Genomic DNA, 57,434 nt, shown 5'->3' on the forward strand with positions numbered 1-57,434 from the left:
TCCCAGATATATAAAATATCATCATTGCGATAACTATCGACTAGCTCTCCATTTTTTCCTTTTTTTAGGCGAGCATTTTTACGTGGGGGAATCAATGGAACCGCCCCAGCCGCACAAATTGCTTCTCGACATTTTGTTTGGTCATAGGCGCCATCTGCATAAACTTGGTTAATATTAAATGGCTTCAATTTTTTCATCATTTTGAGGAGTTGAGAAGCATCGGTTTTTCGCTCTGTGGTAATCTCTACAACCAGGATTTCTCCTGTTTTGTCATTTACGGCTAAATGTACTTTAATCCAGCCAGAACGGTACTTTTTGATGTGTTTTATTCGCCGCCACTCTCCCTGTCCTTTTATTTTTAGTCCTGTACTATCTATTGCTATAGACAGCTCTTCATCCGTTTTTTTAGGCTTAATATTCAGCTTTAGTTTTTTGACTCTGCGGCATATTTGGCTGTAAGATATTGGATTGACATCCAAATTATATTCGGAAATAACGCATTTTAGAATGCCTTCTAACTGTCGATATCCAAAAGAAAAAAGCACTTTTAAACGGAATAAATAGCGAATAAATTCATCGGAAATGGTTTTAGGTCTGCCGCGTTTTGAGCGCTTAGCTATGAGATTTTTGCTTGCCAAAGGCGGGAACCAAACATTAAAAAGAAACTCTCCTTGGGCGGTATAAAATCTGTTGGTTAGTGCGTAATTCTGTAAGTTTTTTCTAAATTTGTCATGGGACAGCTCGATATTTTATTGTTCGTCGAAAAAACTTAAATCTACGAGTCTTGTCCCTTTTTTTATGCCTAATTCACAAGGTTTTTTTTAATTAGCTGGTTTTCAACTTGTTGGATTTATGCAACAAGGCCGAAGTTAAGCCAACTGAGGCAAATAGCGCTTCAGAATTGACTGAAAAAACATTAAAATATATTAAAGAGAAGCTTGGATAACATTAAATATATGAAGTACTCAAATATTGCAGAATTTATAGAGTTTGTGATTAACCAATTTGAAGGTGTTGAGTTTGTTCATGAATATAATGATAGCGATGAGATGCATCTTTTTAAACTGAAAGATCCTCAAATCTATAGATCAAAAGCATTTCAAAGAATAGAAATGGAAGCTGTTTTTTATTTTTTGAGAAAAAAAATGATAGCAGTGCTCTTTGTTGATCCTGAAGATGATCTAATTCAGTTCTCAAACTTTGAAATCTATAATCAACTAGAGGCAAATTCTAATCAAGATAAATCTCAACTCCTTGTTTTGCAGGGAGATAATTGTTTCTTGGAGGCAGTTGTAGACTGTAATAATGAATGTACCTCCGCCGCATAATACTAGCAACTTATGGCCGCATCTAATACTGAAATCCATCTTAAAGATATTTATTTATCTTCTTCTTCTTTTCAACGCCCCAAAAACTATTTGGGAGAAGGAGAGGACAAATTAAGTATAAGCATTAAAACGGCTAAAGACGATTTGCCCAATCGGCAGCTGATGACGACTTTGAGCGTGAAAGTAGCCTTAAATAAGGGCGAGATAAAAGAGGAGCTTGCCGCTATTGAAATGCAAGCGATTTTTGAGTATGGCGAACAGTTTGCTATTCCGCTAGAAAATTTTGCTCATGTTAATGCAGCAGCTATCATTTACCCTTTTATTCGAGAGCATCTAGCTAACTTAGCTATGAAGGCAAATATGAATCGCATCTTATTACCGCCCTTTAATTTTGTGGCCTTTCATAAAAGTAAAGAAGATAATGAACAGAATTTAGGCTAAATGAGAAAGGCCCAAAACCTTGGTTTTGGGCCTTTTTTCTGTCTAGAAATGGCCGAAGGCCAAACGGCTGAGGGATGGTAGCGGGTGGCGCGAAGCGCCAGACCAAGCTTTTGAGCGCAGCGAAAAAGCGCAGGGCCGAGCGAATAGCGAGCCCGCGCACAGCCCGACCCGAGCGATAATTCATGAGGGTTTCCACCCTCATTTTGTCTAGCTTCGCAAAGCGATACCGCTTTGCGCTGGGTTTTAACCTAGCGGGAGGGGCAGCCCCAAAACAAAAGTCGAACTATCTAGAAAAGCCTGCTTTTTATCGAAGTTGTTGCAGAACTCTCATCTTTAGTCTTAAATTGAAGCAAATAAAAGAATCCCTTATGCGTCAACTTTATGGAGTTTTAGTTTTGCTCATCTTGGGGGGCAGCCCTCTTTTTGGGCAAGATAGTCTTGATTTGGCTGCTTGTATTGATTATGCCTGGCAGCACAACCCCCAGATCAAGCAGGCAGGTATACAACAGCGGCAGGCCGAACTGAACCGCAAACAGGCGAGCTGGGCATTTTACCCTACCCTAAATGCCTCTTTTCGACATGGTTTGAACCTGGGCCGCTCAATTGATTTTACCTCTTATCAGTATGTCAATCAGAGCACGCAGTCTTCTCAGCTCTCACTCAATACCAATTTTCCAATTTATCAGGGTTTGCGTTTGCGCAATCAGCTCAAGCAAAGCCGTTTGGATGTTCAGGCTAGTGGGCAGGACTTGGAGCAGGCCAAGCAGACCAACGCCCTTTCGGTGGCCCAGGCCTATTTGCAGGTCTTGCTAGCCGAGGAAAATTTGCAGGTGTTGCAGGCCCAAAAAAACCTAACCGAAGAGCAATTGGCCCAAACCCTCAAGCAGATTAAGGCAGGCAATTTGCCCGATAACAGCCGTTTGGAGCTAGAAGCGCAGCAAGCCAGAGATGAACAGGCCATCGTTAATGCAGAAAATACCATTGAGCTGGCTTATGTCAATCTTAAGGTCCTAATTAATATGCCCGTAGATGAAAAAATCCGTCTGAAGGTTATTCAGCTGCAGCTGCCCGAGCCCCGAGCGCTAGAAACCCTAGATGAGCTTTATCTAGAGGCCGCAGCCAATATGCCCAATATGGCCGCCAATCGCCTGAGAGAAGAAAGTGCAGATTTGGCCATTAAGGTGGCAGAAGGAGCCCTAATGCCCTCCCTGAGCGGCTATGCTTCTCTAACGTCCAACTACTCTTCGGCAGCTAAGGACCGTACCACCGAGCAAACTACCCAAACCCTCTTTTTAGATGTCAATGGCACCCAAGTCCCCGTAGAATTTCCTACAGTGCGGACCATAGAAGGCGGAACCACTCCTTATTTTGAGCAAGTGGGCAATAACCTCTATACGAACGTAGGCATTAGCCTTTCGGTCCCTATCTTTAACGGTTTTCAGAGCCGAATTGCCATCGAACGGGCCAAACTCAACTTAGAATTGGCCAAACTGAATAGCAGCCAGGCCCAAAATCAACTCAAAGCCGATATCCAAAGAGCCTTAACCGATGTTAAAGCGGCCCGAAAAAGCCTAGAAGCCGCCCAAAAAAGCCTAGCCGCTACCTCGGCCTCTGCGGCCAATACCCGCAAACGCTTCGAACTGGGTATCGTCAATGGCTTTGAGCTGAGCTCTGTGCAAAATATGCTGACCTCCGCCGCCTCTTCGGTGCTGCAGGCCAAATATGATTTACTTTTCAAACTAAAGGTCCTTGATTTTTATAGAGGAATCGGACTGAATACTCCCCAAGAAAATTAAAATGCTATGGCAAAGAAGAAAAAGGGCATTAGCCCCATTGTCTGGATTGTTGGCCTGCTGCTCATTGCTACGGCCCTGATCGTGGTTTTCCGCAAAGATAATAAGGCCAAAGCCATCCGGGTGGTGCTAGAAGCTGCCCAAAAACGACAAATCGTGGAGTCGGTTTATGCTAGCGGCAAGCTGTTTCCCGCCACCGAGGTCGAAATTACCTCCAATGTATCGGGAACCATCGTCAAGCTTTTGGTAGAAGAAGGCGAAAATGTAAAAGAAGGGCAGCTATTGGCCAAAATTGACCCCGAAGCCCTAGCCTCGGTGGTGGAAAGAGCCTCGGCTAGCGCCAAATCCGCTAGAGCGCAGTGGGGTAATATTAAGGCCCAAAAAGATCAGCTTTTGGTGCAGTTGGCCCAGGCCAAAGCCAATTATGACCGCAATAAAACCCTTTTTGATGAGGGCGTGATTTCTAAGGCAGAACTAGAAACTATCGAGACGAATTTCCGCTCTACAGAGGCCAATATTGCGGCCCTAGACGAGAGCATCCGCTCGGCCAAATTTAATGTGGAAAGTGCCGAGGCTACAGTGCGAGAACAACAGAAAAACCTTTCGCAAACCTCTATCTATGCCCCCATGACCGGGGTGGTCTCTAAGCTCTACAAAAAACAAGGCGAGCAGGTGGTGGGAACCATCCAGATGGCAGGAACGCCCATCCTGAAAATTTCTAATCTCAGCTCTATTGAGGTTCGTGTAGATGTAAATGAACGCGATATTTTACAACTCAACCGAGGCGATTCTGCCGATATTGAGCTAGATGCTTACCCCAACCGCAAGTTTTTGGGCCTAGTGACGCATATTGCCAATACCGCCACAGGCCTGAGCACTATGGCCCTCACTTCGGACCAAGTAACCAACTTTGAGGTTCGTATCCTGATGTCGCAAGAAAGCTATAAGGACCTACAAATCGATCCCAATAAACCGCCTTTCAGAGCCGGACTTTCGGCCTCTGCCGAGATCCGAACCAATAGCATCTCTAATGCCTTGTCGCTCCCCATTGCCGCCGTAACTAGCCGAGAAGATGAAGAGGCCGAGGAACAACTCAAAAAAGGAGAAGAGATTGGCCTAAAAGAATACGTTTTTGTCCAAATGGCCGATTCGGTCCGCCTTCAAGAGGTGCAGACAGGCATCCAAGACGACCGCTATATCCAAATTACCAAGGGCCTAAAGGCAGGCGAACAGCTGGTGGTCGCTCCCTTTGATGCCATCTCGAAAAAATTGGAGCAGGGCAGCATCATTGAGGCTGTAGAAGAAAAAGAACTCTATAAAAAGACGAAAGAGAAGTAGGATGATTTGGGGCTGCCCCGCCCTTTGGGCGGGTCGGGCTGTGTCGCAGCTCGCAGGTCTGCTCGGCCCTGCGGGCTTTTTCGCTGCGCTTCAAAAGCCCTGGGTCTGGCCTTCGGCCACTGCTATCCATCCCTCAGCCAGTCGCTGCGCTCCTATGCGGCGGCTTCGCCGCCTGCTTGACCCAAAGAGAAAATCTTTGCGCATTCTCCCGCTTAAAGCTCAAAAAATGAAGGCTTAAGGGCTTTTTTGCAGATATAATTTGCTCGGCCCTTAAAAAAATGTTTATTTTTGCAAGCATTTTTAGGGGCCTTTTGGGCCAAATAGAGCAGGAAACCCCCAGAAAAAAGCGCCTTTTGAGAGAAAGGAAGAAAGAAAATTATTTACATAAAAATCTGTTCAACCAACGCTAAGTAGAACAAAGTTATGGCAGTATTAGGAAAGATTCGCAACCAGTTTGGTTGGGTGATGATGGGGCTAGTGATTCTCGGGATCGGTGGCTTCCTCTTTATGGATGTAAGCTCGATGGGCAACGGAATGGGCGCTCAGCAGCGAATTGTAGCAAAAATTAATGGAGAGGATGTCCTTCGCGACGACTTTGATGTCTACATTAAAAATTATGAAGGTGCCCAGGCTAGCCAGGAGCAAATCCGCGAACAAGCTTGGAAGGACCTCTTGAGCAATGTCATTTATAAGCAACAAGCCAAAAAGTTGGGTATTGTTGTTACAGATGAAGAATTGACTGACCTCTTTACAGGGCAAAATATTAGCCCTTTGGTGGCCCAGCAGTTTGCCCAAATGGGCGCTGGCGTAGACCGCAACATGATTGAACAGCAACGTAATGCTTATTTTCAAGCTAAGGAAAAAAGCCCTTCTGAACTAACCAACCAAGAAATTCAGTTCCTGAATGCTTGGGAGGCCCTAGAAAAATCAGTAGCCGATGAGCAGCTCTCTGCTAAGTATATCGCTATGCTCCAAAAAGGAGTTTATGCCCCCGCTTGGATGGTCAATGCAGAATATGCCCGCAAAAATAGAACTTATGACTTTAACTTCAGCCGGGTACTCTACGCTGATGTAGATAATGCAGAAGTAAGCATTTCTGATGCAGATCTTACCGCCTATATTCAGGCAAACCCCAAGGCTTATGAGCGCAAAGCCAATGTCTCTATCGAGTATGTTGTTTTTGATGTTCAGCCTTCTGCTGCAGATACGGCCAACTTCGAAAAAACTTATGCTTCTATGGTGGCCGACTTTGCCAAAACTTCTGGCCAAGGAGATACCACTTATGCACAAACTAACCGCATCCAGCTAGATCCTGTTTATTATACGCAGGAAAAATGGCAAGATGCAAGTAGTAAGGATACTCTCTTTAGTATGGATAAAGGTCAGGTTTATGGCCCTTACTACGATAATTTGGGCCAAATCAAAATGGTCAAGGTGATAGACCGTAAGGTGATGCCCGATTCTGTGGCCTGCCGCCATATCATGAAGCCCGTCAACCGCCGCGATATCAATACGATGCAGGCCGCTTATGTAGAGCTCGACTCTTTGCGCAAGTTGCTTGTTGCCGGCACAGCCAACTTTAATGACTTGGTAGCTGCACATAGCATGGATATGTCTACCAAAGACAAAGGAGGTGTAATGGGTTACCGTGGCCGTGGCGATAGCTATGGCGCTCCTTTTGAAAACTTCATCTTTGATGTAGGACAAAAAGATAGCTTTGATATCATTCAGACGCAAAATGCTATGCACTTGATCCAAATTACAGATTATAAATTTGGAGAAAATAAGGTAGGACTTCGTCTAGCTTATAAGAGTGAGCCTATTTTGCCTTCTGCCGAAACAGAAAGAACTGCAGAGGCCAAGGCCAATGAGTTTATGGCCAACAACCGTACACTAGAAGAGCTTAAAGCAGCCGCTAAGAAGAATCCGAATCTTCGTTTGAGTAATGCCGCTGGTCTAGAAATCAATGACTATGTATTGACTCAAGGTTTGCAAGGTGCCGAGGCTGCCGAAATCATCAAGTGGGCGCATCAAGAGGCCAAAGATGGAGAAGTAGCTGGACGCATTTATCCTTTTACCGACCCTAAGTACAATACCATTGCTGCAGTGGTGGTCCCTGCCTTGGCTAAAAAATCGCCTGAAGGTTTGGCTAGCATTGCAGACAATAGCGTTCGTGCAGAAGTAGAGCGCATTGTTCGTAATGAGAAGAAAGCGGAGATTATCCTCAAGAAACTAGAAGGGGTAACTTCTCTAGACGCTATGGCTGGCAAATATAGCAGCGCTAAGGTAGAAACCGCCAATGGCGTACGCTACGACGCTCCCTTTATCCGTGAAGTGGGTGGGGTAGAGCCCAAGCTTACTGCTGTTGCCGATGTACTGGAAACAGGAAAAGTATCTAAGCCTTTTGCTGGAGAGCAAGGTGTTTACATGATCCAATTGATCAATAAGCAGGAAGGTCCTTCTATGGAAAATATGCCGAATGCAGTACAACAAAAGCGTAACTTTGTAATGCGTGGCTTGTTGCCCGCAGCGGCTGCTAGTCCTGCTGGTTTCCGAGAAATGCTTTTGGGCGCTATCCAAGATGATATGAATATCAAAGATAATCGCGCAGATATGTACTAGGCCATTTTGAGCCAGTAATGACAAAGCAGCCAATTCTCTAGCTTAGAGGGTTGGCTGCTTTTTTGGTCCAGCAAGGCGGCAAAGCCGCCTTGGGCCCGAAGGGCCAACGGCCCAGCGCTGCGCAGCCGTGGCCGCAGGCCAGACCGAACAAAACGAGCCTTGGCGAAGTTTTGTGAAGGGCCGAGCAGTCTTGCGAGCGGCGAAGCCTAGCGGCGGCCGCCCCAAAATAAAGGGCGGCCGCGGGCCCCAAAAAAAGAAAAACTTTGTTCAGCTTTTGGCCCTAAAAAGCGGGGAATAACTCCACAAAAGGAGCTAAATATTAGTAAGATTGATAATTCTGGAGTATATTTGTAACAGCCAAGCTCAACCAAGCATTGGCTTTTTCTGTTAATAGACAGATCAGAGATTATTTTTTAGCGGCCTTTAGCCAATACACCCCTCAAAGCGTACATCATTTTGGCTACTTATTCGATTCGTGACCTTGAAAAACTGTCTGGCATCAAAGCCCATACGATTCGGATTTGGGAACAGCGATATAGTATAATTGAGCCCAAGCGTACGGCAACCAATATTCGGTATTATACGGATGAAGACTTGCAGTACTTGCTTAATATTGCCTTCCTGAACCGAAACGGTATGCGTATTTCTAAGATTGCCCGTTTGACGCAGAAAGAGGTTTTGGAGCGGGTAGAAAACATTGCGGAGGAGAGCGAGGAGCAGAGCAATTTATTGCAGCGGCTCACTATGGCGATGATGGAATTTAATGAGTTGGAGTTTGAGCGGATTTTGAACCAAGAGGCGGAAAAGTCGGGCTTTGAGTCCTTATTGACCGAGCTCTTATTGCCCTTTTTAGAAAAGCTCAGTTTGCTTTGGCTAACGGGGGCGGTGCGCATTGTGCATGAGCAATTTGTGCATCATTTGATTCGGCAGCGCTTGGCCCATCAGTTATATTTGTTGGGAAATGAGCCTGCAAAAGAAGATCGGCCCAGGGTACTATTGTTTGAGCCCTTGGGAGAGCAACAAGAGATTTTGTTGTTATTGTATCATTATTATTTGCGTTCTAGAGGTTGTGCGAGCTGTTATTTGGGCAGCCAAATTCCGCCCAAGGAGCTAGAAGTGGCTGTAGATCAATTTAAGCCAACTGGTATATTTACGACTAGCTCTAGCAATAATGGGCAGTTGTCTCCTCAGGAGTTTTTGGGGGAGCTCTGCCAAACTTATCCCGATATTCAGGTATTTTGTTCGGCCCAACCCATTATGCACCCTTTAGAGGCGGCCCCCAACCTCAGTTTGTTTGAGGATTTTAGTGAATTTATCGACTTTTTGTCAGAACTCTCCTAATTATGCAGCTAGCGGCTTTTCTGCAGTTTTTGCGCTACGAAAAGCGCTATTCGGAGCATAGCTGTCGGGCTTATGCTACAGATTTACGGCAGTTTAATGCCTTTTTGAAGGAAAGATATGAGCTAGAAGAGGCCAAAGCCGTCAATCTGGGCATTTTGCGCTCTTGGCTGGTAGAACTGATGCAGCAGGGCCGCGCCAGTAGCACCATTCACAGAAAGGCCAGTAGTTTGCAGCGCTATTTTAAGTTTTTGATGCAGGAGGGCCAATTGAAAGAAAACCCCATGCAAGCTTTGCAGCTGCCCAAAAAAAAGGCCGCCTTGCCTCACTTTTTGGCCGAACAGCAATTGGCTAAGCTCTTTAGTGGACCTTATTTTGAAGCCGATTTTCCAGGCCAAAGAGATCGCCTGATGTTGCAGCTTTTTTATCATACAGGCATGCGCCGAGCCGAATTGTTGGGCCTGCGCTGGACGGATTGGGACCAAGGACTCGAACAACTGAGAATTTTGGGGAAAGGCCAAAAAATGCGCATTATTCCCATTTTACCCCAACTCAATACCGCCTTGACCAATTTTAAAACCTTGGCCCAAGAAGAGCTTCCCAATTTTGACCCCAAAGGACTCATTATCCTCAATGACCAAGGCCAGGCGCCCTACCCCAAATGGGTCTATAATAAGGTGCGGCAGTATTTGGGCCTCGTCACTACCCAAGAAGAACGCAGCCCGCATAGCCTGCGCCATAGTTTTGCCACCCACCTGAGCAACCAAGGGGCCGACCTACAAGCCATTAAGCTGCTTTTGGGCCATAGTAGCTTGGCCGCTACACAGGTCTATACCCACAACTCTTTAGAACAACTCAAGAAAGTATATGCCCAAAGCCACCCTAAAGCCAAAAAAAAGAAATAATTTTGCCCGCTAAACTAGAGTATACTATGACGGATCTTGCAAAACAACAGTTTCAACTCAAACTCAAACTCGAACTCATCTTCTGGGCACTTACGCTACTGCTGGTGGGCCTGCTGACTTACCCGCTTTTTAGCATTATGCAGGACTGGAGCTTTGTCTATGCCAATGCCCTCTTTATTGTCATTTTTGTTACCTATACCCGCCACCTTTTTTTGCTCAAATATAGCTTTCTGGCCTATGCCCAATGGGCCAAGTTTGTACTCATTTTTGCCAGTATCCCCCTGATTTTTAAGCTAATCGAATATACCTTCAATTTCCAAGACTTTATGGAGTCTGAAGGCCTGCCGAGCTTTACGCCCTACTTTTATCCCGAGGTAGGCATCAAACAACAACAACAATTGCTCAGCTATATGAAAGGGGAATACCTCTTTTTTGGCGTGGCCAGCATTATCGCAACCGTTTTACTCCCTTTCCGCCTGCTCATTTCCTATTGGCGGGTCTATAATAAACAAGGAACGGTATAAAACTGCTGTTTTGGGGCCTCCGCCTCGCTTCGCTCGTCGGCGCTACGCTTTGGGGCTCGCTCTTCGCTCGGCCCTTCACTGGCTGCGCCAGCTCGGTCTGGCCTTCGGCCACCCCGCCGCATCGCTAGGCCAGTCGCTTCGCTCCTTTGCGGCGGCTTCGCCGCCTGCTTGCCGCAATAAATAAAGGAAAGTAGAGCAGCAGTTGGCCAACATATAGCTAAGTTTTCAGAAAAAGCTGTAACTTATTTTGCGTTTTAATCGTTTTGAGTCTGTAAGTACTAACCATTCTATGAAAAACAAATTTGTTGCGGCCATTTTGGCCTTCTTCCTCGGCTTTATCGGTATTCATAAGTTCTACCTGAATCGTCCAGTACAAGGGATTTTTTATCTGCTATTGTTTTGGACCGGGATTCCTGGCTTCATTGCCTTGGTGGAGACGATTATGCTATTGTTTATGTCTAAAGAGACCTTTGACCATAAGTATAACTACGATACTACTGCAGGAGTAGGCCGTATGTTGGTCCGAGAAAAACAAGCGCTTTACCGAGAAAAAATTCAACTAGAGCGCCTGCGCCTAAAAGAAGAGCGAGAAAAGACCCAAAACCGCCTGAACAATAAAAAAATTGCGGTCAAAAAAATTACGGGCGAGCAGGCCGATACCCTAGCCGCTTGGCAAGATTTACTTGATAAAGGCATCATTGACCAATACGAGTTTGAAGAAAAGAAAAGAGTCATTTTAGGCCGAGACGATTAAACCTGTTGGTCCTAAAACTTTCATAAATAGCCTAGTAGATATGCAGCCCACAGTAACTATGAGCTGTTAATATTTAATTAACTACTGTTTTAGTTTAATCTTTTTCAGTAGTTTTGGCTGCACTCTACTAAAAGTGTATCATTTTTGTACATACATTTTCATTACTTACTTAAATTTCACAGCATGAAACAGATCATGATGCTTTTCGCTATGCTAATGTTTGCAGGCATGGCCCACGCACAATGTCCTCACGCTGCTGCTAAAGCTGCTAAAGCTGAAGCTACAGCAACTACAAAAACCACTACTAAGTCTAAGAAAGCTTGTACCAACCAAGCTGCTTGCACCAAAGGCGACAAAAAAGGTTGCTGCAAGTCTAAGGCTTCAGCTACTGCTGCTGCCAACACAAAGTCTTGCTCTAAGGCTGCAGCTGGTAAATCTTGCTGCAAATCAAAAGCTGCTGCAACTGCCACAGCTGCTTCTAACAAGAAAGCTTGCACTAAATCTGCAGCTGCTTGTACCAAGGGCGACAAAAAGTCTTGCTGTAAGTCAAAGGCCAAAGCTACTGCTGCTGCCGCTGCTAACAAAAAGACCAAAGCCGCTCAAAAAGGCTAAGCTTTTGTGCTAAATAATGTTGAAGCCGGCTCCCTTTGGGAGCCGGCTTTTTTTTGGCCCAAAGGGCCTTTTGGCTGGCCCATTGGGCCAGGGCAGGCCTAGCGCTGCGGAGTGGGTGGCCGCAGGCCAGACCCAGCCGCCGAAGGCGGCGCAGGGCCGAGCAGACTTGCGAGCCCCGCAGCATAGCGCCGCAAGGCGAAGCCGCAGCGGAGGCCCCTAATCTAAAGGCTTAGTGAGCAGAAGAAAGAGCAGAAAGGGGGCGCCAAATAGCGAGCTAATGAGATTGATGGGCAGCAATTGCTCGAGGCCAGGGAGCTGGGCCAAAATTTGGCAGGCCAGCAGCAAAACTGCTCCCAAAAGGGCCGTAAAAGGCAGTAAAACTTGATGGCGCTGGCTGCCCAAAATCAATCGGGCCAAATGCGGTACGGCCATACCGACAAAGCCAATGGGGCCACAAAAAGCCGTGATGCCCCCAGCCAAAAGAGAAGAAATGAGAAGAATTTGCCAGCGCAGGCGGCTAGTATTTAGGCCCAAAGAGCGGGCTTCGGTAGGGCCAAGTAGCCAAATATTGAGTCCCTGAGCCAGTAAAAAGGCCAAAAAGAGGGCAAAAAAGACCAAAGGCGTGAGCAAGGCCAGCTCGCCCCAGCCCAGGCGGTTGAGGTCGCCCATGCTCCAAAAAATAAAAGATTGCAATTCTTCTTTGGGGCTAAAATATTGGAGAAAAAGGATGAACGCATTGGTAAAACTGCCTAGCATCAGGCCCATGAGGAGCAGATGGGCGGGCCGTTGGCCCAGGCGCCAAGCCAAAAGCAACAAAATAAGGAGGCAAAGGGCGGCTCCGCTGGCTGCAGCTGCTAAAAGGCCCCATCGGCTAGCGGCCCAAAAAGAGCTTAGGCCTAGTAAGCTGCCGCCCATAATCCAGAGCGCGGCTCCTAGTCCCGCTGCGCTACTAATGCCCAAAACAAAGGGGCCCGCAATGGGATTTCGGAAAAAAGTTTGCAGTAAAAGTCCACTCACCGACAAGCCCGCACCGGCCAAAATGGCGGCCAGACTTCGGGGGAGGCGTAGCTGCCAAATGATGCTCGCCAGCCCTTCGGTAGATTGAGGGCCAAGAGAAAGCCCTTGCCACAATTGGCTGATGGAAATAGGGCTAGAGCCCAGCGCCAAACTTAGGGCGAAGAGCAGAAGAAGGGTTAGAAAGAGCGAAAAAAATCGGTTAAAATGCAGCATCCGCCCAATCATAATAATAATGGAGATGCCAATTGGGCAAAAGCTCTGGCTGGAAAATATGGATCAGGTCGCCAAGCACTTCATCGGGATAAATAGTGCCTGATTCAAAGAAGCTGCGGCGACCGGTGCCACAGTAAACATTGCCATAATAATTATAGATCTTTTTTTGCTGAAAGGCCTGGAAAAGAGCATAGCGGGGATTGCTGGCGCTTAGCTCCTGATAGCTCCTGTAACTACCCACATTAAGCCAGTAATCGGCCTTTTGTCCTTTGGCCAAAACGGCCTCAAAATCTAGGGGGACCCCCTCTTTTCCGGGCAGGTCTTTCCAGAGATAATTGGCTTGTGCATCGGCTAGGTATTGGGCCATAAAGCTTTTTCCTCCAGCTAAATACCAGCCACCGCCAAACTGGCTACCCAACAAAACTGAAGGCCGTGTTTGGGCCTTTTGGGCTAGCTGTTTTAGTTCTTCATAGGCGGCAAAGCGCTCATCTACAAAATCTTTGGCCAGCTCATCTTTTTCGAAGAGCAGACCAAACAAGCGAATCCATTCCATTTGGGCGAGGGGAGAGGCTTCTGCATATTCTTTAAGGCGAAGCTCGGGAATATTTAGGTCGGCTAGTTTGGGGTCGGCTTTGGCCCCATAACCAACCACCAACTCCGGCGATAGCAAAAGCAAAGCCTCATAATTAAGCTGTTCTCGGCCCAATTTGGGGAGGCCCTTAGCATAATGGCTTCTAAAATCTCTTGCATCAGAAATGCCCACTACGCTTTTATGCTCATCGAGAAGTTCGATCATGGCCCAGGCTGGACTACTTTTGCAGACCACTCTTTTTAGGGGGTAGGGCAAATACTGGTAGTTTTCCAGCTTTTTGCTGATTTTCAACGTCCTAGGATAAAGGCAAAAGCGCTGCTCGTCAATTTCTACTAAATATTGTCCATTTTCTATAGCCTTGATATTAAACCCTTGGGCCTGCCGAAGCTCTATGGAAAAGGCAGTTTGCGGTTCTTTCTGGCTAGAAGTTGGTGCTTCTCCTTGGCAAGCAAAGAGCAAAAGCACTAAAAGAGGGAAAAGGTATCGCATAAAAGGCTTTTATGTAGAGAAATACTTAAAGCCCAAAGTTAGGGAAAAAGCGGACAGTCTAAAAAACTAAGCTTTTGTTAAACTGCTTTTGAAAGGGGGAAATGAGTCAGAAAAACAAACTAAATCCTTAGTCTTAAGTAAAGCAATTATTAACAGTTAGTTAGCCACTGGCCAATGAAAAGAGGGAAAATAAAAGACTTCAAAATATAATTGATCTTTGCTAAAGATAGGGACAAAATTAAGTCTAAGAGCCTGTTAAATGCCTAGCTATACTTAACAAAGGCTTAATAATGGACTTGTATTCTATAATAATTTGCCTATTTTTACAAAACTGAAGCTATTGTTCTAATTACACAATTTTAAATCTATTTTATGTTTAACCAAAAACTTACACAAGTACTGGTTGCACTTGTCTTCTTGTTTTCTGCAGGAAGCTTGTCTGCACAAACAGTTCTATGGGGTGCCGGTTCTTCCGATACTCAAATTGACTCTATTGGCCGTTTTGCTGCCGATACGATTACTGGCCTAGATGGTTTGGGCTGGACCGTAGATAGCGTTGCTGGTGAATGGGTCTACTCTGTAGACGGAATTTCTCAGGGTGGTTTCTCTTCTGGTACTCCCGGCCTAACTTCTCCTTCTGTTGGAGATGGTGTGGCTTTCTTTGATTCTGACTTCTGGTTTGCTGAAGGGATTGTTCCTCAAACAGGTACTATTATCTCTCCTGCTTTTGACTTGACTGGATACGAGGATTCTATCGTTGTTCTTGAGTTCTATGCTGGTCTTCGTGACTTTGCCTCTACAGCAAATAGCGCTGGCTTTTCTGTAGATGGTGGTACAACTTGGACAGACTTTGACGTGATCGCTGCTCTTGGTATTCCTAGTGGTGATGCTGGTGAAGGTATGGTGACCTTTAATGTATCTAGCGCTATCAATGCGGCTGCTAGCTTGACTAACTGCCACGTTCGCTTCTACTTTGAAGGCGATTCTTACTACTATGGCGTAGATGATGTTACTGTCCGCACTTCTGAGGTAACTTATGACATCGCTATTGATGAGGAGTACAATCCCCCCAAAGTGGTAGGTTCTAATCAGTTGCCCCTACGTATGGTGAATGCCGACGAAATGGGCTGGGGTGCCAATATCGTAAATAACGATATCGGAGATATCAACGCTGGTGAAGCTATGCTTTATGTGACTGTCTCTGAAACAGGTAGTGGTACTGTTGCTGTTATGGACTCTATGGCCGTTCCCGCTATCGCTCCCGGTACTGATACTGCACTTTATATGCCTGCATTTAGCAATGGTTGGATGCCCACTGCTGCTGGTCAATACCGCGTAGATTATTCTGTATCTTATAGCGCTAATGTGCAAACTGATACCACTAATGATGTTTATACGGACTTCTTTACGATCACTGCCGATGATTACCTTTCTAAGGTAGGCCGTGATCTAACCGGTTTCCCCACTGCCGATAACGCTACGCTTCCAGGGGTGCGTACTGCAGATGGTTTCCTTCCCGCAGAGCACGAATGGGGTTCTATGTACTACATTCCTAACTATACAGTCACTAATGGTGATTCTATCGTTGCAGATTCGTTCCTTTATACTGGAGCTACTGCCAATGCAGCTACTGGTGTAACTGAGGCTGTTGTTCAAGTTCGTCTCTATAAGTTTAATGATGATGATGGAAGCGGTTTCTGGACTGCTCAGCCTACTGGCCCCTCTGATCCCGAATTGCCTATCCAAGCTTTGGGTGTAGATACTTTCACTCTTGATGCCGCTGCTACTTTCCGCCAACGTGCCGTTGCGCTTAGCAACCTAAACGGGGGTAATGGCGCTGTTCTACAGCCCAACTCTTTCTATGTAGCTACTATTCTTTGCAGCGACCAAATTAACGGTCTACGTGATGCCAATGGTGATACTCGTCATATGTTTATTGGTAACTCTGAAGATAAGTATGACTTTACTATCGACTCTATGCCTAACTACTTTATTCCTGCTTCTATCGTTCGTTCTGCCTACATCGATCCTACCGGAACGGTAACTGGCCTACAGGACAACCAATGGTATGCTGGAGGTTATGAGTCTGGTATTGTGCCTTCTATTGGTCTTACTTTGACTGATGCAATCACAGTTAATGTAACGGCTAACGAAGCAGTAACTACGGAGTTCAATATCTTCCCCAACCCCGCTACTGAGCAGATTTCTGCCAAAGTAGAGTTGACGGAGATGAACAGCAATGTAGAGTACATCATCACTGATGCTACTGGACGTGTTGTGATCAAAGAACAAAAGGCTGATCTTCAGTCTGATGTAGTGACTTACGATGTAAGCAACCTACCTGCTGGCGTTTACTTCTTTACGGTTCGTACCGCTCAAGGTGCTAGCTCTCAGAAGTTTGTTAAGCAGTAAGCTTAGTTAAGCTATAATTTTTTGCAGCTCAGACAGTCTTTCTGTTTGGGCTGCTTTTTTTTGCCCTTTTTTCTTTTTTTTGGGGCTGCCCCGCCCTGCGGGCGGGTCGGGCTGTGTCAGGGCTCGCAAGTCTGCTCGGCCCTTCAGCCCTTTGGGCTTCGGTCTGGCCTTCGGCCCCCCTTATCCATCCCTCAGCCGCGTCGCTTCGCTCCTTTGCGGCGGCTGCGCCGCCTTTTCTTGGTCCAAAACCTTCTCCTTATGTCTATTGCTATAAATGCTCGTTTCTTATTGGCCAACAAATTAGAGGGCATTGGCTGGTATAGCTATGAAATTCTCAAACGCTGGGTAGAACAGCATCCTGAAGAAGAGTTTGTCTTTTTCTTTGATCGTCCCTATGCTCCTCAGTTTGTTTTTGGGCCCAATGTGCGGCCTGTGGTGCTTGGTCCCCCGGCCCGGCATCCCATTTTGTTTTATCTCTGGTTTGAGTGGAGCCTGCCCGCCGCCTTTAAAAAATATGGTTGCGATCGCTTTTTTTCTCCAGATGGCTTTTTGTCTTTGCGGGCCAAAATTCCCACCCTTTTAGTGATTCATGATATTGCCTGGAGGCATTTTCCAGATTTGGTCCCTTGGGCCCACCGCAAACACTACGAATACTTTATGCCCAAGTTTATTGCCGCCGCCCAAAAAATTGCCACGGTCTCTGATTACTCCAAACAGGATATTTTGGCCCAGTTTCCGGCTGCCCAAGGCAAAACCTTCTATAGCTATAATGGCTGCCACCAAAGCTATCAGCCTTTAGAGGATTTGGAGCAAAAGGCGGTTCGGCAGCAGTATGCGGATGGCCAAGATTACTTTTTGTACCTTGGTTCTATTCATCCGCGCAAAAATATGCTGCGGCTTTTGCAGGCTTTTGAGGACTTTAAAGCCAAAAGCAACTCGCCCATTTTGCTTTTGGTGGCGGGCCGTTTGGCTTGGCAAAACGATGAGCTCAAAAGCTATTTGGACCAAATGCAGTACCGCTCTTCGGTCCGTTTGCTGGGCTATTTGCCCCAAGAAGAGCTGCCCAAAGTATTGGGAGCGGCCTATGCGCTGCTCTACCTCTCTTTATTTGAGGGTTTTGGTTTACCTTTATTGGAGGCGGCAGCGGCGGGGGTGCCTAGCTTGGGGGCCAACAGCTCCTCTATGCCCGAGGTGGTTGGAGCTGCTGGACTGTTGGCCGATCCTTATTCTGTAGCCGATATCAGTGATCAAATGCAGCGCTTGGTCCAAGACAAAGCCCTTTATGACTCATTAAAAGCGGCCACGGCCCAGCAAGCTAGCCATTTTTCTTGGCAACAAGCTGCCGAAGAGCTCTGGACCGAACTAATGGCCCTGAAGGTTTAGGCGGCGAAGCCGCCCTTTGGGCGCCCCAAAGGGGCGCTTTTTACGGCCTAGCGATGCGGAGGGGTGGCCCAAAGGGCCAGACCAAACAGGCGAAGCCTGTGAAGGGCCGAGCAGACCTGCGAGCCCCAAAGCGTAGCGGCCGCCGAAGGCGGCAGGCCCCAAAAAAACATTAAAATGAGCATTCTAAAAAAAAGATGAATAGAGTTCTGTATTTTTGAGAAAAAGAGAAGATGAAATACCCATTATTCTTGGGCCTTTTGCTTTTATTTTGCGCCTGCGAAAACAGCATGCAAGACATAAAGCGCTTTGAGGGCATGGCCAATTCGAGCGTAGAAGAAGCCACCGAAGTAGAGATGTTGTATAGTGATTCGGCAGTGGTTCGGATGCGTCTGCAAGCGCCTTTGATGCAAGAAGACCGAGATGAAAAAGAGCCCAAACGCATCTTTCCGGAGGGGGTAGATGTAGAGTTTTATGGGCGTGACAAGCAGATTAGCAGCCACTTAACAGCTCTTTATGCAGAATACTCGGAGAAAAAGCGTTTTATTGTGCTACAGGATAGCGTAGTGATTCATAATAGCCAAGGCGAGCAACTAGAAACCGAGGAGCTTTTTTGGGATGAGCGCAAAAATGAGATCTATTCTGACAAATTTGTTAAAGTAACTACCCCTACCGAAGTCATGCAAGGCTATGGTTTTCGTTCAGATATTGAGTTTAAGAACTGGGAAATTGATTCGCTTAGCGGTATCTTTGAGAGCAGTAGTTTGTTAAAAAACCCCGAATTTTAGGCCTTGGCCAGATTATATATATTATGTATACACAGCTTTTAATCATCTTAGCCTTTCTTTTTGCTTCAGGCTTTTTCTCTGGAATTGAAATTGCTTATGTGTCGGCCAACCGTTTACGGATTGAGCTAGAAAAGAAAAAGGGCAGCCGCCGAGGAAAGATATTGGCCCAATTGATTGATGAGCCTTCCGAGTTTTTGGGCACCACCTTGGTAGGGAATAACATTGTGCTCATTGTCTTTTCTATTTTGGCCGAGGAGTTTATCTTGACAGAGGGCTATATGAATTTGGCCGCTAGTTTTCCGGATACCACGGCTCAGCTTCTTTTGGTCACCCTTTTGAGTACCCTAGTTGTTTTGGTATTTGGAGAGCTGATGCCCAAGGTTATTTTTCGGGCTACGGCTACGGCCAGCCTCTTCTTTTTTGCCCTGCCATTTTCTATGATTAAATGGGTGCTCACGCCTGTAGTTTGGGTGATGGTCCAAACTTCTTATGCGCTTTTGCGCATCTTTTTGGGCATTCAGCCAGAAGATGAAGAGCAGGTATTTACCAAGCTAGACCTAGAGCATTTTATGAAGAGCATCAAACCCTCTAATTTGGAAGGTATTGACCAGACGCTTTTCCAAAATGCGCTCTACATCAATAATGTAAAAGTGCGGGATTGTATGATTCCCCGTAATGAAATTCAAAGTATTGAAATCAATAGTTCTATAGAAGATTTGCGAGAGAAGTTTATTAGCTGCCGCAACTCTAGAATCATTGTCTATGAGGATAATATTGATGAAATCAAGGGCTATGTGCATCATCAAAAGTTATTAGAAAAACCGGATAGCATCCAAAATATGCTCTTTGATATTCCAATTGTGACCGAGTTTATGCCCGTTCGGGACCTGATGAACTCTCTGATCAAAAATAAGGTGAATATTGCTTGGGTGGTCGATGAGTTTGGCGGAACCTCGGGCATTGTGACCTTAGAAGATATACTGGAAGAAATCTTTGGTGACATCTCTGATGAGTATGACCCAGAACCCGAGCATCAGCAGGTTTCAGATTCGGAGTATTTGTTGGCGGGCCGATTAGATATTGACATGATCAATGAAGAGTATGAACTCAATCTGCCAGAAAGCGAGGACTACCATACTCTTTCGGGCTTTTTGGTCACGCAAATGGAGGCCATTCCCCAGCAGGGCGAAAGTTTTCACCTCCAAAATTATGAGTTCATCTTTGAGCAGGTAAGCGACACCCGCATAGAATTGGTCCGCCTGATTCGACTCTACGAACTGGAAAACGAGGATTAAGGTAAAGGGTATTCAAACCATTGCGGCGAATTAATAGTCTATAAAGTGGAAAATAACTCCCCCTTTATTTTAAAAAATAGGACTATGAAAATCAATTTGCTGAGCGCTGCACTGCTCGTTTTTGGCGCCTCTTTGCTCCTGAGCTCTTGTTTCAAAAGAGATAATGCCGACTGGACCTTTACGCAGGATAATGCCGTTTCTTCAGAGCTCTTTCAAGATGTTTACAAACAGGTAGATGAAACCGCCCAATCTGATGGCAACCTCAAGAGCTGCGCTAATGTAACGCTCTCCGATACCTTGGGCAACTTCCCCAATACCGTTACTATTGATTATGGTTCGGCTTGCTTGGGCAGCGATGGCCGCCTGCGTTCTGGAAGCATTCAGGCCGTATTTACTGGCCGCTGGAGAGATGCGGGAACTACCGTTACTATCGAGCTTCAGAATTATAGCGTAAATGATTACGCCATTGCCGCTAATGTAACGGTGACCAACAATGGCCGCAATACCGCAGGCAATATGTCTTATGCTGTAGAGGTGGATAATGGCCAAATTATTGACCCCGATGGCAATAGCATTTCTTGGGAAGGAACCACCAGCTACGAATGGACCGAAGGCGAAAACACTACCTTCTTTAGCGATGGCCTAGCCGGTATCCGCGATGATGCCTATAGCATTACAGGCAACTCTTCTGGCATAAACCGAAATGGCTCTGCTTATACCTCAGAAATTATCGAACCGCTAATCCGCCGCCTCAATTGTAAGTGGATTACCGCCGGAGAAATTGAATTGACGCCCAATAATGGCGACCCCAGAGTGATTAACTTTGGTAATGGCGATTGTGATGCCGCTGTTACGTTTAGCTTTAATGGCATTAGCTTTAATTTTCTTCTGCCGTAAAGACTTAACTTTTGATTGATGTTTTAAATGGCCTGTACCTTAGTTGGTATGGGCCATTTTTTTACTAATACGTCTATTGTGTAGGTTGTTCTATATATGTGTTAAAATAATATGAGTTTTGAATAGCTTTGTAAATATGCTGTTATAAATATTTACTTTTGGGGTAGAACAAAGTCAAAACACACCTTTTATGAAACAACTAATCCCTGTCTTTTTCCTCTTTCCTTTTTTTGCCTCAGCCCAGATTGTCTGGCAAGAGAACTTTGATGCCTATATCGATGGAACAACGGTGGGCGATAATGCCAATGTTAGCAATACGGCCTCGGATTGGCAGACAAGCTGCCCAACTTGCGCCAATGCCAGTGATTATTTGGCGGTCCAAAGTGGCCTGCTAGAATGCCGAGACCCCAACGGTCCCGCTACATGGACCTCCGAACTGATCGATCTCTCTAGCTATCCCGGCCCCTTTAGCTTTTCTATGGATTTTACAGAAACGGGCAGTTTGGAAGGCTGTGATCCCGGCTGTGGCGTGAGTTGCGTAGATTGGATCCGCCTAGAAGTAAGCCTCGATGGTGGCGCTTTTGTGAGCTTGACGAGCCCCAATGGCGGGACTTGCAATAATGTGGCCGCAGGCGGCGATTTCCTGCTGATCGGAGAGTTTGGCAGCTATAGCTATCAGGCGGCTTGCTTTACGGCTTCTTCCATTCAACTTAGAGTCAGTTTCCAAAATTGGGCTAGCAGCGAATATATGTCTATGGATAATGTGGTCATTGCCCAAGATACGGTCCTTTGTACGGCTCTAGATCTCAAAAGTCTGGCCTTTGAGGCTGATTATCAAGATCAAAATCATTTGCTGAGCTGGGATATCGAGATGGAAAATGAAGAACTAGAAAGCATCTGCCTAGAGCAATCTGTAGATGGAAGCACTTTTGTCCCTCTTCAATATTTTGACGGACAGCAACTCAAATATCAGTTTTTGCAGGATCAGCCGCTGCCCAGCTATACTTATTATCGCCTAAATTTGAAGCGAGAAAATGGCGGCAGCTATTACTCTAATATTAAGGCCCTAAATGGCCCAAATAAAAGCGCAGACTTTAGTTTAGGGCCCAATCCTTTAGCTGCCGGCCAAGAACTACAGCTGTTTAGCCAACTCCCCATCCAGGAGCTAAAGTTGTATAATTCTCTGGGCCAAATTCTGCTCATAGAAAAAGACAAGAAAAGCATCCAAATCCCAAAATCCTGCCCAGCAGGTAGTTATATTCTACAAATTAAGGCGGCTGGCCTGATGTATTACCGAAAAATAGAAGTCCTCTAACCCTATTTCTTAAGTCCCTCTGCTTGCAGTTTGGGATTTTTTTTTGGGGCTGCCCCTTCCGCTAGGTTGAAACCCAGCGCAAAGCGGTATCGCTTTGCGAAGCGATACAAAATGAGGGTTAAAACCCTCATGAATTATCGGCCGGGTCGGGCCATTGCGCAGCTCGCAGGTCTGCTCGGCCCTGCAGCGGCTGCGCCGCTTTGGTCTGCCGCCTTCGGCGGCCCTGCTACAGCCCCTCAGCCGCGGGCCTTCGGCCCTTTTAAAAAACGGTATTGCTTCGCAATCTTTTATTATTGGCCGAAGGCCAATCGGCCTAGGGGCCTGAAAGGGTGGCCGAAGGCCAGACCAAGGGCGAAATGAAATGAGCCCGCAGGGCCGAGCAGACCTGCGAGCCCTGCAAGGGCCCGGCCGCCATAGGCGGCAGGCCCCAAAAAAAATAAAGAGAGCTCCAGAAAAAGAAAAAAATCAACCTATTTTTGCCCCGCTTGTTAAAACCAAAAAGCAAGACGAAATATGGCATATAAAAGCATGAAACAGGCCCTCTTGGATTTAGAACAAACAGGGCAGTTGGTTCGGATAAAGCAGGAGGTAGACCCTTATTTGGAAATGGCAGAAATCCATTGGCGTGTATTTGATGCCCAAGGACCCGCTATCCTTTTTGAAAATGTGAAGGGCAGTAAATTTCCAGCAGTCTCTAATTTATACGGCACTATTGAGCGAACCCGTTTTTTGTTTCGCCATACTTTGGCCAAGGTGCAAAAGGTCATTGAGCTGAAAATTGACCCCATGCAGCTCATGAAAAAGCCTGGCCGTTATCTTGGTACGCCCTTTACCGCCCTGACGGGCCTGCCTCGAAAAGCTTGGAGCAAGCCCATAAAATATGGAGCGTGTAAAATCTCGGAGCTGCCACAAATTCAGGCTTGGCCCATGGATGGCGGGGCCTTTATTACCCTGCCTCAGGTGTTGAGTATGCCGCCCAAAGACCGCAATGTGATGCACTCTAATTTGGGGATGTACCGCATTCAGCTGTCGGGCAATGACTATAAAATGGATGAGGAAATTGGTCTGCACTACCAAATTCATCGGGGAATTGGGGTGCATCATAGCCAATACAACCAAACAGATGACCCTTTTAAGGTCAGTATTTTTGTGGGGGGACCGCCCTCTCATGCTTTTTCGGCCATTATGCCTTTGCCCGAGGGCTTGTCAGAAATGACCTTTGCGGGCCTGCTGAACGGTCGGGCCTTTCGCTACTTTTGGGAGGATGATTATTTGCTTTCTGCCGATGCTGATTTTTGCATTACGGGAGAGGTGGTCAAAGGCAAAAAGAAGCCCGAAGGGCCTTTTGGCGACCATCTGGGCTATTATAGTCTAAAACATGATTTTCCCTATATGAAGGTGGACAAGGTGTATCATCGGAAAGATGCCGTTTGGCATTTTACGGCAGTGGGTCGCCCACCAGCAGAGGATTCTAGTTTTGGTTATCTGATTCATGAGCTGGTCAAGGAGCTGACGCCCCAAGAGTTTCCGGGCCTCAAAGACATTCATGCCGTAGATGCGGCGGGTGTGCATCCGCTTTTGTTGGCGGTGGGCAGCGAGCGCTATATGCCCTTTAGAGAGCGGCAGCCAGAGGAAATCTTGACCATAGCGAACCGAATTTTGGGTAGTGGACAAACCTCCTTGGCCAAATTTCTCCTCATTGCCGCCGATGGCGATCGTCCACAGCCCTTAGATACCCACGATATGCCCGATTTTTTCCAGCACCTACTAGAACGAATCAATTGGGAGCGGGATCTGCATTTTCAGACCAAAACCACCATTGATACCCTAGATTATTCGGGTTCTGGCTGGAACCAAGGCTCAAAAGTCGTCATGGCTTGTTGTGGACCAAAATTGCGGGAGCTTGGGCGCGAATTACCTAGACATCTTCGTTTGCCGCAAAACTTTAAGTCGCCTCAGCTTGTTTTACCGGGCGTGCTGGCCATCCAAGCTGCCGCTTTTAAGGATCAAAAAAGCGCCAAAGCAGAGCTCGATCAATTGACGACAGAACTGTCGGGCCAAGATTTAGAGCAGTTTCCGCTAATCATTTTGGCCGATGATTCGGCCTTTATGGCCCAAACGCTCAATAACTTTTTGTGGGCGGCCTTTACTCGGACCAACCCCTCGCATGATATTTATGGGGTCAATAGTTTTGTGGAGTTTAAGCATTGGGGCTGTAAGGGACCTTTGATTTTGGATGCCCGCATCAAGCCGCATCATGCGCCAGTACTAGAAATGGATCCAGCCGTTAGTAAAAAGGTGGATCAATTATTTGCAAAAGGGGGCGTTCTCGCTCATATAAAATAAAAGCTATGGGATTTTTTGATCAGTTATTTGGAAAGCAGGAGGGGCAGAAGCAACAACTGGCCTTGCCTTGGCAGCCTTTGCGCAGCCTAAACGATTTGGAGGCCGCTTTGGCCCAATCGGAAAATGAAAAGATCGTTTTGTTTAAGCATAGTACCCGCTGTTCCATCAGCTCGATGGCCAAAAGACGCTTAGAGCGAAGCTGGGACTATGCAGAAGGGCAGGGGCCCAAGATGTACTTTTTGGACCTCATCGCCTACCGAGAAATCTCTAACGCCATTGCCGAAGAATTGGGCGTGATGCACCAATCTCCTCAATTGATTGTGGTCCAAAATGGGCAGGCCCTGATGGATTGCTCTCATTCTGATATTCACTGGGAGGAATTGCAGGCAGTACTTTAGGTTTTGGGGCTGCCCCGGCCTTTGGCCGGGTCGGGCTGTGCCGGGCTCGCTGCTCGCTCGGCCCTTCGCAAAAAATGCTGCGCATTTTTGCTCGGTCTGGCCCTGCGGGCCACCCTATCCATCCCTCAGCCGGGCGGGCTTCGCCCGCCTCTGGACCATAAAAAAGGCCAAACCCAGAAGGGTTTGGCCTTTTGCTTTAGTCGAGTGGACGGGGAGGAATGATTTTCCAGTCATAGTCATCTATTTCTGCATCATCTTGAATATCCTCCTCTTCATAGTAAATTTGTTGCTCTTGAATGAGCAGCCCCAATTTATTCAATTGCATAGCAATTAGGGCTTCTACTTTAGGCTCTAGCTCGGCTAACTGATAGCCTTTTAGGCTTTGCTCTTGCTCTAGAGCGGCTAAAGCTGCTTGCAGGCTAATGTTAGTCATGTTTATCTTGATTTAGTTTGTTACTTAAAAGCCAGCTTTAGCCGAAACCTCTAGCATACGATCGATACATTTTCTGCCTTCTACGATCTGTTTTTCTTGCAGATGGATTTCGGGTAGCTCGTGCTTCATGCAGAGATAAAGTTTCTCCATGGTATTGCGCTTCATATGGGGGCATTCGTTGCAGGCGCAAGTATTATTGGGCGGAGCGGGAATAAAGGTCTTTTCGGGATTGGCTTTTTCCATTTGGTGGATAATGCCCACTTCGGTAGCGACGATAAACTCCTTAGCTGTAGACTCGGCCGTAAAGCGGAGCAAAGAGCTGGTAGAGCCTACATGATCGGCCATATCGAGGAGGTGGGCCTCACATTCGGGATGGGCAATAAGTAGGGCATCGGGATGGCGTTCTTTGAGCTTAACGATCTTTTCTTGCGAGAAAATTTCATGGACCATGCAGGAGCCGTTCCAGAGAATCATATCGCGGCCCGTTACCTTATTGAGGTAAGCACCAAGATTTTTATCGGGAGCAAAGATGATGGGTTTATCTTCGGGAATGCTATCAATAATGGCTTTAGCATTGGTAGAAGTACAGCAAACATCGGTTAGGGTTTTGAGGTCTGCGGTACAGTTAATATAGCTCACGACCACATGATCGGGATGTTTTTCCTTAAACTTAGCAAAAATGGGAGCGGGGCAAGAATCGGCTAGAGAGCAACCTGCCTTGAGGTCGGGCAAAAGCACCTTCTTGCTAGGGTTGAGCATTTTGGCGGTTTCGGCCATAAAGTGGACCCCCGCAAAAACGATAATATCGGCATCGGTATTGGCGGCTTGTTGGGCCAGGCCGAGGCTATCGCCAATATAATCGGCAATATCTTGGATTTCGCTTTCTTGGTAATAGTGGGCCAAAATAATGGCGTTCTTCTCCTTTTTGAGTTTTTCGATTTCTTGGACGAGGTCCAAAGTGGGATCTACTTCTAGATCTAGAAAACCGTTAGCGTTGAGGTTTTCTTGGGCATTTTGCAAGAGTTGGCTCATAATCAGTGTCAATTATATTGAAAAGTGGAAGCCTGAATTCAGGACAAAAAAAAGGCGATCTACAGGGCCGAAGGCCCGCAGGCCTAGCGATGCGGAAGGGTGGCCCGCAGGGCCAGACCGAGCCGCTGAAAGCGGCGAAGGGCCGAGCGAATAGCGAGCCCTGTAGCGTAGCGCCGCAAGGCGAAGCCGCAGCGGAGGCCCCAAAGAGCAAACAAATATAAGCTTATTTTTAGAATTAAACTAAGCTTTGCTTTAGTTCTAAACTAAGTAAGGGCTAAGGGGGTTAAGAAAAGAGGAAAGAATTTAATAATTCTGAAAAAGTTGTATCTTGAAAATTGAAATGAGCGTCAATTTTACTGCAATTGGGTAAAGTGAAATTTTTAGAGTATGCAAGCAAAAACGAGGGCCGAACAATCGGCATTGACCGATGAGGAACTGGTACAGTTGATTGTGCAAGAGGGGCAGAGTGATTTATTTGGGGTTTTATATGACCGTTATGCGCCTTTGGTGTATCGCAAGGCGGTTTCTTTGGTCAAGCGAGAGGCTTTGGCGGAAGATTTGACGCATGATATTATGCTAAAGATTTTTACCAAATTGTCGCAATTTGAGGGGCGGGCCAATTTTTCTTTGTGGGTCAATACGATTTCCTACAACCATTGTATGCAGCATTTTCGGAAGAACAAGCGGAGGAAAGAAGAGGAGGTGCCTGAGGAATTTGATATAATGAGCGAGGATGATATTGAGGCCGAGCAGCAAGAATTATTGGAGGCCAATGTGAAAGAACTGCAGCGTTGTTTGGCCAATATCAAAAAGGATTATAGCGTAGTGTTGTCTATGCGATATTATGCAGAGATGAGCATTAAGCAGATGGCGGAGGCCCTAGAAATGGGCGAAAGTGCCATTAAGATGCGATTGAAAAGGGGCCGAGAGTGGTTGGCCTCCTGTATTTCTCCAGCCAAAAAATAGGGAAGATGAAAGATTTGTTTAAAAATATGCATTTGGATAAGCAGCCGCCAGAAAAGCTCAAAAAGGTAGTCATTTCGGAGCTCGAGACCCTAAAGTTGGTGGGGGAGTTTCTCGATTTATTTGGGCCAACTTTTTTCAAGGCCAATTTTCAGCTCTTGGGAGACTGCAGTGAAAAGCTAGAAAAAAAGAAAAAATAATGTGACCAAGGCCAGGCTTTGGCCTCTATTAGTAGGTTGGGCTACTGTTGAACAATAGCCTTAAATTTTTGTTAATCATGGGAGATATTAGTAAGTGGACCGAGTTGTTTTTTGCTTCATTACAAGCCACCACCTCGGCCATTATGTCGGCTTTGCCTGCTTTATTTGGGGCGCTATTTGTTTTTTTTGCGGGGCTCTTTATGGCCAAGTTGATCAATAAAGGGCTGAGTAAATTGCTCAAAAAGGCTCGTTTTGACCAATTGGCGGAGCGGATTCAGCTTTCGTCTTTTTTAGAGAAGGCCAATATTAAGAAAACGCCAAGCGAGCTGATGGGCAAAATGGCCTATTGGCTGGTCATGTTGTTGGTCATCACCACGGCCTCAGATATTTTGGGCTGGACCGTCATTTCCAAAGAAATTTCTAAGCTAATTAGCTATTTGCCCACCCTCTTTTCGGCCATTGTCCTCTTTGTGATTGGAGGCTTTGCGGCCGGCTTGGTTCGGGATATTATTAAGGGGGCTACGGCCTCTTTGGGCATTGGAGCGGGCAAGATCATTAGCCAGATCGTGTATTACATGATTTTTATCATTATTAGTCTGACGGCCCTCCAACAAGCCGGGATTGATACCTCTATCATCAGTTCTAATCTCTTTATCATTTTGGGTGCCATTATGGGTTCTGCGGCCATCGCCTACGGTTTTGCCTCCAGAGATATTTTGGCCAATATTTTGGCGGGCTTTTATGGCAAGCGGCTGTTTGAAGTAGGGCAGGAGGTTGAGATTAAAGGCATTCGCGGCCAAATTATCGACATTAGCAGCATTGCTATTACCCTACAAACCGAAAAGGAAAAAGTGGTGATCCCCAGCCAAAAATTTATTCAAGAAGAAGTAAAAATATATAAACAAGCTAGTAGCGACTAGCCCAAATAACGAAAACTATGAAGTACTTATACCCCCTCCTGTTCCTTTCTTTTTTTGCTGCAAACTCCCTTTTGGGGCAGCATAAAGCCGTTAGTTTTGACTATGAAAAGGCGGCCTTTAATAATAATCAACCGCTGCCCGCCGAAACCCATATTTTGCTACAGGGAAAGGCCCCGCAGGAGGTCAATTATGTAGAAATTGCCGTTTATAATGATAAGGGTAGCGAAAAACGCCTGCCGCTTTATGTGGCCGCCTGGAAACGCCCCTTTGATAAACTCACCACAGAGTTTAATCTCCCGATCAATTATAAGCTGCGGGGAAGTACCGAATACGATTTTAAAATTAGCTTTTTTCGGCCCATCACAGCCCAAGAACAAATGGCGCTGCAAAGCCAACTCTACCAACATCTAGATGCCTATTTGGAGCAAACTTTGGGCCTGAGCAAGAGCAGTATTCAGCTCAATAGAAGCAATCATCAGGTGATAACAGACCTGAATAAGATTGTCAAAACCGGCCTAAAACACTACCGCAGCGCTACCAATATTCAGTTTGATGGCTTTTCTGATATTATCAAACAAACGCTCCGCCGAATCGAAAAAGCCAAGCTGTCTAAGGGCAAGTTCCTCTTTTTGGGCAAAACTAAGGATGAGGCCCGCATCGAATACCGCAAAAAACTCATCGCCGATCTCAAAACTCTCATTCACGGCGAATTGGACCAAATTCTACAGACCAATTTGGCCAAATTGAGCGATAGTCGCTATATCAACGACTATGAAACAGAGAAAACCGACCGCCAGCTGTCTATCCAACTCGGCTATGGGGGCACTTATGTCGATGGCGATTTTTCTAATCTCTCCATCGGCAATGCAGCCTTTATTGGCCTGGCTTTTCCTCTGGGCAAGCGCGCTTTTGCCCCCCGAATTCTCAGCAATACGGCCATCACGGTGGGCGCCTATGTCAATAACTTTAAGGACCTAGGCCAAAATGGCAACGACCTCAGCGGCCCTATCTTCAAACGCCCAGTATATCTAGGCCTCAGCCACAAATTGTATCAGTTTATTTACCTCAATGCAGGCGCCACTTTCTTGGAGGAGGCCAATACGGCAGGCCAGATTTCGGGCCTAGGTAGCCGCGTGTATGTGCGTCCAAATTTTGGCATTAGTGTCCAAATTAACCTGACGGCAAAGTTAGAGCGTTAAGTATTTTTTTTGGGGCCTGCGGGCTGCGCCCGCCGCTCCCTTTCAGGGCTCGCAGGTCTGCTCGGCCCTGCGCCGCCTTCGGCGGCTGGGTCTGGCGCTTTGCGCCACCCCTACAGGCAGCTAGGCCTGCGGCGGCTCCGCCGCCTGCCCACCGCAAAACTTCTTCCCTCAATTAAACGCTTCTTCCTATGTCTAGATATTTCCCTTTGCTTACGGCTTTTTTATTCTCTTCGCTCTTTTTACAGGCCCAACAAACCGATTTTCACTGGAAAATTGGCGCCTCTACGGGCTTTAGCCAATATTATGGCGACCTCAACGAGCGCCTCTGGACCTCCCAATCCGCTTATGGCAATGCCGAGGAGATGGCCCGCTATTTAAGTTATCAAATTTCCCTAGAAAAACGACTGTCTGCCGCCTGGACCCTCCGCCTATCGGGCAGTAGCCACCTCATGAGGGCCAATGACCGCTACCAAAACCAAGCTGGCGAGCTGCAAAGCGATGACCCTTATTTTGACCGCGCCCTCAATGCCGAAATGCAGCTCTATAGCGGCCAAGCCGATTTTGTTTATTATACCGATAATGGCCGCATTTTTGGCCCTAATGCGTTTTGTACGCCCTTTTTCTCTTTGGGCCTAGGCTTTAGCCACTTTAGCAGCAAAGCCGATTTGTATCTGGCCAATGGACAGCGCTACCATTATTGGTCCGATGGCCAAATTTATAATTTAGCCGAAAATGACCCTAATGCTCATCTCGCCTTTGAAATGGAGCAGGATGGCATCTTTGAAACCGATCTGCAAGCACTAGAAACAGAGGGCCAAAATTATTCGCCCTGGACCTGGCAGGCCAGTTTGGGCCTTGGGCTCAAGTTTCGCCTGGCCCAACGCCTCAATCTACAACTACAAACGCAGTTATTCTATACCTTTAGCGATTATTTGGATGATGTCAGTGGCGATTATCCCGATAATTATAATAGTACAGCTCAAGCCTATGCCGCCAACCCCAATAACCAACAGGGCCAAAAAAGAGGAAGCGATAACCGTAATTTTGATGCCTTTAGCTACAACTCTTTGGGGCTCTATTACAGCTTTGGCTGGAGCAGCAGCGAATTTGATGCCCCCATCATTTTTACCAATGAACTGAGCTTGCTCCAAACTAGAGAAGCCGCCCAAGCCGCAGATAGTAGCCAAGCGAGCACCCAAAAAACGGAGATAGAAAAAGTAGGAGAAACACCGCAAGCAGAGAGCTATGCCGCTACTCTCGCAACTAATCATTTGGCCAATCGCTTGGCGCTTTTGGAGGCAGAACAACAGCAACAAGAACTTTTATTGGCCCAAGAACAAGCGACCCAAAATATAGAAAAGCTTAGAAATGAGCTGCTGCGAGAACAGGCCCTATTGCGAGAAAAGCTCGAGCATGAGCAGGCCCTAAATGAAATCCGTTGGACATGGTTGCGGCAGCAAAAAGGGGGGCAAAATATAGAAATTAGGACCATAGACAGTTTGCCTACACTCATCAAGCGAGATACCATCTATCAAGTAGATACCGTATACCAGGAGCAGCAATTGGTCCAAATAGATACTGTAGTAGAAGCGGGCCAAAGTCGAGTAGATACCGTTTATCAGCAAGAGCAGAAAGTAGAAGTGATTCGAGATACCTTGGTCCAAATAGACACTGTTTATTTGACCAAAACAGAGACCGAAATCATTGAGCGGGATTCTATTATTATCATAGAGCAGGAAGTGCCTCGTTTTGACAGTACGGCACAGGCCGAGCTTTTGGGGCTCAACAAGCAGTTGGAGCTCATAGATATGCAATTGCGGGACAGCAGTCAGCAGTTGTTGGACCTACAAGTGAGTTTGGCCAATTTGGGTTTGGCTATGAGGGCCATCAATGAGGGGGCCAATGACAGTCTTTTGGCCGCTGCCGAGGCCAACCGCTTGGCCTTAGAGCAAGAGCTACAGCGGGCCAGAGACCAGCGAGATACCAGCATCATTTATTATGACAACAAGCAAGAGCTGCAAGAAAAATTGGCCCAATTGCGCTTAGATTTGAAAAAAATGCGTCGAGATTCTGTGACCCAAGCCGAAGAACAGCGTCTAGTAGTTGTTGATACCGTTTACCGCCAATTAGCCGATTCTGCGGCCCTAATGGAACTTGCTTTGAAAACCAAGGAGTTAGCTGATTTAAAAGCGGCTTTGGAGCAAAAAGAAGCAGAATTGGCGGCTTTGCCTCAACAGCAAAATGAGGCAGAACTAGCGGCATTGCGGGCAGAAAATCGAAGATTGAAGCAAGAACTGCAAGACATCAAGCAATCTGTAGGTATGCTAGGCGAGCTCAATCGGCAGCTAAAAGAGCAGCCGAGGGCCAATGCGGGGCAATACAACAGCCGAGTTTACTTTGCCAATGCTTCTGCCGAGCTTAGTATTCAGGCGCAGCGGAGTTTGGACCTTATTGGCAGTATTATGCAGCAGCAGCCCAACTTAAAGTTGGACATTGCTGGTTATGCCAGTAAAACGGGCAACAGCCAAAAAAACGAGGCCTTATCTGGGGCTAGAGCCGAGGCGGTAAAGCGCTACTTATTGGAGCGGGCCCAGCTAGGGGCCGATCGGATAACGGTAGCGGCCTTTGGCGAGCGGAAATCGGAGGGGAATGCCTTGGAAGACCGCCGGGTAGAGCTACGGCTCTATTAGTGGTCCAGCTTTGGCGCCCGCAGGGCGCCCACTACCGGCCCTAGGGCCGGTTTTGGCCGGGCCGAAGGCCCGGCAGCCGGCTGAGCTGCCCGCCGCAGGGCCGCGCAGTGGCCGACCCAGGCAGCTTTGCTGCCGCAGGGCCGAGCAGACCTGCGAGCTGCAGAGGGGAGCGACCCGACCGAAGGGAGGGGCAGCCCCAAAAAAGAGAAAAAGAACTTAAAATCGACTTAATTTTAAAGGCTTAACTTAATTTAGACTTTTGTCCGGCCTTAAAATAAAAACTTATAAATCTGTTAAGGCTTAATTTTAACATAATTGAGTCTTTAGATATATAGAAATTTTATACATTTGCACAGCATTAAGTTAGTAGTTAAGCGCTTAACTTATAGTGAAAAATAACTTATTAACCATGAGATCCCTATACCTATTATTTATCTGTATGCTTTGGGCTGCGGCTACATTTGGGCAGTTAGAAGCAGAGATTGCGGAAGAATTTCGGACGCTTTCGGAGGGCAGTCAGTCTGCTTTTGTGATGAGTTTGCCGACGGGGGATAGCAAGTTGGTGAAAAAGGCTTGGGCCAAATACAGCAAGAAAAAGTTTAAGAAAAAGGCCAAATACGAGAAGGGCGAGGATCGGATGTTTACGGATGATGCTCGGATTAAGGACATGAGCACCAATACCGTTGATTTGTATGTTCGGACCGTGATCGTGGGGGAAGACAGTTTAGAATTTGTGCTTTGGTGCAATTTGGGGGCGGTATATTTATCGGGCAAGGAGTATCCGGATCGGGCCAATTTGGCTAGGGGGTACATGCAAGAATTTGCGAGCCTTATCTTTTTAGATATCTTGAAAGCGAGGGAAAAGGAAGAGAAAGCGGTTTTGAAGCTACAGGAAAAAGAGGCAAAAAAGCAGGAAAAGGCCATAGCTAAATTGGCCAAGAAGATTGAAAAATACCAAGAGGAGATAGCGAAAATAGAGGCAAAAATAGGAGAAGTAGAGGAAGAAAAGGGAAAAGAGGAGGAGGTTTTATTGGAGCAAAAGAGCAACATAGAGGGGCAAGAAGAGGAGATCAAGTTGTTGCAAAAAGCGATACAGCTACAAAAGAAAAAATAGCATATACCTTATAAAAAGCTCATTTGTTGAGTTTTAAAATATACTTGAAGAACGAGTATACTACTGAGCTGCTGAAATAATGCAGTAGGAAAGAACCGGCCCTCCCTAAGGCCTTGTACAAGGCTGTTTTCTGAAAGGTCCTCCCTAAAGGTCTAGAAAAGAGCTGGCGAATAATAGAAGAAACAAGTTCTTATAGTTGGTTTTTGAGTTTTGGAATTGGTTGATGGGAGTAGCTGTTGTGCTGCTCCCATCTTTTTTTTGTTAGACTAAGTTGTATCGTTTGGGGGCGATTAAACTGTGTGGGTCTAGGCTATTTTTAATTTCTTTGATGGTTTGCCAGAACGCGTCCTCTTCATTTTGGCAAAAAAGGGCCATTTGTTCAGTAGAGAGGCGATAGGGAAAAATGGCTAGTTTTTCGGCTGCTTCTTGGAGGACCCTTTGGCTCCATTTCTTTGCATTTTTGCTTGCTTCGGGGTCATTCCGGTCAAAATATACGCGGAAAAAGCCTTCGAAGGTAGTATCATCTAGGCTAGCAAGATTATAGAAAGGGCGGACTTTCATATCGAGGCTAATCTTATAAATAAGCTCCATAAGTTCTAGACAAGACGGGCCGTGAAAAGGAACTGCAAGAAGGGCTACGGCCATACCTGGAAAATTTTTATTAGTATCTACTTCATGAGCTGATTGCACAGAAGTTTGTTGGAGTTTGGCCATAGTTTGGATACTATAATCTGAAGGGCAGCCATTATAGAGGTCTCTTAGTACTTCTTGGTAGGGGTGGCTACAGCTTGTTGTGCTGCTGCTAGAAACAAACTCAATTTTTTGACAATATTGGGCGAGTTGTAGGGATAGCTCTGTTTGTAAAAACTGAAGCAGGCTAGTACTGCCCGAAAAAGACCCTATAAGGGTCCATTGTCCATTGTAGTCAAAGGGATTGCCTTCAGTGGTTCGAGGGTCATTTTTATTGGTGAGTAAAATTCCCTCATTGAGCATATTACCTTGTCGGAGTTTTCTGAGCTTTTGGATAATAGGAGTTAGCTGCTCCTCTTGGAAGTCGGCAAAAAAAAGAATTCCGCTGCTTTGCGGTTGTAATTGGATAATGGCTCTAGTTGTGATTCCTAGATTAGATTGCGTGAACAGTCCGTTGAGATCGGGGCCTAGGCCGGCAGAATAATAAATAGGTGGGGGAGAGCTAGATGTTTTGTGAAAATGCCAGAGGCCTGTCTGTAGCCATTTGCCTGAAGGGAGCAAGATTTCTAGGCCCAAAAGGCGTTGTCGTCTATGAAAAAAGGCAGAAGCGCCACGATCTAGAATATTGCCCAGAATACTTGTTGATTGAGAAGACCCAGTGAGTGGAAATTTTAGTGCAAGCTGGTGTCTTTCTAGGTAGTCATGTAGGTCTTTTTGAGTCACTCCAGCACCAATGATAGCATACTCTAGTTCCTCAGATACCTCTATAGACTTCCATTGATTAAGGTTGATCAAAACGGCGGGCCCCTCTACGGGGAGCTTTGACCCTAGCCCCCAGTTAAAGCCAGAGCTAATAGGGTATAGTTTAAGCCCTTCTTTCTTTGCTAAGGCTAAAATAGCCGCCAATTCTTCTTGGCTAGTTGGGCGTAGCTCGGCAAGAATATTTGGGGCCGGGTATTCGGTGAGGTTTTCTTTGGCTGCCTTAGGAGCCATAGATATAGCCATGGCTGGAAGAATACCTAAAAAGTATTCTTCTAGAGTAGAAATAGAGTACATGTTTAGTTGAAGTTAGTTGCAAGTAGCCGGACTGGCTTGAGCAAGTTGAAGAGATAAACCTAACTCCATTAAAGTAGACGTGTAGCGATCATCTGGATAACAATACTCGCTTCGGCCAAAGGCATTAGGGACAGGGCTAAAGCTATATTCTGTAAATATAGCCTTTGTATGCTCAGGAGGCATCGCTAGCAAATAGTCTAGCTGCATTTTTTTTCCCAGATCTATACAAAGACCAATCAAATGTTGTAATAGTCCACATTTTCTTGCCCTAGGAGCCACCCAAGCTCCACAGATTTCAGCAAGTTGGCCTTTATGACGACAAATTTTAGGAAGTAAGTCGGGGCTGTCTACACAAATAGCATGGCTGAGTGGCAACTCATAAGGTTGTTGCTCCAAACGCTCTAAACGAATTCCTGCGAGTATTTCATCAAATTCATCATAAACAGCAAAAACAGTGACAGCAGGCTGATTATACCAAGGGGATAAAGTAGAACCCAAGGGGCCAACACCAAAAGCCGCTAAGACCTCCAAATGCTTCTGATGGTAGTCTCTAGACAACTCAGGCTCTGCTATAGCATTAAATTGCTTAATGCGATAACTTAAGTAAGGGGGATGGAAAAACATAGTAAACCGTGGTTCTGAATTAGCTAAGATAGGTCGTAGTTAATGATTATGCCGTCGGTTTATGCTTATTTGCTGGCCAACTGCAAATATAGCAAAATATATAGTTGTGGAAAATAATCTAAAACTTTCCTCAAGTTTTGTTTGAAGTTATAGTTTTGCAAACTGACTACCTTAGCCGTTTCTCCTTACTTTTAGTCCAAAATAATCTTGAAGTAGCTGAAAACTCAGCGCTAAGAAAAAAAATAGAGAAGCCAAGACCGCAACTTTATAATTTAATCCGTAATTTAGCCCCCTAAAGGACAAATTTTGTCATTCAACACCTAACTATATAGGCTATGAATTTAGCTGACGCTATAGAACATACTTTTTTAAAAGCAAATGCTAGCTCTTCTGACATCGAACAACTTTGTCAAGAGGCTATCGATCATAAATTTGCAGGGGTTTGTATCCCGCCTTTTCACGTTAATACGGCCAAGTACTTTTTAGCCAATTTTGAGCAACGCCCCAAAATTGTTACCGTCATAGGCTTCCCTATGGGCTACTCAACCATTTCTGCAAAAGTAGAAGAGGCCAAAAGAGCTACCGCCGAAGGCGCCGATGAGGTCGATATGGTCGTTAATCTTGCCGCCGTTATGGATGGCGAGTGGAGCTATGTGCAAAATGATATCGACTCGGTTACCCGAGCGGTGCACCTACACGGAAGCACCCTCAAGGTTATCCTAGAAACTAGCCTGCTCGATAATATCCAAATGCAACGCCTCTGCGATATTTGTATGGAAATTGGCGTAGACTATGTCAAAACTTCTACCGGTTTTCAAGGCGGAGCTAGCCCTGAGGTGGTCCGCCAACTCAAAGGCTTTCTCAAAGGATCTGAAGTGAAAATTAAGGCCTCTGGCGGAATCAAAACCCCAGAACAAGCCCAACAACTTATTCAGGCCGGCGCTAGCCGATTGGGGACCTCTTCTGGCCTCGAATTAACTCAAGCCGCCAAAAAATAAGCTTATGCGTCCCTTTTTTTTGCTCTTTTTTAGCCTTTTTTTCCTAAATTCGCTCAGCGCTCAGCAAGCCATAGAAAAAAATGAGGAGCCCAATATCCGAAGATTACTCGACCTTAGAAAAGAACTCAACTTTGAAGAAAATCGAGAAATTAAGGCCTGGGGCATCCAACTTATGGTGAGCCGCGATAAATATAACCTGCTAGAAAAGCAAACGCGATTTAACCGAAAAGAAGAAAAAAAAGCCAACTGGACCTACAAACAACCTTATTACCGACTAAATTGGGGCGCCTACTACACTAAATTAGAGGCCTATATGCAGCTCCAAAAAGTTAAAGAAGATTTTCCAGGCGCTTTCGTCTATAAAAATAATCAGGCAAAGGCTAGCGAGTTCTAAACCCGCAAACCTAAAGCCTTCAGCCACTCTCCTCTGGACGAGTGGCCTTTTTTTTGTCTTTTTTTTAGCCAAAACTTGACAACACCCTTTTTTATGTTTATACTTGGTTTGTATCTGTGGCAACTAATTGTTTTATTTATCTAATCTGTACTATTTGTTACTGCTGTTATTTTGGGGCTGCCCCTCGCTTTGCTCGGGTCGGGCTGTGCCGCAGCTCGCAGGTCTGCTCGGCCCTGCGGCGGCTTCGCCGCCTGGGTCTGGCCTTCGGCCACTGCTATCCATCCCTCAGCCGAGGCGGCTTCGCCGCCTAACTAGCGCCAAGCATCAGCCTAGACAAGTTCAGTACAGCTGGCTGCATGGGTCAGAAAATTAGTCACCTACTCTAGTGTATACATTGAATGAATTAAAAAACAACGAAACATAGGCCTGTCGTTTAGGGCCTGTTGTTGGCCAATTCATTCTGCATTCATAAATCTATAAACATGAAAACGAATTCTTATTTCTTGGCCTTTGTATTCTTGCTCTTGGCCAGCTTACCCATCTTGGCCCAGGAAGATGGAGAGTACTACTCTTTAGAAGAAGCCCTAGCCGCTGACCCCAAAGAGGTCTATGGCCTCTACCTTTCACAAGAGAACTTTAGCAGCGGCCTTCCCAAAGGCCTAGAGGCCTTTACTAATCTCAAGGAATTGATGATAAACAATAGTAAACTGAGCAAGTTGAGCGATATCTGGGGCGCTTTTCCCAATTTGGAGTATTTGGACCTAAGCGATAATCGTATTGAAGAACTCCCCCCCAGCTTTAGCCAGTTGAGCAAACTGAAAACGCTTTCTTTGTCTCATAGCAGAATTGGTTCAGCTTCCCTCAAGCAAATTGCAGCCCTTAAGAACCTAGAAGAACTTAGCTTATCTAATGATACAACATTTCGTTCGGCCAATTGGGATGCCTTCGCTAGCCTGAAAAAACTCAAAAAATTAGAGCTGGACGGCTGCTGGCTTAAAGAATTTCCTAAAGTCTTTGCTCAACTGCCTGCCTTGACCTATCTAGACCTACACACGCATACTATTGAAGAAATTAGCGTCTCTTTTGGCCCAAACTTAGAATACTTAGACCTAAGTGAGAGTCGTTTAACATCTCTGGATATTGAGGCTAAAGGTTTAAAGAGTTTATTGATCGCATCTCCAATTCGCAGATTTCCTAAGCGATTGGATCAACTGACTTACCTCAACTTGCAGGGCTCTATACACTCCAATATACCTTCTGAAATTATGGCTTATAGCCAACTTAAAGAATTAGTTTTTCGTGGTACTACTATGCGTGAAGTATCTGCAAATTTAACTCAACTTAAGCATCTAGAAAAACTAGACCTAAGTCGTAATGAAATAGAAGAACTTCCTGCCTTTTTTTCCGAACTCCCTAACTTAAAAGAGTTGAATTTAGATAGTAATCTTTTGAGGGTTAATAGTTTAAAGGAGCCAATGAGAAAGCTGAAGGTACTTAGTATTAACCACAATATAGTGACAATGAAGGAAACTTTCTTTAAGGGGAAGTATATGCCAGCCTTAGAAGAGCTTTATATGAGTCGTGGTAGCTGTTATAATACGCCAGATTTTACTGGGGCAAATCAGTTGAAAATTATTTATATGGATGACCATAGTGTAAGTAATGTTCATCCTTCTTTGGCAGAGCTCCCATTACTAGAAGTATTGGATCTCTCTGGTAATGAGGAGTTAATTTTTCCAGCAGGGATGGAGAAGCTCCCCCTCACTAGCCTTAATATTTCTTCTTGTACAAATTATTTTGGGGACGATGGTAAGATCTACGATTTTCCGGCCTTTATCGCCAAATTACGGAATCTAGAATTCCTAGAAATAGCCAATGTTCCTTATGCTGAATTACCTGATAATTGGGCCTCTAAAGCGATCCTAGACTATTTGGATGTTTCTGGAACAAAGCTGCCTTATAAAGAGATCAAAGAGATTGGAGTTGATCTAGAGGAATGCACAATTGTTAGATAATAAACGCTAATTAGTTTAAAATAACAGCCCCAACTGCCTCGCTAGTTGGGGCTGTTATACTTTATTTAAGGCCCAAAAAAGAGGCGCTTTGCGCTAAAAGTATACTATTTTAACAACTTGGAAACAGTTGGCACAATTATCAGTAAATTAGCTCATTAGTAACATTTAAAATCTATAAACATGAAAACGAATTCCCTTTATTTACCCTTCTTGTTTTTGCTTTTGGCCAGTTTTCCCATCTTGGCCCAAGAAGATGGAGAGTACTACTCTTTAGAAGAAGCCCTAGCCGCTAATCCAAAAGAAGTCTATATCCTTGATCTTTCAGAAGAGAGCTTTAGCCGCCTTCCCGAAAGCCTAATGGCCTTTACTAACCTCAAGGAATTGAGCGTGAATGGGATTGAACTGAGCGAAATGGGCGACATTTGGGGGGCTTTCCCCAATTTGGAGTATTTGGACCTAGACGATAATGCCATACAGACGCTTCCTTCTAGTCTTAGCCAATTGAGTAGGCTGAAAACGCTTTATTTGGCCAGTAATGAACTTGGTCCAGAGGCCCTAAAGCAAATTGCCGCTATCCAAAGTCTAGAAGAACTCAATTTATCTAGAAATACAGCAATAACCGGCGCCGATTGGAGCGTCCTTGCTAGCCTGAAAAAACTCAAAACATTAGAGTTGCTTCGCCTTAATCTTAAGGAATGCCCCAAGGTTTTGGGCCAACTTCCTGCCTTAAATTATCTGGACCTAGGCGAAAATAAAATTGAAGAAATTAAGCTTTCTTTTGGGGCCAATTTGCAAAACCTAGATTTAAGCAAGAATCCCCTGCATACTCTAGATATTCAGGCCGAAGGTTTGAAGGATTTGTTTTTGGATCGCACAAAAATTCAAAATCTGCCCAATCAATTGGCCCAACTCAATTACCTGAGCTTGGATAACTGTGGCATGGAGGAGGTCCCCAGCCAAATTATTGCCTATAGCCAACTTAAAGAATTGAGCCTTATTGGAAATGAAATTGCCGAGCTGCCCGAAAGCTTAACGCAACTTCAACAATTAGAAGAGCTATTGCTGAGCAATAATACCTTGATGGAAATTCCTGCCTTTTTTGCCCAAATTCCCAACTTGACAGAACTACATATAGATAACAATCTGCTTGTTGATAATAATTTGGAGGCGCCCATGAAAAAGCTAAAGCTCCTTTACCTTAGTGAAAATCTTACTGGCCCCAGTTTCTTTAAGGGCCAATATATGCCTGCCCTAGAAGAGCTCTATATGAGTGATTGCTTACTTTTTGGTACGCCAGATTTTACAGGCGCCACAAAGTTGAAAAGCATTTACTTGGATGGAAATATGATTGATAAAATTCATCCTTCTTTGGTAACACTCCAAGAGCTAGAAGAATTGGACCTCTCTAATAATGAGAAGCTGATTTTTCCTAAAGGGATGGAAAAACTCCCCCTCATTAGCCTTAACATATCTTCTTGTATAGGTATGGATGACCTTTTGGATGATGATGTAGTCTATGAGTTTCCAGCCTTTATTGTGCAGCTTCCTAAGCTAGAATCGCTAGAAGTGGCCAATATGCCTTATGATAATCTGCCTAAGGTTTGGGCTTCTAAGGCCACCCTATTGTATTTAGATGTTTCTGGAACAAAGCTGTCTTATGAGCAAATCAAAGAAGTAGGGCTTCATCATGATAAATGTGATATTATTTGGGAATAACCGCCCATTGGCCTGAAAACAACAGCCCCAACTAGCAGGCTAGTTGGGGCTGTTGTGGTCCAGAAAGGCGGCGCAGCCGCCTTGGCTGAGGGATGGATAGGGGGGCGGCGCAGCCGCAGACCCAGCTTTTGAGCAAAGCGAAAAAGCGCAGGGCCGAGCAGACCTGCGAGCCCCGACACAGCCCGACCCGGCCAAAGGCCGGGGCAGCCCCCAAAAAAATTAAATCACTCTTTTGTAGAATCGAATAAACCAAATGCGGGCTACCTGTAGCTTTAGGCTCTTGATTTCGGGCTTGAGCAAATTGTTGCCGATCTTCATTTTAAAGCGATAATTGCCATTGCCCAAAGCCTTGCCCGGCTGGTCAAATAAAACGGTGCCCTTGATTTTATTATAGTCTTCTCCGGCTTTTGTCGACTTAAACTGAATGTCTTTGATCTTCTCGTTTTTCTTCCGCACCTTCGGAATATATTCTTTGAGAGCGGCCTTAACCACCCGCTGAACAATGGGATGGTCAACAGAAAACTTGATCTTTTGGGCCGAGGCCGAGCTGGAAAAAAGGAGCAGCAAGAGGCCCATGAACAAACTGATACGCATAAGATTTGTTTTTAAAATAAAAGATAGGATGAATATTGATTGCGCCTAAGGCAAAAGTCGTATTTTTGCCCCTCATTAATGCCCAAAGTTATGCAGTTTGAGATCCACGCTCCATTTTCGCCAGCTGGCGACCAACCCAAGGCTATTGCAGAATTGGTAGAAGCCGCCCTCAGAGGCGAGCGCTACCAGTGTTTGCTTGGGGTAACGGGTTCTGGAAAGACCTTTACTATGGCCAATATGATTCAGGAGTTGCAAAGGCCTACCCTGATCTTAACGCATAATAAGACCCTGACGGCCCAACTGTATGGCGAGTTTAAGCAGTTTTTTCCAAATAATGCGGTAGAGTACTTTGTTTCTTACTACGATTACTATCAGCCAGAGGCCTATGTGCCTTCTACCGACACCTATATTGAGAAAGATTTGGCCATTAATGATGAGGTGGACAAACTTCGCCTAAGAGCTACTTCCCAACTACTATCGGGCCGTAGAGATATTGTGGTGGTGGCCTCGGTTTCTTGTATTTATGGTATGGGAAATCCCGAAGACTATAAAAAAGGCGTGATGCGCCTAGAGGTTGGCCAAAATATTAGCCGAAATAGCCTGCTCTACCAACTGGTAGATAGCCTTTATGCTCGTAGTGAAAATAGCTTTGGGCGGGGAGAGTTTCGGGTGCGAGGCGATACCCTAGATATTAACCTCCCTTATACCGATTATGGCCTCCGTCTTAGCTTTTTTGGCGATGAAATCGATGAGATTGAACGCATAGATACCGAGACAGGCAAAAAATTGGAGGACCTTAGCGTGGTCGCTATCTTTCCCGCCAACCTTTATGTGGCTCCCAAAGATCGTATGCAGCAAATCATCCGACAAATTGAGGATGAACTCCGTGAACATTATGAATATATGGAGGATGAAGGCAAGCATATAGAGGCCAAACGCCTGCGGGAAAGAGTCAATATGGACCTAGAAATGATGCGCCAATTGGGCTATTGCTCTGGCGTAGAAAATTATTCCCGCTACTTTGATGGTCGCCAAGCTGGTGCCCGCCCTTTCTGCTTACTCGATTATTTTCCAGAGGATTTTCTCATGATTGTGGATGAGAGCCATGTGACGATGCCGCAATTTAGGGCCATGTATAGCGGCGATAGAGCCCGAAAAATGTCTCTGATCGAACACGGTTTCCGCCTGCCCTCGGCCCTAGATAACCGCCCACTCAACTTTATGGAGTTTGAAAGCCTGATGCGACAGGTGGTTTTTGTGAGCGCTACGCCTGCCGCTTACGAATTGGAAAAAACAGAGGGCGAAGTGGTGGAGCAAATCGTTCGCCCCACGGGCTTACTCGATCCGCCCATCGAGTTGCGGCCCAGCATCAACCAAGTGGATGACCTTATGGACGAAATCCGCAGCGCAACCCGCAAAGATCAACGGGTGTTGGTTACGACCATTACCAAACGGATGTCGGAAGAACTCGCAAAATACTTGACCAAATATAATATCCGCTGCCGCTATATTCACTCGGATGTAGATACTTTGGAAAGAGTGGAAATCTTGAGAGATCTCCGCTTAGGTGAGTTTGATGTCTTAATCGGTATTAACCTCTTGAGAGAAGGATTGGATTTGCCCGAGGTGGCCCTGGTCGCTATTCTCGATGCCGATAAAGAAGGCTTTTTACGCAACGAACGCTCGCTCACGCAGACCGCAGGACGGGCCGCCCGTAATGCCAATGGCCGCGTAATTTTTTATGCCGATAAGATGACGCCTTCTATGCAAAGAACGATAGATGAAACCAATCGCCGTCGCAGCATTCAGATGGCTTATAACGAAAAACACGGCATCACACCAACTACGGTCCTTAAATCTAAGGATGAAATTCGCCGCCAAAGCTCGGTCCTCGATGGCCGCCTGCAAGGCAAGGAATATGAGCAAAATGAGCAGCAAAACATGGTGGCTGAAGATCCGATCCTCAAAACGATGTCTAAGGAACAACTGGAAAGAGCGATCGAAGAGGCCCGCCGCAAAATGAAAGAGGCGGCCAAGGCCACCGACTTTTTGTCCGCCGCTCAATATCGCGACCAACTTTTTGAATTGCAAGCTTTATTGAAGGAACGCTTTGGCGCTTAATCCTCATCTAGGCCCAAAAAGGCAGCTAATTCCTCATTTTTGGGCCTAAATACCTTTTCTTCGGGCAGGAGCAATTCGCTGAGCTGCCCCGCATCAATTTTTGCTTTTTGGGCCAAAACAAAGGGCCGTAAATCCAGAATTTCTACAATCATTTCTTGATTGAATTGTTGCAATAGCTCGCCTTTAATCCCCAATTGAATGGCTCGCCGCTCTTCTTTTTTTCCATAAATATTATGGTCGGGATCCCATTGCAAACGAGCTTTTTTCTGCTCCAAATCTTTGCGCCAGCTTTCTCGATCGGCATAAATTTCGGCCTTAAAGGAGCTATAAGCCGATTGGGCTAAAATCTCTTCAAAAGCCAATTTTTTGATCCAAATGCCCAAAATATATTCTTGACCCGCTTTGCTGGCCCAACCGGCCCGAAACATCATCCACAAAAAGTTGGGCTTGATCCAAGTCATTCTCGAAAAGCTGTAATGCGCTCCCCCAAACTGCTGATGCGCCAAAGCATACTGGGCAATTTCTGGCCGAAATGCCTGATACACCAAAATTTCATCGCCTCTTTCTTGGGCCAAAATATGCTGCCCCTTTGGCGGAATCCCCGCCAGATAATCCTGATAATTTACTGTTTTCATTTTTTTCTTTGCTAAAGCTTGCTCGGCGGCCTATAGTTCCCATTGGGAAGTAGTTGTTTTTGGGGCCTCCGCAGCAGAGCTGCGGCGCTACGCTTTAGGGCTCGCAGGTCTGCTCGGCCCTTCGCCAGCTTTGCTGGCTCGGTCTGGCGCTTCGCGCCACCCTGTCGCATCGCTAGGCCAGGCGCTTCGCGCCTCTGCTGCACATCGGTTACTCCCTTTGGTCGTCGAACTGCGGCTTTCAGCCTTGTTGTGGCCAGGCGCTTCGCGCCTTCTAGATGCAGAAAGACCAATCTGGAAAGAAAAAAAATGAAAAAAGGCTCAACCTTTTTTTGGGAGCATAGTTTACTAATAGAACTTAAGCAACTTAGACAGCTCCTGATGGAGCGGTTAATTTAAGTCAGCTCATGCGCTTATGACGCATTTAAAGTTTATTCATGGGTTTTAGGGTTTAGTTTTCGACTTTGGTCCTCTTTAAGAGGGCCAAAGTTTTTTTTAGCGCATTTGGCCTAGCGCTGTGGAGGGGTGGCCCAAAGGGCCAGACCCAGGCAGCTTTGCTGCCGCAGGGCCGAGCGAGCAGCGAGCCCCGCAACATAGCGCCCGCCGCAGGCGGAGGCCCCAAAAACAAAAAAAATGAAAGATATCAAGGCCTATTTGGATGAAAAAGTGGCGCAATACAACCGACCAAATTTTATCAAAGATGATCCGATTAGTTTGCCGCATAGTTTGAGTAAGGCGGCTGATCGGGAGATCATTGGCTTTTGGGTGGCTGTTTTGGCTTGGGGGCGTAGGGCCAGCATCATTAAGAGTGGAAAGCGCTTGTTGGAGTTGATGGATTATGCGCCCCATGATTTTATTGTCAACCATGAGGAGGCGGACCGCAAGGCATTTTTGGACTTTAAGCATCGGACATTTCAGCCTACGGACGCCCTTTATTTTTTGCATTGGTTGCAGCAATATTACCAAAAAGAGGATAGTTTGGAGCAGGCATTTGCGCGGCATCTTGGGCCAGAAGATGAGCATGTTGGGCCGGCTTTGCTCGGCTTTGAGCAAGACTTTTTTGCCTTAGAAGAGGCCCCTCAGCGGACTCGGAAACACATTGCTACTCCTGCGCGGAAATCGGCTTGTAAGCGTTTAAATATGTTTTTGCGTTGGATGGTTCGTCGAGATGAGGCAGGGGTAGATTTTGGGCTTTGGCGGCAAATTTCGCCTGCGCAACTACTGCTTCCCTTAGATGTGCATGTCGGTCGGCAGGCCAGGGCCTTGGGGCTTTTGAAAAGAACAAAAGACGATTGGGCGGCTTGTTTGGAGTTGGGGCAAGCTGCTAGAACGCTTTGTGCCGAAGATCCCGCAAAGTATGATTTTGCTTTGTTTGGGATGGGGGTAGAGGGGGCGTTTAATCAAATCTAGGGAAAATGGGAGTTTGTATTTTTTCTGTTTTTGCCCAATATATCGGAAATGTGTTATTAGGAGGTCTTTGAAAAGAGTATAATGCTTCAGACTTTTTAAATCCCAAACTGTATCTATTTCGTGCTCTTCGCCTCATGCCAATTTTTTTTTCCATTTCTTGCATCATTGAAATTTTCCTTTGGAAGTCAGGATAGCTTGATGAAATTCCTTTACCACTAATGTGATTAGCATAAAGAGAAATGTTAATGGATTTTAGATTGTTAACAGCTTTCTGTTGAGCAGCCATTGTTAAAACTATTATATTTTCGGGCTTTAACCTGCCTGGGGTTAAATCTAAATCTAAGAACTGCTTGCAAATATCATGAGCTGTATCACCAGTTCCTGCAAAATCATCTATGAGAATTAAGAGGTCTATCTCCCAGTTAAAATTTTTGAAAATTTCAGATAAATCTTCTCCTAGAATAATTTTTTTATTTTTTCTAAATGCATGGACTTTGTCGCTACTAAGTAGAGAATACATACGTTCGCCACTTTTGGGTTTAGCGTCTATTTTTTTAATTTCCTTATTGCTTTTTTGCTCGAAAAACCTTGTTAATGGGTATATGAATATTTTTTCAGCACCATTGACTTTATGTTTGGGTATTTTATCGTAAGCGTTGTGTAGTTCTCTTATATGAGAGGAAATTCCTATTTCCTTGAATTTTTCTGTTAGAGATAACAGTAATTGTTTTTCATCATCATTTAGTAATGACAAACAATGCATGAAGCTTTCAAACCTAGAGCTCTCTAAAGACCAGTTTTTAGCCTTAAAAAGCTTCCTTGCTTCAAGAGTAGTTTTTATGTCTATCTGAGGCTTCGACATGATGATTTTAAATACTTTATAAAAAATCTATTACATTAGTTTCGGGTAAAAATATATCATTCTTGTCTAACTTTCGAATTTTGCTTTGATGTTCAGGCTCTATCAATTTTGTCAAATTAGACTTGCCACTATCCTTATTACTGCTAGTTATAAATTCTTCGCCCTTTTGTGTAACACTTAAAAGGCCTTCATTTTCTGCAACATATTTCTTTTCTAAAAAAGACTCTATTTCGGCTATTAGTTCTATATAGTCATAGCCTAAATCAATGAGAGGGGTTAAGTTACCATCAAAACGTATGATTTTTAATAAGTATGCTTTATGCGTGTTATTCATCGTTAAGCTTATTAGTAAACTAAATAGTATGTTGAATAATTTCGTGCATTACTTTCTTGTATTCAATAAATTCTTTGTCTTTAGGATTTAGTAACAAAGCAAAATTTATTTTACCCAATAGGCGTGCAGCATATTTCTTGTTATGGATATTTTTTTTGCTCATGTGGCTTGCCATGTTATATTTCTTTATGTAGTACAGCTCTTGTCTAATTTTTCGTCGGTCTTTACTAGGAAGCTGTAGCTTTTTATTAACAACAATACCTGTAATAATTTGCTGCTGGTGTTGTGTCATTAACTTAGTTTTAGAGGCGTTAATTTTTAACTCATAAGGCTCTAATATAGATTGAACTTTAGCTACTAGAACCTCTTTGTCTATAGTCTCACCACTAAATGCTAGGTCATCAGCATAACGAGTATAGTTAATTTCAGGACGAACTTCTTTGGCGATTAGTTCATCAATTTTACTAAAGAAAATATTAGATAAGGCAGGGCTAGTTGATGCACCTTGAGGTAGTCCTCCATTTAATGTGCATATCTTTGCAAGCATATTAGAAACTATTTGACTGTAACCAATTTCTTTGAAAATAGCTTCTATGTGATGCGTTCTAATGGAAGAGAAAAAGTCTTTTAAATCAATTGTTAATACAGTGTGATTGTTTACATGATATTTTGCATGCATTAAAATTGATCGACCTGGTACGTATGCCTTGCTATATCGACTGACTTTCTGCTTATAGAGAATTTTTGTTAGAATAAAGTTCTGAATTTCCTGTAGACTAGGAAGTGGTTCAGATATTTTTCTTTTACCGCCATTTTTTTTAGATATTTCATAGTGGCGATAAAAATAATCAGTATGCTTAATTGCTCTTTTAATGTATTTTACGGTGTATCCTACATGGCTAGAAAAATGAGCAATGTTATATATAACAGGAACCTTTTTTCTGATTAAGGGCTCTGCATAGCTTAAACATTTCGTAATTACTTCAGATGAGTAGTTTCTTTTTTTAGCAAGATCAGTAAATCGCTTTTCGTATGAAGAAAAAGTCATTTTTCTGAAGTATTAAATTAGTTTGAAAGCCTCTTATCTTAATAGGGAAGTTATATTGAATAATCTGTCCGCAATTTATAACTTCCCAATTAAGTAAAGTTCGTGTGAATGGCTGCAATAATCTTTGATTTTGCGGACATTCACACGAGATCAAGCTTGAAAGAGGGTTCTCTCAAGGATAGCGACTCGCTATCAATTGTGAATATATTGAGCTTGTTTAAATTTTTTAGTCAGCAGCTAGACTAAGGCAAAAAAAAATGCTGCAAAGCGCTTATTATTGTTGATTACGACAAAAACAAAAAAAGGCTTTGCAACATGGTTGTGAATTTATCAAAAGAATTTATTACGGAAAAAATATTAGCATTTTTTCCCGAAAAAAAATTGGCTCGAAAAACCAAAGCGCCTCTGTGGCAAATTGTTAAAGCGATAATTTATAGGCTTAAAACAGGTTGTCAGTGGAGAGAATTACCGATACAATCTTTTTTGACGAAGTTCTAATTTGCTGGCAAACAGTATATTACTACTTCAATAGCTGGTCCGAGTCTGGTATTTGGCAAAAAGTGTGGATCCAATTTCTAGCCCATGAAAAATCTTGTTTAGATTTATCTAGTATACAGCTTGACGGAAGTCATACCCCAGCGAAAAGAGGGGGCGAAGCTGTGGGTTATCAGGGCCGAAAAAAGTCCAAAACCACAAATGCTCTCTTTCTCACAGATAAAAATGGGCTGCCAATCGCTATGTCTCCGCCTTTTGCGGGAAACCATAATGATTTGTTTGAAATCGAGAGTCATTTCCAAAAAATGCTTGCCGATCTGCAGCTTTCAGACATCTCTCCTGATGGTTTATTTATGAATGCTGATGCAGGGTTTGATAGCAAAAAACTTAGAGAAAACTGCCAAAAAATGGGCATTATCCCTAATATTGACCACAACAAAAGAAATAGAAAAAAAGCTTATTATCAAGATATTATAGATGAGGAACTTTACAAAGAACGCTTTTCTGTTGAGCGAACTAACGCATGGATTGACGCATTCAAAATTTTACTCATTCGTTTTGAAAGAAAAGCCGACAACTGGGCGAGTCTACACTATTTAGCCTTTATACTTATTTTCCTAAAACGAAATTTTTAAACAAACTCATTTAATAAAAAAAATAAAACAAAGATTTTAGGCTGTTTATTTGAAAGGTTTTTCACAAAAGGCCTATATCTAGGCTCCAACAGAAATACAGAAAGAACCCCAGCAATTTGCCCCTTCCCCCTTCTCCTTCCCCCAAAAAGCTGTACTTTTGCAAAAACGAGCACTCAATGGGGTACATTTCAGAAAAGACGGTTCAAGAAATCTTCGATACCGTAAAGGTCGAAGATGTGGTAGGCGATTTTGTCCACCTCAAAAAAAGAGGGGCCAACCTGATCGGTCTCTGCCCCTTTCATGGCGAAAAAACGCCCTCTTTTACGGTCTCTCCAGCCAAAGGCATTTATAAATGCTTTGGTTGTGGCGCTGGCGGCAATGCCGTGAATTTTGTCATGGAACATGAAACGATCTCTTACCCCGAGGCCCTCCGCTTTTTGGCCCAACGCTATAATATCGAAATTGAAGAGGAGGAAAGCTCTGAGGAATATAAGGAACAACAACGCCAAGCCGATAGCCTCTATATTATCAACGACTTTGCACAAAAGCATTTTGCCGCCCAAATGCAAACGGATTATGGCCGCTCGGTTGGCCTTTCGTATTTTAAGGAAAGAGGCCTGCTGCAAAAAACAATTGACCGCTTTGGGCTGGGCTTTGCCAATGGCCGAAATAGCGACCTCCTGCAAACCGCAAAAGCTAAAGGCTACGATTTAGAACTACTCCAAAAAGCTGGACTCGCCACTCAATACGGCAATGATTTCTTCAGAACCCGCGTCATGTTCCCGGTCCATAATTTATCGGGAAAAGTCCTCGGCTTTGGGGGCCGAATGCTGGGCAACAATAAGAAACAACCCAAGTATCTCAATACGCCCGAATCCGATATTTACCAAAAGTCCAAAATCCTTTACGGAATTTATCAAGCCCGCCAAGCGATCGTCAAAGCTAAGGAGTGCTACATGGTGGAGGGCTATATGGATGTGCTGGCCCTCAGCCAAGCGGGGATCGAAAATGTGGTGGCCTCTTCAGGGACCTCACTCACCCCCGGCCAAATCCAATTGGTCAAACGCTATACGCCTAATCTGACCCTACTTTATGATGGCGATAAGGCCGGAATTAAGGCCGCTTTGCGTGGACTCGACCTGATTCTGGAGCAAGATATGAATGTTAAGGTGGTCCTGGTCCCCGAAGGCGAAGATCCCGATTCTTACCTGCAGAAGCTGGGCCTCAAGGCCTTTAGAGAGTACCTAGAACAACAGGCTACCGATTTTATCCTCTTTAAGATGAATCTTTTGCTAGAGGATAAGGCCGATGATCCCTTGGCCCGTGCCGAATTACTGCAAGATATTGTGGGCAGTATCGCCAGAATTCCCGATAGCCTCAAACGAGCCACTTATGTCCGTAGCTGCGCCCAAAGACTCGAAATTAGTGAGCAAATTCTTCATATTGAGGTCAATAAACGCATCGCTAAGGCGCAATCTGATGCCGAAAAAGATGCCCGCCGAGAGGAACGCCAACAGGCCCGCCGCCAACAAAGAAATCAACAAAAACAACAGTTGGCCCCCGGCGAATTGCCCCCGCCTATGGAGGAGGACCAGTTTGGTCCCCATGCAGAAGGGGAGTACGCTCCCGACAATATGGCCGGTCCCGCTACAGACCCACAAACTGGTCCCGCTGCCGTTTTGGGCCATTTTCAAGAAAAAGATATTTTGCGCCTGCTGATCAATTTTGGCGATAGAGCCTGGCCCGATGCCGAGGAAGCCGATACTTTGGCCGAGTTTATTTTACTCAATATGGGCGAGCTGTTAGCCGAGTTTGACCAACCCCTCTATGCCGAAATCATTGAGCTTTGCATTGATCGTTTGGAGGAGGGAGAGCCCATCAATTCCCAGTATTTTACCCAACATCCCAAGGCCGAACTGGCCCAATTGGCCATCAATTTATTGGCCGACCCCTATATTTATTCGCCCGGCTGGGAGCGCCTAAATGTCTACCTCAACTCCCAAGAAATGCCCGAGCAAAACCATGTAGCCGATGCCAAAAGCGGCATTTTGCGCTTCAAGCTCCATAAACAAGAGCGCCTTTTGGCCGAAAACCAACAACAGATTAAGCTGCTCCAAAGTCAGCCCGACAAAATGGAGGAGCTCATCCTGCACCTCAAAATTCACCAAAAGCTCAAGGCCCAACAAACCGAACTAGCTGCTCAGTTAAAGACGGTTATTTTGCGTTGATGATTATTTTTTTGGGGCCTGCCGCCTTCGGCGGCCGGGCCCTTGCAGGGCTCGCAGCTCTGCTCGGCCCTGCGGGCTCATTTCATTTCGCCCTAGGTCTGCCGCTGCGCGGCCCCCTTTCAGGCCCCTAGGCCTGCGGGCCTTCGGCCCTTTTTACTGTAGGTTGAAACCTACAGCAACAACGGTATTGCTTCGCAATGATTGATGAATGAGGGTTAAAACCCTCATGAAGTTAACTCCTCGCTAACAATTGGCCTGCAGCTTAAAAGCGGCAGGAGCTGAAAACTAAATATCTCCTTTCCATAAACAAAGCAGGGGCTTTTAAGCCGCTGCGGCAAGAAAGACCCAGGCCCAAGAAGAATGGCTGCGGCCTTTAGGCTGCAGACAAACGGCCTAGCGATGGTAGGCAGTGCGGCAAAGCCGCAGACCAAGCAAAAACTTGTTTTTTGCGCAGGGCCGAGCGAAGAGCGAGCTGCCGAACGTAGCGCCGCAAGGCGAAGCCGCAGCGGAGGCCCCTAATTATCCTCCCATAAATTGATATAGATATGCGTATGAATGAGGCCCCCGCTCAATTGACGCATATCAGCGCTCAGGGCATTGGTATAGCTACCTTTGAGCTCCCAGGCCCAATTTCTTCCATGATAAATTTCTAGGCCCAAAAAGGGACTTAGTTGAGGGGCCCAATCCACATCATTGCGGGCGAGCCCACCAAACTCTAGCCCAAAAAAGGGCAAGAAAAAGCGGCGGCGAAAGCCCTGCTCAAAAGAAAAGCGCGCCCCAAAACTAATGAGCAACATTTGGATGTCGGCTTGCTCTAGGCTTTGTAGCTGGCTAAACTGCGCAAAAAAGGCAAATTGAGCGGGAGAAAAATCGCCTTCCATGGTTTGGTTGTAGAGCTCAAAGCCAAAAGAAGGACCGTGAAAAGGCCCCGTTTGATCATACTGTATTGGGAAAAAAGTATTGTAGCCAAGGGCAGGGGCAAAAAGGCGGCCCGCCTCATCCAGATACTCTTTTTTAGGGCGTTTATTGATTTGCTCCTGGGCGCTGGCCCAATAGGGGAGGAGCAGCAAGAAGAGAAAAGAAAGCATTTTCATGAAAAGGGGATTTACCAAAAGTTAAATTGTATACTACTGCCTAGGGTCCAGCCACTTAGGGAGCTATTGTGCTCGCCCGTGGCAAAGGTATAGCGGCTGTTGATGCGCCAAGAAACGCGCTTATTGTGCAAAATATTAAGGCCTAGTACGGGGCTAAACTGAAAGCTACTGCCCAGATCAGAGCGGCCCATATTTCCTAAATCGGCTCCAAAATAAGGCACGAAAAAAGAGCGATATAAGCCTGTTTCAAAAGAAAACTCTGCACCAAGTCCCCATAAAAATTGCTGACTAATGCCTTTTTCTGTTTCATATAAACGCTGCAAACGAACATACAAATTGAGGTAGGCGGGCCCCCAGATTTCATCATCATAACTATATTGATAAAAGCTAAAGCGAAAACTTGGTCCATGATAAGCATTACCCAAACTATCATTGAGTGGGGTATAAAAATCATAGCCTATTTCAGGAACCGCATAAGCTTCCCAGGAATAATCTGGACGCAGTTTACAAATGGCTAAACTATCTTGTTTTTGAGCTTGTAAGGCCCAGCCGCTCCACAGAAAGAGCAGCAATAAATATAATCGCATAAAAAGGGGATTTTACCAAACGGCCACCGAAACGCCCGCCTGAAGTTGAAGACCACTGTACTGGTCAAATTCTTTGTTGTTTACATAAGGATATTGGGCCTGAATATGGACCAAAAACCGCTCGGCCTGATAAATATTACAACCCAAAATTGGACTAAACTGAAAGCCCTGCTCTGCCGAACTTCTCGATATGCCGCCTAGCTCCAAGCCATAATAAGGCACCATAAAATGCCGACGAATACCTCGCTCAAAAGAACCCAAAAACGAAAATCCCCAATAACTTAGGTTTTCGCCCCCCTTTTTGCTGCTGCCCAACTGGCTGTAGCGCCCTTCTATCCGAAGATAGCCCGGACTATACTTATCCGAACTCCCAATGCTAAAAATCACAATTTGGGCATTGATACCATGAAATAAGCCCAAACTATCTATATTCTGCTGAGGGATAAAACTGCTATAGCCCACTCCAGGCATAAAAAAACGTTCCCAATCTAAACTAGCATCGGGTTTTTTGTCTTGGCCCAAAACAAAGAGGGGAAGGGCCAAAAACAAGATCCATAGGAATTTTTGCATAATGTTCTGTTTTCCTCAATTTAATAAAAAAATAGGAGCTTGTCTCGCCCCGCAGGCCCATATTTAAAAGGCCCAAAATGGGAGAAATAAAAGCGCTTGCTTACCTTTGCCCAAACTTCAATCTACCAGCATGCTAAAAACAATGATTAAGGCCTCTCAAATGGCCAACCTGACAGACGCCCGCTATTTTGCCGCCTGGGGCGTAGAATATATGGGCTTTTGTATTGACCCCAATGCTGCCGAAGCCCTTTCTATTACAGAGTTTAAAGCCATGAAGGAATGGCTGGTGGGCCCCCAAATCGTTGGGGAGTTTATGGGCCTCAACCAAACCGAAGAACTCTTGCCCTGGATCGAAAAACTAGGCCTGCAAGCTATTCAACTTGGCCCCTTTTCTAGCCTGGCCGCCGCCAAAGAATTGGCCCAACATACCCAAATTATTAAGGAGGATGTGCTAGAATCCCTAGACGATCTCTCCAATCTTGCTAGCACTTATGCCGAATGGCAACCTTATACGGCTTTTTTTCTGCTCGATCTAGAGCGCAATAATATGCATTGGAAGGACCTCAACCCCCAGCAAAAAGCCCAATTGGCCGAGCTGGCCCAAACTTATCCGCTCTGCCTGAGCCTCCCCTTTGAGGCCTCAGAGCTAGACGATATTCTGGCCCTCGGCATTAAAGGCCTCTCCCTTAAAGGAGGCGAAGAGGAAAAAGTCGGCTACAAATCCTTTGATGAATTAGACGATATTTATGAGGTCTTGATGGAAGACTAAAGCAAAATGGGAGTATAGCTTGGCGCTATACTCCCATTTTTTGATTCTCGCTTTTTAGCGCCTATTTTTCAGGCTTTTCCCAGCCTTCAATGGGGTCTACAGCAATCATCTGTAGCTCCAAACGCTCTTTGCCCTTGGCATTGATGGCCTCAATCTGCTCGTACCAATCATAAGCCGATTGGTTGATGCGGCCCATAAATTTGCCCCAGAAAATAAAAAATACATAGTCGCTATCTTCGGCCATACTATAGCTCTTTTGGCTAAAAGCCTGCTGAAAAAAAGGGGCCCAATCAGACAATTGCAAACTGCTATCAATGTCTAGCTTATCCATTTGCTCCCACTGTTCCAAAAATAAGGTCAATCCCCCAGAACAATCTATGCTATCTGGCTTATAGCGCAAGCGATAGCCCTCCCGATTGAAGATGTACACCTCTGGCGCCTCTGGTCCAAATTCCGCATACTGCTGATAGCCAGTAAAATGCGCAATCTGCTGACTGTCGACCGCTATTTTTTTTCGCAAATAGTCGTATAAACTGCTGGCGGTCTCCTCTTTGGGCTGCTTCACCCCATAATAACGAAGCATAATTTTCTGACAAGAAGAAAGGGAAATAACTAAGAGCAGAAAGAAAAAGAGCTGTTTCATAAGTGGAGGCTAAGGTTTCGGTAAATAATAAAATAAGTCTACTCAAGATAGTTTTTTTACTCAAAATTAGTTTGCTGTTTTGGGGCCTCCGCTGCGGCTTCGCCTTGCGGCGCTACGTTCCGCAGCTCGCTATTCGCTCGGCCCTGCGCGGGCTTCGCCCGCTGGGTCTGGCCTGACGGCCACTGCTGCACATCGCTAGGCCGTTTGGCCTTCGGCCATAGGGCCACCCTTCCACATCGGTTACTCCCTTTGGTCGTCGAAGACGCCCTAAAGGGCTTGTTGTGGCCGTTTGGCCTTCGGCCATAGGGGCGTTTATCTATGCTATTGGGGCTGTGTAGAATAGCTGCTTTCATTCAAAATCTGTTATTCTGCATCTAGAGGCGGCGAAGCCGCCGGCTGAGGGGCTGTAGCAGGGCCGCCGAAGGCGGCAGACCAAGGCGGCGCAGCCGCCGCAGGGCCGAGCAGACCTGCGAGCTGCGCAATGGCCCGACCCGAGCGAAGCGAGTGGGCAGCCCCAAAATATCCGGAAATATAGCCCACTCATCTACTCCTTGGTAGGTATGGGCCAAAAAGTGGCCAAGATGAGCCGCTATTGCATTTTGTTTTGTACTTTGGCAACTTTGCCCCCCAACCCCAGTTATTTAGTCTTCACTAATTTGCCCAAATGGGCCTGAAAATGAAAGCATTTATAGCCGTTTTAGCCTATCTGAAACCCTACCGTTTCCTAGGCGTTCTCAATGTGATTTTTAATGCCCTAACCGCCTTTTTTAGCATCTTTTCGCTCATGCTTTTGGGGCCCTTTCTCGATATTCTGTTTAAGGAGGAAATGCCTAGCCTGCCCGCCCAAGATCCTACGGCAGGTTGGAGCGAACAGTGGGTAACTTTTTTCAATCGGGAATTGATTATGTATATGCAGGAGCATGGGCGACCCGCGGCCCTTTTTTGGGTTTGTGGGATCATGATTGGGGCTTTCTTTTTTAAGAATATATTCCGCTATTTGGCCCTTTTTGTCATGGCTCCCGTAAGAAATGGTATCGAAAGAGATTTGCGACAGGCCGTTTTTGGCCAATTGATGAGTTTGCCGCTTTCCTACTTCTCGCAAGAGCGCAAAGGGGACCTGATGTCGAGACTCAGCTCGGATGTCAAAGAGCTGCAATGGAGCGTACTGCGTTCGGTAGAAACTTTGGTCCGCTCGCCCCTCACCTTAATTGGTTCGGTAGGCGTGATGCTCTATATTAGCCCAGAACTAACGGGTTTTTCTTTTGGGCTTTTCCTTTTTGTGGGCCTCATTATTGGCCAGTTGGGTAAGGTTTTGCGGAAAAACTCGGCCAAGGCGCAGGCAAGTCTGGGCCGCATCCTCTCTCAAATAGAAGAGAGCATTGGGGGCTTAAGAGTGATCCAAGCCTTTGGGGCCGAGGGTTTTCAGCGAGAACGCTTTGCCGAAGAAAATAGCTATTACCTCAATGTGAGTAATCGGATTCAGTGGCGTAAGGACCTCTCTTCTCCGCTAACCGAATTTTTGGGCATCTGCGTCATTGCGGCCCTTCTGCTCTATGGTGGGCATTTGGTCTTTGATGGCGCTTTTGATGCCTCGACCTTTGTGATGTTCATCCTGATGTTTTACAATATTATTGATCCCGCTAAATCCTTTGCCACGGCCCTTTATGATGTGCAAAAGGGCCGAGCTGCAGCCGATCGCCTCAACCAAATCCTCAAAGCGCCCAGAGAAATTGATGAGCAGCCCAATGCCTTGCCCATTAGTGAGCTCAAAGAAGCCATAGAGGTAAAGAACATTCAGTTTGGCTATGAAAAGGACCAAAAAGTATTGGATGGAGTGAGCTTTCGCTTAGAAAAAGGGAAAACTATCGCCTTGGTGGGCGTATCGGGGTCTGGAAAATCAACCATTGCCGATTTACTTCCCCGTTTCTATGAGCCCCAAGCTGGCGAAATCCTTTTGGATGGCGAGCCGCTTTCGGCATATCGCCTACAAGATTTGAGGGCCTTATTTGGGATGGTTTCTCAGGATGCCATTCTCTTTAATGATACCATATATAACAACATCGTTTTTGGTTTGCCCGATGTAACAAAAGAGCAGGTAGAAGCGGCGGCCAAAATTGCCTTTGCCCACGACTTCATTATGGAGCAAGAAGAGGGCTATCAAACCAATATTGGCGACCGAGGCATGAAGCTCAGTGGGGGGCAGCGGCAACGGCTAACTATTGCTCGAGCGGTGCTGCGCAACCCTCAGGTTCTCATTTTGGATGAGGCCAGCTCGGCCCTAGATGCCGAATCGGAACAGGCCGTACAAAAAGCCCTAGATGAGCTCATGCAAGAGCGCACTGCCTTGCTGATTGCGCACCGCCTCTCTACGGTCCAAAAAGCCGATGAAATCTTAGTCATGCAAGAAGGCAAAATTGTAGAAAGAGGAAGCCCCGCCGCCTTAGTGGCCCAAAATGGGGTTTATGCAAAGTTGGTGGCCTTGCAGCGTTTATAGGCTAGTTATTTTGTTTTGCTTTCACTTCTGCAATAAATTCTCCTAGAGATAGAATCTGAGGTCTAAACTCTTTTGGG

The 57,434-nt window shown here is 45.6% G+C and carries 50 protein-coding genes and 1 pseudogene (1 of these 51 only partly in view); 33 read left to right on the forward strand and 18 right to left on the reverse strand.

Annotated features, from left to right (window positions below):
• On the reverse strand, positions 1-638 hold a 638-nt coding region (locus SAPGRDRAFT_RS09725; RefSeq protein WP_002659077.1), incomplete at its 3' end, for an IS5 family transposase.
• 318 nt (positions 639-956) lie between these two features.
• Here SAPGRDRAFT_RS09725 and SAPGRDRAFT_RS09730 point away from each other — a divergent pair.
• From SAPGRDRAFT_RS09730 to SAPGRDRAFT_RS09775, 9 genes are all read left to right on the forward strand, one after another.
• Positions 957-1,328, forward strand: coding sequence for a hypothetical protein (locus SAPGRDRAFT_RS09730; protein ID WP_037350061.1), 372 nt, complete (start codon positions 957-959; stop codon positions 1,326-1,328).
• Between the two features lie 12 nt (positions 1,329-1,340).
• Positions 1,341-1,769 (forward strand): protein-export chaperone SecB, encoded by a 429-nt coding sequence (locus SAPGRDRAFT_RS09735; RefSeq protein WP_002659082.1) that lies wholly within the window; start codon positions 1,341-1,343, stop codon positions 1,767-1,769.
• A gap of 368 nt (positions 1,770-2,137) precedes the next feature.
• Complete coding sequence (locus SAPGRDRAFT_RS09740; protein WP_002659084.1) at positions 2,138-3,565, forward strand: TolC family protein; 1,428 nt, start codon at positions 2,138-2,140, stop codon at positions 3,563-3,565.
• Positions 3,566-3,571: 6 nt separating this feature from the next.
• Positions 3,572-4,900 carry an efflux RND transporter periplasmic adaptor subunit gene (locus SAPGRDRAFT_RS09745; protein WP_002659086.1) on the forward strand — a complete coding sequence of 443 codons (1,329 nt, stop codon included), beginning with the start codon at positions 3,572-3,574 and terminating at the stop codon, positions 4,898-4,900.
• 423 nt (positions 4,901-5,323) lie between these two features.
• On the forward strand, positions 5,324-7,522 hold the full coding sequence (locus tag SAPGRDRAFT_RS09755) for a peptidylprolyl isomerase (RefSeq protein WP_002659090.1): 2,199 nt from the start codon (positions 5,324-5,326) through the stop codon (positions 7,520-7,522).
• 456 nt (positions 7,523-7,978) lie between these two features.
• Positions 7,979-8,863, forward strand: a complete 885-nt coding sequence (locus tag SAPGRDRAFT_RS09760; protein WP_002659092.1) for a MerR family transcriptional regulator — start codon at positions 7,979-7,981, stop codon at positions 8,861-8,863.
• Positions 8,864-8,865: 2 nt separating this feature from the next.
• Positions 8,866-9,765 carry a tyrosine-type recombinase/integrase gene (locus SAPGRDRAFT_RS09765; RefSeq protein WP_002659094.1) on the forward strand — a complete coding sequence of 300 codons (900 nt, stop codon included), beginning with the start codon at positions 8,866-8,868 and terminating at the stop codon, positions 9,763-9,765.
• A gap of 26 nt (positions 9,766-9,791) precedes the next feature.
• Positions 9,792-10,289, forward strand: a complete 498-nt coding sequence (locus SAPGRDRAFT_RS09770; RefSeq protein ID WP_002659096.1) for a hypothetical protein — start codon at positions 9,792-9,794, stop codon at positions 10,287-10,289.
• A 289-nt stretch (positions 10,290-10,578) separates the two neighbouring features.
• Positions 10,579-11,043, forward strand: coding sequence for an NINE protein (locus SAPGRDRAFT_RS09775; protein WP_253271303.1), 465 nt, complete (start codon positions 10,579-10,581; stop codon positions 11,041-11,043).
• Between the two features lie 248 nt (positions 11,044-11,291).
• Here the strand turns inward: SAPGRDRAFT_RS09775 and SAPGRDRAFT_RS22925 are convergent, their stop codons facing one another.
• The 3 genes from SAPGRDRAFT_RS22925 to SAPGRDRAFT_RS09795 form a co-directional block, all read right to left on the reverse strand.
• Positions 11,292-11,600, reverse strand: coding sequence for a hypothetical protein (locus SAPGRDRAFT_RS22925; protein WP_156001886.1), 309 nt, complete (start codon positions 11,598-11,600; stop codon positions 11,292-11,294).
• A 271-nt stretch (positions 11,601-11,871) separates the two neighbouring features.
• Positions 11,872-12,885 carry a FecCD family ABC transporter permease gene (locus SAPGRDRAFT_RS09790; RefSeq protein WP_037350066.1) on the reverse strand — a complete coding sequence of 338 codons (1,014 nt, stop codon included), beginning with the start codon at positions 12,883-12,885 and terminating at the stop codon, positions 11,872-11,874.
• Positions 12,872-13,966: an ABC transporter substrate-binding protein gene (locus tag SAPGRDRAFT_RS09795; protein WP_002659103.1), complete on the reverse strand. Its 1,095-nt coding sequence runs from the start codon at positions 13,964-13,966 to the stop codon at positions 12,872-12,874. The genes SAPGRDRAFT_RS09790 and SAPGRDRAFT_RS09795 overlap by 14 nt, the downstream gene beginning before the upstream one ends.
• A 372-nt stretch (positions 13,967-14,338) precedes the next feature.
• On the opposite strand from SAPGRDRAFT_RS09795, the gene SAPGRDRAFT_RS09800 reads away from it, so the two are divergent.
• The 8 genes from SAPGRDRAFT_RS09800 (at position 14,339) to ytxJ (ending at position 24,797) form a co-directional block, all read left to right on the forward strand.
• Positions 14,339-16,378, forward strand: coding sequence for a T9SS type A sorting domain-containing protein (locus SAPGRDRAFT_RS09800; RefSeq protein WP_002659105.1), 2,040 nt, complete (start codon positions 14,339-14,341; stop codon positions 16,376-16,378).
• 258 nt (positions 16,379-16,636) lie between these two features.
• A complete protein-coding gene (locus SAPGRDRAFT_RS09805) occupies positions 16,637-17,761 on the forward strand; it encodes a glycosyltransferase family 4 protein (protein ID WP_002659106.1) in 1,125 nt (374 codons plus the stop codon).
• A 230-nt stretch (positions 17,762-17,991) separates the two neighbouring features.
• On the forward strand, positions 17,992-18,546 hold the full coding sequence (lptC, locus tag SAPGRDRAFT_RS09810; RefSeq protein ID WP_002659108.1) for an LPS export ABC transporter periplasmic protein LptC: 555 nt from the start codon (positions 17,992-17,994) through the stop codon (positions 18,544-18,546).
• Between the two features lie 23 nt (positions 18,547-18,569).
• A complete protein-coding gene (locus SAPGRDRAFT_RS09815) occupies positions 18,570-19,841 on the forward strand; it encodes a hemolysin family protein (protein WP_002659109.1) in 1,272 nt (423 codons plus the stop codon).
• 84 nt (positions 19,842-19,925) lie between these two features.
• Complete coding sequence (locus SAPGRDRAFT_RS09820) at positions 19,926-20,738, forward strand: hypothetical protein (protein ID WP_002659112.1); 813 nt, start codon at positions 19,926-19,928, stop codon at positions 20,736-20,738.
• Positions 20,739-20,928: 190 nt separating this feature from the next.
• Positions 20,929-22,053 carry a T9SS type A sorting domain-containing protein gene (locus SAPGRDRAFT_RS09825; protein ID WP_002659114.1) on the forward strand — a complete coding sequence of 375 codons (1,125 nt, stop codon included), beginning with the start codon at positions 20,929-20,931 and terminating at the stop codon, positions 22,051-22,053.
• 513 nt (positions 22,054-22,566) lie between these two features.
• Positions 22,567-24,399 (forward strand): UbiD family decarboxylase, encoded by a 1,833-nt coding sequence (locus tag SAPGRDRAFT_RS09830; protein WP_002659116.1) that lies wholly within the window; start codon positions 22,567-22,569, stop codon positions 24,397-24,399.
• 5 nt (positions 24,400-24,404) lie between these two features.
• Entirely contained in the window at positions 24,405-24,797 is a 393-nt protein-coding gene (ytxJ, locus tag SAPGRDRAFT_RS09835; protein ID WP_002659118.1) for a bacillithiol system redox-active protein YtxJ, read from the forward strand.
• Positions 24,798-24,993: 196 nt separating this feature from the next.
• On the opposite strand, the gene SAPGRDRAFT_RS09840 is transcribed toward ytxJ, so the two are convergent.
• Both SAPGRDRAFT_RS09840 and nadA read right to left on the reverse strand, forming a co-directional pair.
• The gene (locus SAPGRDRAFT_RS09840) at positions 24,994-25,230 is read right to left on the reverse strand and encodes a hypothetical protein (RefSeq protein ID WP_002659120.1); all 237 of its coding nucleotides are present in this window, start codon (positions 25,228-25,230) and stop codon (positions 24,994-24,996) included.
• A gap of 24 nt (positions 25,231-25,254) precedes the next feature.
• Positions 25,255-26,262 carry a quinolinate synthase NadA gene (nadA, locus tag SAPGRDRAFT_RS09845; protein ID WP_002659122.1) on the reverse strand — a complete coding sequence of 336 codons (1,008 nt, stop codon included), beginning with the start codon at positions 26,260-26,262 and terminating at the stop codon, positions 25,255-25,257.
• A 387-nt stretch (positions 26,263-26,649) separates the two neighbouring features.
• On the opposite strand from nadA, the gene SAPGRDRAFT_RS09855 reads away from it, so the two are divergent.
• The 6 genes from SAPGRDRAFT_RS09855 (at position 26,650) to SAPGRDRAFT_RS09880 (ending at position 33,348) form a co-directional block, all read left to right on the forward strand.
• Positions 26,650-27,228: an RNA polymerase sigma factor gene (locus tag SAPGRDRAFT_RS09855; protein WP_002659123.1), complete on the forward strand. Its 579-nt coding sequence runs from the start codon at positions 26,650-26,652 to the stop codon at positions 27,226-27,228.
• Between the two features lie 5 nt (positions 27,229-27,233).
• A complete protein-coding gene (locus SAPGRDRAFT_RS09860) occupies positions 27,234-27,425 on the forward strand; it encodes a hypothetical protein (RefSeq protein ID WP_002659125.1) in 192 nt (63 codons plus the stop codon).
• Positions 27,426-27,502: 77 nt separating this feature from the next.
• Positions 27,503-28,345: a mechanosensitive ion channel family protein gene (locus SAPGRDRAFT_RS09865; protein WP_002659127.1), complete on the forward strand. Its 843-nt coding sequence runs from the start codon at positions 27,503-27,505 to the stop codon at positions 28,343-28,345.
• 17 nt (positions 28,346-28,362) lie between these two features.
• Positions 28,363-29,544, forward strand: coding sequence for a hypothetical protein (locus SAPGRDRAFT_RS09870; RefSeq protein ID WP_002659129.1), 1,182 nt, complete (start codon positions 28,363-28,365; stop codon positions 29,542-29,544).
• 188 nt (positions 29,545-29,732) lie between these two features.
• Positions 29,733-32,234 carry an OmpA family protein gene (locus SAPGRDRAFT_RS09875; RefSeq protein WP_002659130.1) on the forward strand — a complete coding sequence of 834 codons (2,502 nt, stop codon included), beginning with the start codon at positions 29,733-29,735 and terminating at the stop codon, positions 32,232-32,234.
• A gap of 409 nt (positions 32,235-32,643) precedes the next feature.
• Positions 32,644-33,348 carry a hypothetical protein gene (locus tag SAPGRDRAFT_RS09880; protein WP_002659132.1) on the forward strand — a complete coding sequence of 235 codons (705 nt, stop codon included), beginning with the start codon at positions 32,644-32,646 and terminating at the stop codon, positions 33,346-33,348.
• A gap of 261 nt (positions 33,349-33,609) precedes the next feature.
• Here the strand turns inward: SAPGRDRAFT_RS09880 and SAPGRDRAFT_RS09885 are convergent, their stop codons facing one another.
• On the reverse strand, positions 33,610-35,094 hold the full coding sequence (locus tag SAPGRDRAFT_RS09885; RefSeq protein ID WP_002659133.1) for an FAD-binding protein: 1,485 nt from the start codon (positions 35,092-35,094) through the stop codon (positions 33,610-33,612).
• A 12-nt stretch (positions 35,095-35,106) separates the two neighbouring features.
• Positions 35,107-35,718: a hypothetical protein gene (locus tag SAPGRDRAFT_RS09890; RefSeq protein ID WP_002659135.1), complete on the reverse strand. Its 612-nt coding sequence runs from the start codon at positions 35,716-35,718 to the stop codon at positions 35,107-35,109.
• Between the two features lie 335 nt (positions 35,719-36,053).
• On the opposite strand from SAPGRDRAFT_RS09890, the gene deoC reads away from it, so the two are divergent.
• From deoC to SAPGRDRAFT_RS09910, 4 genes are all read left to right on the forward strand, one after another.
• On the forward strand, positions 36,054-36,716 hold the full coding sequence (gene deoC, locus SAPGRDRAFT_RS09895; protein ID WP_002659136.1) for a deoxyribose-phosphate aldolase: 663 nt from the start codon (positions 36,054-36,056) through the stop codon (positions 36,714-36,716).
• Between the two features lie 4 nt (positions 36,717-36,720).
• A complete protein-coding gene (locus SAPGRDRAFT_RS09900) occupies positions 36,721-37,110 on the forward strand; it encodes a hypothetical protein (protein ID WP_002659139.1) in 390 nt (129 codons plus the stop codon).
• Between the two features lie 482 nt (positions 37,111-37,592).
• A complete protein-coding gene (locus SAPGRDRAFT_RS09905) occupies positions 37,593-39,125 on the forward strand; it encodes a leucine-rich repeat domain-containing protein (protein WP_002659141.1) in 1,533 nt (510 codons plus the stop codon).
• Positions 39,126-39,305: 180 nt separating this feature from the next.
• Positions 39,306-40,841, forward strand: a complete 1,536-nt coding sequence (locus SAPGRDRAFT_RS09910) for a leucine-rich repeat domain-containing protein (RefSeq protein WP_002659143.1) — start codon at positions 39,306-39,308, stop codon at positions 40,839-40,841.
• Between the two features lie 219 nt (positions 40,842-41,060).
• Here SAPGRDRAFT_RS09910 and SAPGRDRAFT_RS09915 read toward each other — a convergent pair whose 3' ends face one another.
• On the reverse strand, positions 41,061-41,435 hold the full coding sequence (locus SAPGRDRAFT_RS09915; RefSeq protein WP_002659144.1) for a hypothetical protein: 375 nt from the start codon (positions 41,433-41,435) through the stop codon (positions 41,061-41,063).
• A 90-nt stretch (positions 41,436-41,525) separates the two neighbouring features.
• Between SAPGRDRAFT_RS09915 and uvrB the strand changes: the two genes are divergently transcribed.
• On the forward strand, positions 41,526-43,556 hold the full coding sequence (gene uvrB, locus SAPGRDRAFT_RS09920; RefSeq protein WP_002659146.1) for an excinuclease ABC subunit UvrB: 2,031 nt from the start codon (positions 41,526-41,528) through the stop codon (positions 43,554-43,556).
• Here the strand turns inward: uvrB and SAPGRDRAFT_RS09925 are convergent.
• Complete coding sequence (locus SAPGRDRAFT_RS09925; RefSeq protein ID WP_002659148.1) at positions 43,553-44,191, reverse strand: DUF4291 domain-containing protein; 639 nt, start codon at positions 44,189-44,191, stop codon at positions 43,553-43,555. The two genes, uvrB and SAPGRDRAFT_RS09925, sit on opposite strands and share 4 nt — an antisense overlap.
• 630 nt (positions 44,192-44,821) lie before the next feature.
• On the opposite strand from SAPGRDRAFT_RS09925, the gene SAPGRDRAFT_RS09940 reads away from it, so the two are divergent.
• Positions 44,822-45,598 carry a TIGR02757 family protein gene (locus SAPGRDRAFT_RS09940; protein WP_002659150.1) on the forward strand — a complete coding sequence of 259 codons (777 nt, stop codon included), beginning with the start codon at positions 44,822-44,824 and terminating at the stop codon, positions 45,596-45,598.
• Here the strand turns inward: SAPGRDRAFT_RS09940 and SAPGRDRAFT_RS09945 are convergent.
• From SAPGRDRAFT_RS09945 to SAPGRDRAFT_RS09955, 3 genes are read right to left on the reverse strand one after another with little or no spacing between them, the layout of a single operon-like run.
• Complete coding sequence (locus SAPGRDRAFT_RS09945; RefSeq protein WP_002659152.1) at positions 45,585-46,460, reverse strand: phosphoribosyltransferase-like protein; 876 nt, start codon at positions 46,458-46,460, stop codon at positions 45,585-45,587. The two genes, SAPGRDRAFT_RS09940 and SAPGRDRAFT_RS09945, sit on opposite strands and share 14 nt — an antisense overlap.
• Before the next feature lie 16 nt (positions 46,461-46,476).
• The gene (locus SAPGRDRAFT_RS09950) at positions 46,477-46,794 is read right to left on the reverse strand and encodes a hypothetical protein (RefSeq protein ID WP_002659153.1); all 318 of its coding nucleotides are present in this window, start codon (positions 46,792-46,794) and stop codon (positions 46,477-46,479) included.
• Between the two features lie 19 nt (positions 46,795-46,813).
• Positions 46,814-47,842 carry a reverse transcriptase domain-containing protein gene (locus SAPGRDRAFT_RS09955; protein WP_002659155.1) on the reverse strand — a complete coding sequence of 343 codons (1,029 nt, stop codon included), beginning with the start codon at positions 47,840-47,842 and terminating at the stop codon, positions 46,814-46,816.
• 315 nt (positions 47,843-48,157) lie between these two features.
• Here SAPGRDRAFT_RS09955 and SAPGRDRAFT_RS09960 point away from each other — a divergent pair.
• Both SAPGRDRAFT_RS09960 and dnaG read left to right on the forward strand, forming a co-directional pair.
• Positions 48,158-48,972, forward strand: a pseudogene (locus SAPGRDRAFT_RS09960) (IS5 family transposase).
• Between the two features lie 176 nt (positions 48,973-49,148).
• Positions 49,149-51,200, forward strand: coding sequence for a DNA primase (gene dnaG / locus SAPGRDRAFT_RS09965; protein ID WP_002659157.1), 2,052 nt, complete (start codon positions 49,149-49,151; stop codon positions 51,198-51,200).
• A 515-nt stretch (positions 51,201-51,715) separates the two neighbouring features.
• Here dnaG and SAPGRDRAFT_RS09970 read toward each other — a convergent pair.
• Genes SAPGRDRAFT_RS09970 through SAPGRDRAFT_RS09980 form a run of 3 tightly spaced genes read right to left on the reverse strand, consistent with a single transcriptional unit; the run spans position 51,716 to position 53,451 of the window.
• Entirely contained in the window at positions 51,716-52,294 is a 579-nt protein-coding gene (locus SAPGRDRAFT_RS09970; RefSeq protein WP_002659158.1) for a hypothetical protein, read from the reverse strand.
• A gap of 11 nt (positions 52,295-52,305) precedes the next feature.
• Positions 52,306-52,881 carry a hypothetical protein gene (locus SAPGRDRAFT_RS09975; RefSeq protein ID WP_002659161.1) on the reverse strand — a complete coding sequence of 192 codons (576 nt, stop codon included), beginning with the start codon at positions 52,879-52,881 and terminating at the stop codon, positions 52,306-52,308.
• A gap of 12 nt (positions 52,882-52,893) precedes the next feature.
• On the reverse strand, positions 52,894-53,451 hold the full coding sequence (locus SAPGRDRAFT_RS09980; protein ID WP_002659162.1) for a hypothetical protein: 558 nt from the start codon (positions 53,449-53,451) through the stop codon (positions 52,894-52,896).
• Positions 53,452-53,581: 130 nt separating this feature from the next.
• On the opposite strand from SAPGRDRAFT_RS09980, the gene SAPGRDRAFT_RS09985 reads away from it, so the two are divergent.
• The gene (locus SAPGRDRAFT_RS09985; protein WP_002659163.1) at positions 53,582-54,220 is read left to right on the forward strand and encodes a hypothetical protein; all 639 of its coding nucleotides are present in this window, start codon (positions 53,582-53,584) and stop codon (positions 54,218-54,220) included.
• Between the two features lie 61 nt (positions 54,221-54,281).
• Here the strand turns inward: SAPGRDRAFT_RS09985 and SAPGRDRAFT_RS09990 are convergent, their stop codons facing one another.
• Positions 54,282-54,863, reverse strand: a complete 582-nt coding sequence (locus SAPGRDRAFT_RS09990) for a hypothetical protein (RefSeq protein ID WP_002659164.1) — start codon at positions 54,861-54,863, stop codon at positions 54,282-54,284.
• Between the two features lie 676 nt (positions 54,864-55,539).
• Between SAPGRDRAFT_RS09990 and SAPGRDRAFT_RS10005 the strand changes: the two genes are divergently transcribed.
• Complete coding sequence (locus SAPGRDRAFT_RS10005; RefSeq protein WP_002659165.1) at positions 55,540-57,357, forward strand: ABC transporter ATP-binding protein; 1,818 nt, start codon at positions 55,540-55,542, stop codon at positions 57,355-57,357.
• Between the two features lies 1 nt (position 57,358).
• On the opposite strand, the gene SAPGRDRAFT_RS10010 is transcribed toward SAPGRDRAFT_RS10005, so the two are convergent.
• Positions 57,359-57,434 carry the end of a type II restriction endonuclease gene (locus SAPGRDRAFT_RS10010; RefSeq protein ID WP_002659166.1) on the reverse strand. 1,088 nt of this gene lie beyond the right edge of the window, so only the last 76 of its 1,164 coding nucleotides appear in the window; its start codon lies beyond the right edge, outside the window — the gene reads right to left on this strand; the stop codon is at positions 57,359-57,361.

Source organism: Saprospira grandis DSM 2844, assembly GCF_000275825.1.
Lineage (GTDB): Bacteria > Bacteroidota > Bacteroidia > Chitinophagales > Saprospiraceae > Saprospira > Saprospira grandis_A.

Bases quoted from the DNA above. Each gene is read 5' to 3' on its own strand.
- SAPGRDRAFT_RS09890 (WP_002659135.1), bottom strand. From the start codon at position 35,718: ATGTTTTTCCATCCCCCTTACTTAAGTTATCGCATTAAGCAATTTAAT.
- SAPGRDRAFT_RS09820 (WP_002659112.1), top strand. From the start codon at position 19,926: ATGAAAATCAATTTGCTGAGCGCTGCACTGCTCGTTTTTGGCGCCTCT.
- SAPGRDRAFT_RS09880 (WP_002659132.1), top strand. From the start codon at position 32,644: ATGAGATCCCTATACCTATTATTTATCTGTATGCTTTGGGCTGCGGCT.
- SAPGRDRAFT_RS09855 (WP_002659123.1), top strand. From the start codon at position 26,650: ATGCAAGCAAAAACGAGGGCCGAACAATCGGCATTGACCGATGAGGAA.
- SAPGRDRAFT_RS09775 (WP_253271303.1), top strand. From the start codon at position 10,579: ATGAAAAACAAATTTGTTGCGGCCATTTTGGCCTTCTTCCTCGGCTTT.
- ytxJ (WP_002659118.1), top strand. From the start codon at position 24,405: ATGGGATTTTTTGATCAGTTATTTGGAAAGCAGGAGGGGCAGAAGCAA.
- dnaG (WP_002659157.1), top strand. From the start codon at position 49,149: ATGGGGTACATTTCAGAAAAGACGGTTCAAGAAATCTTCGATACCGTA.
- uvrB (WP_002659146.1), top strand. From the start codon at position 41,526: ATGCAGTTTGAGATCCACGCTCCATTTTCGCCAGCTGGCGACCAACCC.
- SAPGRDRAFT_RS09905 (WP_002659141.1), top strand. From the start codon at position 37,593: ATGAAAACGAATTCTTATTTCTTGGCCTTTGTATTCTTGCTCTTGGCC.
- SAPGRDRAFT_RS09955 (WP_002659155.1), bottom strand. From the start codon at position 47,842: ATGACTTTTTCTTCATACGAAAAGCGATTTACTGATCTTGCTAAAAAA.
- SAPGRDRAFT_RS10005 (WP_002659165.1), top strand. From the start codon at position 55,540: ATGAAAGCATTTATAGCCGTTTTAGCCTATCTGAAACCCTACCGTTTC.
- SAPGRDRAFT_RS09980 (WP_002659162.1), bottom strand. From the start codon at position 53,451: ATGCAAAAATTCCTATGGATCTTGTTTTTGGCCCTTCCCCTCTTTGTT.
- SAPGRDRAFT_RS09740 (WP_002659084.1), top strand. From the start codon at position 2,138: ATGCGTCAACTTTATGGAGTTTTAGTTTTGCTCATCTTGGGGGGCAGC.
- SAPGRDRAFT_RS09945 (WP_002659152.1), bottom strand. From the start codon at position 46,460: ATGTCGAAGCCTCAGATAGACATAAAAACTACTCTTGAAGCAAGGAAG.
- SAPGRDRAFT_RS09825 (WP_002659114.1), top strand. From the start codon at position 20,929: ATGAAACAACTAATCCCTGTCTTTTTCCTCTTTCCTTTTTTTGCCTCA.
- SAPGRDRAFT_RS09795 (WP_002659103.1), bottom strand. From the start codon at position 13,966: ATGCGATACCTTTTCCCTCTTTTAGTGCTTTTGCTCTTTGCTTGCCAA.
- deoC (WP_002659136.1), top strand. From the start codon at position 36,054: ATGAATTTAGCTGACGCTATAGAACATACTTTTTTAAAAGCAAATGCT.
- SAPGRDRAFT_RS09975 (WP_002659161.1), bottom strand. From the start codon at position 52,881: ATGCGATTATATTTATTGCTGCTCTTTCTGTGGAGCGGCTGGGCCTTA.
- SAPGRDRAFT_RS09940 (WP_002659150.1), top strand. From the start codon at position 44,822: ATGAAAGATATCAAGGCCTATTTGGATGAAAAAGTGGCGCAATACAAC.
- SAPGRDRAFT_RS09735 (WP_002659082.1), top strand. From the start codon at position 1,341: ATGGCCGCATCTAATACTGAAATCCATCTTAAAGATATTTATTTATCT.
- SAPGRDRAFT_RS09865 (WP_002659127.1), top strand. From the start codon at position 27,503: ATGGGAGATATTAGTAAGTGGACCGAGTTGTTTTTTGCTTCATTACAA.
- SAPGRDRAFT_RS09755 (WP_002659090.1), top strand. From the start codon at position 5,324: ATGGCAGTATTAGGAAAGATTCGCAACCAGTTTGGTTGGGTGATGATG.
- SAPGRDRAFT_RS09790 (WP_037350066.1), bottom strand. From the start codon at position 12,885: ATGCTGCATTTTAACCGATTTTTTTCGCTCTTTCTAACCCTTCTTCTG.
- SAPGRDRAFT_RS09990 (WP_002659164.1), bottom strand. From the start codon at position 54,863: ATGAAACAGCTCTTTTTCTTTCTGCTCTTAGTTATTTCCCTTTCTTCT.
- SAPGRDRAFT_RS09765 (WP_002659094.1), top strand. From the start codon at position 8,866: ATGCAGCTAGCGGCTTTTCTGCAGTTTTTGCGCTACGAAAAGCGCTAT.
- SAPGRDRAFT_RS09815 (WP_002659109.1), top strand. From the start codon at position 18,570: ATGTATACACAGCTTTTAATCATCTTAGCCTTTCTTTTTGCTTCAGGC.
- SAPGRDRAFT_RS09950 (WP_002659153.1), bottom strand. From the start codon at position 46,794: ATGAATAACACGCATAAAGCATACTTATTAAAAATCATACGTTTTGAT.
- SAPGRDRAFT_RS09800 (WP_002659105.1), top strand. From the start codon at position 14,339: ATGTTTAACCAAAAACTTACACAAGTACTGGTTGCACTTGTCTTCTTG.
- SAPGRDRAFT_RS09860 (WP_002659125.1), top strand. From the start codon at position 27,234: ATGAAAGATTTGTTTAAAAATATGCATTTGGATAAGCAGCCGCCAGAA.
- SAPGRDRAFT_RS09915 (WP_002659144.1), bottom strand. From the start codon at position 41,435: ATGCGTATCAGTTTGTTCATGGGCCTCTTGCTGCTCCTTTTTTCCAGC.
- SAPGRDRAFT_RS09870 (WP_002659129.1), top strand. From the start codon at position 28,363: ATGAAGTACTTATACCCCCTCCTGTTCCTTTCTTTTTTTGCTGCAAAC.
- nadA (WP_002659122.1), bottom strand. From the start codon at position 26,262: ATGAGCCAACTCTTGCAAAATGCCCAAGAAAACCTCAACGCTAACGGT.
- SAPGRDRAFT_RS09910 (WP_002659143.1), top strand. From the start codon at position 39,306: ATGAAAACGAATTCCCTTTATTTACCCTTCTTGTTTTTGCTTTTGGCC.
- lptC (WP_002659108.1), top strand. From the start codon at position 17,992: ATGAAATACCCATTATTCTTGGGCCTTTTGCTTTTATTTTGCGCCTGC.
- SAPGRDRAFT_RS09875 (WP_002659130.1), top strand. From the start codon at position 29,733: ATGTCTAGATATTTCCCTTTGCTTACGGCTTTTTTATTCTCTTCGCTC.
- SAPGRDRAFT_RS09745 (WP_002659086.1), top strand. From the start codon at position 3,572: ATGGCAAAGAAGAAAAAGGGCATTAGCCCCATTGTCTGGATTGTTGGC.
- SAPGRDRAFT_RS09925 (WP_002659148.1), bottom strand. From the start codon at position 44,191: ATGAAAACAGTAAATTATCAGGATTATCTGGCGGGGATTCCGCCAAAG.
- SAPGRDRAFT_RS09970 (WP_002659158.1), bottom strand. From the start codon at position 52,294: ATGAAAATGCTTTCTTTTCTCTTCTTGCTGCTCCTCCCCTATTGGGCC.
- SAPGRDRAFT_RS09985 (WP_002659163.1), top strand. From the start codon at position 53,582: ATGCTAAAAACAATGATTAAGGCCTCTCAAATGGCCAACCTGACAGAC.
- SAPGRDRAFT_RS09730 (WP_037350061.1), top strand. From the start codon at position 957: ATGAAGTACTCAAATATTGCAGAATTTATAGAGTTTGTGATTAACCAA.
- SAPGRDRAFT_RS09840 (WP_002659120.1), bottom strand. From the start codon at position 25,230: ATGACTAACATTAGCCTGCAAGCAGCTTTAGCCGCTCTAGAGCAAGAG.
- SAPGRDRAFT_RS09900 (WP_002659139.1), top strand. From the start codon at position 36,721: ATGCGTCCCTTTTTTTTGCTCTTTTTTAGCCTTTTTTTCCTAAATTCG.
- SAPGRDRAFT_RS09805 (WP_002659106.1), top strand. From the start codon at position 16,637: ATGTCTATTGCTATAAATGCTCGTTTCTTATTGGCCAACAAATTAGAG.
- SAPGRDRAFT_RS09770 (WP_002659096.1), top strand. From the start codon at position 9,792: ATGACGGATCTTGCAAAACAACAGTTTCAACTCAAACTCAAACTCGAA.
- SAPGRDRAFT_RS09830 (WP_002659116.1), top strand. From the start codon at position 22,567: ATGGCATATAAAAGCATGAAACAGGCCCTCTTGGATTTAGAACAAACA.
- SAPGRDRAFT_RS09885 (WP_002659133.1), bottom strand. From the start codon at position 35,094: ATGTACTCTATTTCTACTCTAGAAGAATACTTTTTAGGTATTCTTCCA.